Annotated in this window: 51 protein-coding genes, 1 pseudogene and 1 riboswitch (2 of these 53 only partly in view); of the genes and pseudogenes, 23 read left to right on the top strand and 29 right to left on the bottom strand. The window is 72.8% G+C overall.

Going from position 1 to position 55,399, the window contains the following annotated elements:
* From UIS43_RS14685 to thrC, 4 genes are all read right to left on the bottom strand, one after another.
* Nucleotides 1-302, bottom strand: the 5' portion of a protein-coding gene (locus UIS43_RS14685; protein WP_370010349.1) for a PadR family transcriptional regulator. It extends 292 nt beyond the left edge of the window; only the first 302 of its 594 coding nucleotides appear in the window; its start codon is at nt 300-302; its stop codon lies beyond the left edge, outside the window.
* Between the two features lie 96 nt (nt 303-398).
* Complete coding sequence (locus UIS43_RS14690; protein ID WP_013155202.1) at nt 399-881, bottom strand: GNAT family N-acetyltransferase; 483 nt, start codon at nt 879-881, stop codon at nt 399-401.
* 124 nt (nt 882-1,005) lie between these two features.
* The gene (locus tag UIS43_RS14695; RefSeq protein ID WP_370010351.1) at nt 1,006-1,284 is read right to left on the bottom strand and encodes a ubiquitin-like small modifier protein 1; all 279 of its coding nucleotides are present in this window, start codon (nt 1,282-1,284) and stop codon (nt 1,006-1,008) included.
* Nucleotides 1,285-1,506: 222 nt separating this feature from the next.
* A complete protein-coding gene (gene thrC, locus UIS43_RS14700) occupies nt 1,507-2,766 on the bottom strand; it encodes a threonine synthase (protein WP_013155204.1) in 1,260 nt (419 codons plus the stop codon).
* Between the two features lie 13 nt (nt 2,767-2,779).
* A riboswitch (SAM riboswitch) is annotated at nt 2,780-2,921 on the bottom strand.
* Nucleotides 2,922-3,204: 283 nt separating this feature from the next.
* On the opposite strand from thrC, the gene UIS43_RS14705 reads away from it, so the two are divergent.
* A complete protein-coding gene (locus tag UIS43_RS14705) occupies nt 3,205-4,641 on the top strand; it encodes a trehalose-6-phosphate synthase (protein ID WP_071622819.1) in 1,437 nt (478 codons plus the stop codon).
* A gap of 206 nt (nt 4,642-4,847) precedes the next feature.
* Here UIS43_RS14705 and UIS43_RS14710 read toward each other — a convergent pair whose 3' ends face one another.
* From UIS43_RS14710 to UIS43_RS14720, 3 genes are all read right to left on the bottom strand, one after another.
* Entirely contained in the window at nt 4,848-5,444 is a 597-nt protein-coding gene (locus tag UIS43_RS14710; RefSeq protein ID WP_013155206.1) for a GrpB family protein, read from the bottom strand.
* Between the two features lie 208 nt (nt 5,445-5,652).
* A complete protein-coding gene (locus UIS43_RS14715; protein WP_071622820.1) occupies nt 5,653-6,429 on the bottom strand; it encodes a class I SAM-dependent methyltransferase in 777 nt (258 codons plus the stop codon).
* Between the two features lie 343 nt (nt 6,430-6,772).
* Nucleotides 6,773-7,942 (bottom strand): S8 family serine peptidase, encoded by a 1,170-nt coding sequence (locus UIS43_RS14720; protein WP_013155208.1) that lies wholly within the window; start codon nt 7,940-7,942, stop codon nt 6,773-6,775.
* A gap of 230 nt (nt 7,943-8,172) precedes the next feature.
* Between UIS43_RS14720 and UIS43_RS14725 the strand changes: the two genes are divergently transcribed.
* Together UIS43_RS14725 and otsB are read left to right on the top strand one after the other, a co-directional pair.
* A complete protein-coding gene (locus UIS43_RS14725; protein ID WP_013155209.1) occupies nt 8,173-8,457 on the top strand; it encodes a DUF3263 domain-containing protein in 285 nt (94 codons plus the stop codon).
* Between the two features lie 273 nt (nt 8,458-8,730).
* Entirely contained in the window at nt 8,731-9,561 is an 831-nt protein-coding gene (otsB, locus tag UIS43_RS14730; protein WP_013155210.1) for a trehalose-phosphatase, read from the top strand.
* 183 nt (nt 9,562-9,744) lie between these two features.
* Here the strand turns inward: otsB and UIS43_RS14735 are convergent, their stop codons facing one another.
* The gene (locus tag UIS43_RS14735; protein WP_013155211.1) at nt 9,745-10,776 is read right to left on the bottom strand and encodes a serine hydrolase; all 1,032 of its coding nucleotides are present in this window, start codon (nt 10,774-10,776) and stop codon (nt 9,745-9,747) included.
* A 169-nt stretch (nt 10,777-10,945) separates the two neighbouring features.
* On the opposite strand from UIS43_RS14735, the gene argJ reads away from it, so the two are divergent.
* Nucleotides 10,946-12,106, top strand: coding sequence for a bifunctional glutamate N-acetyltransferase/amino-acid acetyltransferase ArgJ (gene argJ / locus UIS43_RS14740; protein WP_013155212.1), 1,161 nt, complete (start codon nt 10,946-10,948; stop codon nt 12,104-12,106).
* Nucleotides 12,107-12,257: 151 nt separating this feature from the next.
* Here the strand turns inward: argJ and UIS43_RS14745 are convergent, their stop codons facing one another.
* Complete coding sequence (locus tag UIS43_RS14745; RefSeq protein ID WP_370010357.1) at nt 12,258-13,046, bottom strand: SDR family NAD(P)-dependent oxidoreductase; 789 nt, start codon at nt 13,044-13,046, stop codon at nt 12,258-12,260.
* Nucleotides 13,047-13,411: 365 nt separating this feature from the next.
* Nucleotides 13,412-15,001, bottom strand: a complete 1,590-nt coding sequence (locus UIS43_RS14750; protein WP_013155214.1) for a DHA2 family efflux MFS transporter permease subunit — start codon at nt 14,999-15,001, stop codon at nt 13,412-13,414.
* Between the two features lie 170 nt (nt 15,002-15,171).
* Between UIS43_RS14750 and UIS43_RS14755 the strand changes: the two genes are divergently transcribed.
* From UIS43_RS14755 to UIS43_RS14770, 4 genes are all read left to right on the top strand, one after another.
* The gene (locus tag UIS43_RS14755; protein ID WP_013155215.1) at nt 15,172-15,819 is read left to right on the top strand and encodes a TetR/AcrR family transcriptional regulator; all 648 of its coding nucleotides are present in this window, start codon (nt 15,172-15,174) and stop codon (nt 15,817-15,819) included.
* A gap of 160 nt (nt 15,820-15,979) precedes the next feature.
* The gene (locus tag UIS43_RS14760) at nt 15,980-16,540 is read left to right on the top strand and encodes a GNAT family N-acetyltransferase (protein ID WP_013155216.1); all 561 of its coding nucleotides are present in this window, start codon (nt 15,980-15,982) and stop codon (nt 16,538-16,540) included.
* A 228-nt stretch (nt 16,541-16,768) separates the two neighbouring features.
* Nucleotides 16,769-17,008, top strand: coding sequence for an EF-hand domain-containing protein (locus UIS43_RS14765; RefSeq protein WP_013155217.1), 240 nt, complete (start codon nt 16,769-16,771; stop codon nt 17,006-17,008).
* Between the two features lie 256 nt (nt 17,009-17,264).
* Nucleotides 17,265-18,725: an alpha/beta fold hydrolase gene (locus UIS43_RS14770; protein WP_013155218.1), complete on the top strand. Its 1,461-nt coding sequence runs from the start codon at nt 17,265-17,267 to the stop codon at nt 18,723-18,725.
* Nucleotides 18,726-18,806: 81 nt separating this feature from the next.
* Here UIS43_RS14770 and ptsP read toward each other — a convergent pair whose 3' ends face one another.
* From ptsP to UIS43_RS14800, 6 genes are all read right to left on the bottom strand, one after another.
* Entirely contained in the window at nt 18,807-20,510 is a 1,704-nt protein-coding gene (gene ptsP / locus UIS43_RS14775; protein WP_013155219.1) for a phosphoenolpyruvate--protein phosphotransferase, read from the bottom strand.
* 235 nt (nt 20,511-20,745) lie between these two features.
* On the bottom strand, nt 20,746-21,786 hold the full coding sequence (locus UIS43_RS14780; RefSeq protein ID WP_013155220.1) for a zinc-dependent dehydrogenase: 1,041 nt from the start codon (nt 21,784-21,786) through the stop codon (nt 20,746-20,748).
* 65 nt (nt 21,787-21,851) lie between these two features.
* Nucleotides 21,852-22,295, bottom strand: a complete 444-nt coding sequence (locus tag UIS43_RS14785; RefSeq protein ID WP_013155221.1) for a PTS sugar transporter subunit IIA — start codon at nt 22,293-22,295, stop codon at nt 21,852-21,854.
* On the bottom strand, nt 22,285-22,593 hold the full coding sequence (locus tag UIS43_RS14790; RefSeq protein ID WP_013155222.1) for a PTS lactose transporter subunit IIB: 309 nt from the start codon (nt 22,591-22,593) through the stop codon (nt 22,285-22,287). Before UIS43_RS14790 ends, UIS43_RS14785 begins: the two co-directional genes overlap by 11 nt.
* On the bottom strand, nt 22,593-23,699 hold the full coding sequence (gene mtlA, locus UIS43_RS14795; protein WP_013155223.1) for a PTS mannitol transporter subunit IICB: 1,107 nt from the start codon (nt 23,697-23,699) through the stop codon (nt 22,593-22,595). The genes UIS43_RS14790 and mtlA overlap by 1 nt, the downstream gene beginning before the upstream one ends.
* 152 nt (nt 23,700-23,851) lie before the next feature.
* Entirely contained in the window at nt 23,852-24,613 is a 762-nt protein-coding gene (locus tag UIS43_RS14800) for a DeoR/GlpR family DNA-binding transcription regulator (protein WP_017563623.1), read from the bottom strand.
* Between the two features lie 331 nt (nt 24,614-24,944).
* On the opposite strand from UIS43_RS14800, the gene pfkB reads away from it, so the two are divergent.
* The 3 genes from pfkB to UIS43_RS14815 all read left to right on the top strand — a co-directional run bounded on the left by pfkB (nt 24,945) and on the right by UIS43_RS14815 (nt 26,508).
* Nucleotides 24,945-25,886 carry a 1-phosphofructokinase gene (gene pfkB / locus UIS43_RS14805; protein ID WP_013155225.1) on the top strand — a complete coding sequence of 314 codons (942 nt, stop codon included), beginning with the start codon at nt 24,945-24,947 and terminating at the stop codon, nt 25,884-25,886.
* 52 nt (nt 25,887-25,938) lie between these two features.
* The gene (locus UIS43_RS14810) at nt 25,939-26,208 is read left to right on the top strand and encodes an HPr family phosphocarrier protein (RefSeq protein WP_013155226.1); all 270 of its coding nucleotides are present in this window, start codon (nt 25,939-25,941) and stop codon (nt 26,206-26,208) included.
* Nucleotides 26,209-26,328: 120 nt separating this feature from the next.
* Nucleotides 26,329-26,508 (top strand): hypothetical protein, encoded by a 180-nt coding sequence (locus UIS43_RS14815; RefSeq protein ID WP_061080696.1) that lies wholly within the window; start codon nt 26,329-26,331, stop codon nt 26,506-26,508.
* Nucleotides 26,509-26,818: 310 nt separating this feature from the next.
* On the opposite strand, the gene UIS43_RS14820 is transcribed toward UIS43_RS14815, so the two are convergent.
* Nucleotides 26,819-27,583, bottom strand: coding sequence for an SDR family NAD(P)-dependent oxidoreductase (locus UIS43_RS14820; RefSeq protein WP_013155227.1), 765 nt, complete (start codon nt 27,581-27,583; stop codon nt 26,819-26,821).
* 332 nt (nt 27,584-27,915) lie between these two features.
* On the opposite strand from UIS43_RS14820, the gene UIS43_RS14825 reads away from it, so the two are divergent.
* Complete coding sequence (locus UIS43_RS14825; protein WP_126625007.1) at nt 27,916-28,803, top strand: LysR family transcriptional regulator; 888 nt, start codon at nt 27,916-27,918, stop codon at nt 28,801-28,803.
* A gap of 63 nt (nt 28,804-28,866) precedes the next feature.
* Here the strand turns inward: UIS43_RS14825 and UIS43_RS14830 are convergent, their stop codons facing one another.
* The 4 genes from UIS43_RS14830 to UIS43_RS14845 all read right to left on the bottom strand — a co-directional run bounded on the left by UIS43_RS14830 (nt 28,867) and on the right by UIS43_RS14845 (nt 31,663).
* Nucleotides 28,867-29,859 (bottom strand): YihY/virulence factor BrkB family protein, encoded by a 993-nt coding sequence (locus tag UIS43_RS14830; protein ID WP_013155229.1) that lies wholly within the window; start codon nt 29,857-29,859, stop codon nt 28,867-28,869.
* A 145-nt stretch (nt 29,860-30,004) separates the two neighbouring features.
* Nucleotides 30,005-30,577, bottom strand: coding sequence for a DUF3618 domain-containing protein (locus tag UIS43_RS14835; protein WP_013155230.1), 573 nt, complete (start codon nt 30,575-30,577; stop codon nt 30,005-30,007).
* Nucleotides 30,553-30,990: a phage holin family protein gene (locus UIS43_RS14840; protein ID WP_071622826.1), complete on the bottom strand. Its 438-nt coding sequence runs from the start codon at nt 30,988-30,990 to the stop codon at nt 30,553-30,555. Before UIS43_RS14840 ends, UIS43_RS14835 begins: the two co-directional genes overlap by 25 nt.
* A 10-nt stretch (nt 30,991-31,000) precedes the next feature.
* Nucleotides 31,001-31,663 (bottom strand): hypothetical protein, encoded by a 663-nt coding sequence (locus tag UIS43_RS14845; RefSeq protein ID WP_071622827.1) that lies wholly within the window; start codon nt 31,661-31,663, stop codon nt 31,001-31,003.
* A gap of 523 nt (nt 31,664-32,186) precedes the next feature.
* Here UIS43_RS14845 and UIS43_RS14850 point away from each other — a divergent pair.
* Both UIS43_RS14850 and UIS43_RS14855 read left to right on the top strand, forming a co-directional pair.
* Nucleotides 32,187-33,440 (top strand): MFS transporter, encoded by a 1,254-nt coding sequence (locus UIS43_RS14850; RefSeq protein ID WP_358170479.1) that lies wholly within the window; start codon nt 32,187-32,189, stop codon nt 33,438-33,440.
* Nucleotides 33,441-33,831: 391 nt separating this feature from the next.
* Complete coding sequence (locus tag UIS43_RS14855; RefSeq protein ID WP_358412544.1) at nt 33,832-34,866, top strand: nitronate monooxygenase; 1,035 nt, start codon at nt 33,832-33,834, stop codon at nt 34,864-34,866.
* 260 nt (nt 34,867-35,126) lie between these two features.
* On the opposite strand, the gene UIS43_RS14860 is transcribed toward UIS43_RS14855, so the two are convergent.
* From UIS43_RS14860 to UIS43_RS14870, 3 genes are all read right to left on the bottom strand, one after another.
* Complete coding sequence (locus tag UIS43_RS14860) at nt 35,127-35,405, bottom strand: DUF1540 domain-containing protein (RefSeq protein WP_232051593.1); 279 nt, start codon at nt 35,403-35,405, stop codon at nt 35,127-35,129.
* 416 nt (nt 35,406-35,821) lie between these two features.
* On the bottom strand, nt 35,822-37,159 hold the full coding sequence (fes, locus tag UIS43_RS14865) for an enterochelin esterase (protein WP_358453990.1): 1,338 nt from the start codon (nt 37,157-37,159) through the stop codon (nt 35,822-35,824).
* A 195-nt stretch (nt 37,160-37,354) separates the two neighbouring features.
* Nucleotides 37,355-37,750, bottom strand: a complete 396-nt coding sequence (locus tag UIS43_RS14870) for a MarR family winged helix-turn-helix transcriptional regulator (RefSeq protein WP_071622831.1) — start codon at nt 37,748-37,750, stop codon at nt 37,355-37,357.
* Nucleotides 37,751-37,884: 134 nt separating this feature from the next.
* Here UIS43_RS14870 and fepB point away from each other — a divergent pair, with 134 nt between their 5' ends.
* The 3 genes from fepB (at nt 37,885) to UIS43_RS14885 (ending at nt 40,460) form a co-directional block, all read left to right on the top strand.
* Nucleotides 37,885-38,880, top strand: coding sequence for a Fe2+-enterobactin ABC transporter substrate-binding protein (gene fepB / locus UIS43_RS14875; RefSeq protein WP_071622832.1), 996 nt, complete (start codon nt 37,885-37,887; stop codon nt 38,878-38,880).
* 152 nt (nt 38,881-39,032) lie between these two features.
* Nucleotides 39,033-40,028 (top strand): hypothetical protein, encoded by a 996-nt coding sequence (locus tag UIS43_RS14880; RefSeq protein WP_071623276.1) that lies wholly within the window; start codon nt 39,033-39,035, stop codon nt 40,026-40,028.
* Between the two features lie 114 nt (nt 40,029-40,142).
* Nucleotides 40,143-40,460, top strand: coding sequence for an Imm51 family immunity protein (locus UIS43_RS14885; protein ID WP_071622833.1), 318 nt, complete (start codon nt 40,143-40,145; stop codon nt 40,458-40,460).
* Between the two features lie 28 nt (nt 40,461-40,488).
* Here UIS43_RS14885 and UIS43_RS14890 read toward each other — a convergent pair.
* Nucleotides 40,489-40,644 (bottom strand): annotated as a pseudogene (locus UIS43_RS14890) (IS630 family transposase); the annotation flags it as partial.
* Nucleotides 40,645-40,864: 220 nt separating this feature from the next.
* On the opposite strand from UIS43_RS14890, the gene UIS43_RS14895 reads away from it, so the two are divergent.
* On the top strand, nt 40,865-43,429 hold the full coding sequence (locus UIS43_RS14895; RefSeq protein WP_370010374.1) for a penicillin acylase family protein: 2,565 nt from the start codon (nt 40,865-40,867) through the stop codon (nt 43,427-43,429).
* A gap of 382 nt (nt 43,430-43,811) precedes the next feature.
* Here UIS43_RS14895 and UIS43_RS14900 read toward each other — a convergent pair whose 3' ends face one another.
* Nucleotides 43,812-44,705, bottom strand: a complete 894-nt coding sequence (locus tag UIS43_RS14900; RefSeq protein ID WP_041552901.1) for an oxidoreductase — start codon at nt 44,703-44,705, stop codon at nt 43,812-43,814.
* 209 nt (nt 44,706-44,914) lie between these two features.
* On the opposite strand from UIS43_RS14900, the gene UIS43_RS14905 reads away from it, so the two are divergent.
* Both UIS43_RS14905 and UIS43_RS14910 read left to right on the top strand, forming a co-directional pair.
* Nucleotides 44,915-45,499, top strand: a complete 585-nt coding sequence (locus UIS43_RS14905; protein WP_013155246.1) for a TetR/AcrR family transcriptional regulator — start codon at nt 44,915-44,917, stop codon at nt 45,497-45,499.
* A gap of 92 nt (nt 45,500-45,591) precedes the next feature.
* Complete coding sequence (locus tag UIS43_RS14910) at nt 45,592-47,205, top strand: nucleotidyl transferase AbiEii/AbiGii toxin family protein (protein WP_370010377.1); 1,614 nt, start codon at nt 45,592-45,594, stop codon at nt 47,203-47,205.
* 306 nt (nt 47,206-47,511) lie between these two features.
* Here the strand turns inward: UIS43_RS14910 and UIS43_RS14915 are convergent, their stop codons facing one another.
* Nucleotides 47,512-48,768: a hypothetical protein gene (locus UIS43_RS14915; protein ID WP_370010379.1), complete on the bottom strand. Its 1,257-nt coding sequence runs from the start codon at nt 48,766-48,768 to the stop codon at nt 47,512-47,514.
* Nucleotides 48,769-48,919: 151 nt separating this feature from the next.
* Between UIS43_RS14915 and UIS43_RS14920 the strand changes: the two genes are divergently transcribed.
* From UIS43_RS14920 to UIS43_RS14930, 3 genes are all read left to right on the top strand, one after another.
* Complete coding sequence (locus tag UIS43_RS14920) at nt 48,920-50,662, top strand: sensor histidine kinase (RefSeq protein ID WP_370010381.1); 1,743 nt, start codon at nt 48,920-48,922, stop codon at nt 50,660-50,662.
* 65 nt (nt 50,663-50,727) lie between these two features.
* Nucleotides 50,728-51,381, top strand: coding sequence for a response regulator transcription factor (locus tag UIS43_RS14925; protein WP_019607841.1), 654 nt, complete (start codon nt 50,728-50,730; stop codon nt 51,379-51,381).
* A gap of 413 nt (nt 51,382-51,794) precedes the next feature.
* Complete coding sequence (locus UIS43_RS14930; protein WP_370010384.1) at nt 51,795-53,126, top strand: alpha/beta hydrolase family protein; 1,332 nt, start codon at nt 51,795-51,797, stop codon at nt 53,124-53,126.
* A 127-nt stretch (nt 53,127-53,253) separates the two neighbouring features.
* Here the strand turns inward: UIS43_RS14930 and UIS43_RS14935 are convergent, their stop codons facing one another.
* Complete coding sequence (locus UIS43_RS14935; protein ID WP_370010387.1) at nt 53,254-54,171, bottom strand: ABC transporter permease; 918 nt, start codon at nt 54,169-54,171, stop codon at nt 53,254-53,256.
* Nucleotides 54,172-54,245: 74 nt separating this feature from the next.
* Nucleotides 54,246-55,399, bottom strand: partial view of an ABC transporter ATP-binding protein gene (locus UIS43_RS14940; protein ID WP_370010388.1) — the 3' portion only. It continues 52 nt past the right edge of the window; 1,154 of the gene's 1,206 nt are visible here — the last part of the coding sequence; its start codon lies beyond the right edge, outside the window; the stop codon is at nt 54,246-54,248.

The raw sequence follows: 55,399 nt of genomic DNA on the forward strand, positions 1-55,399 counted from the left end.
GCGAAGAGCATCGCGGGGTCCTCCCTGCGCGTCAGCCCGCGGCGGACGAGGCGGTGCAGCTCGGCCTCGCCGTCCTCGGTGATCGCGTAGGAGACGCGGTCGACCACCTCGTCCCCCTCGGCCACGAACTCGCGCAGCCTGCCCTCCTGGGAGAGCTTGCGCAGGGCGTGGTAGATGGAGCCCCACTTGATGTTGGCCCAGTGCTCGGTGCCCCAGTCCAGGAGCTGACGGCCCACCCGGTACCCGTGGGCCTGCCCCTCCATGCGCACCACACCCAGGACCAACAGCCGTGTCGCCGACATCTCCACCCTCGTTCGACCGGAATCCCCTCCAGCCTACGAGCAGCGACGAGGCGGTTCGGCGAGCCAGGGCCGCGCCCCGGGCGGTCCCCCGCGCCGCTACAGCTTGCGGAAGTACCGCACGATCGGCAGCGCGGTGTAACCGGCGCGCTCGTAGGTGGCGCGGGCCGGGGCGTGACCGTCGTCGCCGCCCGTCTCGACCATGGCCACCGCCGCCCCCTGCTCCCGGATCCAGTCGGTGGCGGCCCCGGTCAGCGCCGTCCCCACGCCCCGCCCCTGGTGGTCGGGGTCGACGGCGAGCAGGTGGATCTCCCCCATGTCGTCGTCGGGGAGCATCCTGGCGGTGGCGAAGCCCGCGACCGCGCCGTCGGCCTCGGCGACCCACACGCGCTGGTCCCCGGCGTCGACGCTCCCGGCCACCTCGTCGTACTGGCTGCGCCGCCAGTCCGGGACCAGGACCGGGTAGACCTCCTCCCCCAGGACCCGGCGCAGCGACGCGTGCACCGGTTCCCACGCGCGCAGTGCCAGAGCGATGACCGCTTCCCTGTCGGACTCCCGGAACAGCCGGATCTCGATGCCCATGCGCCCAGGCTAGGGAGCGGCGGACCCGGGCGCACCGGGTTTCGCGGAGCGCGCGGGGCCCCGCGGACGGCGAAGGGGCGGCCCCGGCGCCCTGTCGCGCCGCGGCCGCCCCTCACGCCGGGGCTCAGCAGCCCCCGGCGACCGCCGGGATGATGGAGACCTGGGCGCCGTCGGCGACCTCGGTCTGCAGGCCCTTATCGAAGCGCACGTCCTCGTCGCCGATGTAGACGTTGACGAAGCGGCGCACCTTGCCGCTGTCGTCCAGGATGCGGGCGCGGATGCCGGGGTAGTTGGCCTCCAGGTCGTCGAGGACCTCGGCCAGGGTGGCGCCCTCGGCGGAGACCTCGGAGGCGTCGTTGGTGTAGGTGCGCAGGATGGTGGGCACGCGGACGCTGGCGCTCATGGCGGACTTCCTTACTCGTGGGAGATGACGGGTGGTCGGGGCGGCCTGAGCCTGCTCTTACGGGGCCTCAGCGCCGGAGGGGTCGCTCGGGCGCCCGAACAACGAAAGTGCCGGGCTTCGCGTCCGTGGGGGGCGGTAGCCCGCCTCGTCGCGTGGCGCCCCTGCGGGCGACGGCGGGCGACGGGCGGGCCGAAGCGAAGCGGAGGCCCCGGAGGACACTGTCTAGGCCAGACCGGCGTCGGTGAAGGCGCTCAGCGACGGCTTGATCGTGGCGCTCACCCCGGCGTCGACGGCGTTCAGGGTCTTGAGCCCGTCACCGGTGTTGAGCACGACCGTCTCGGCCTTCGGGTCGAGCCTGCCCTCGCGGACGAGCTTGCGCAGCACGCCGGTGGTGACGCCGCCCGCGGTCTCGGCGAAGATGCCCTCGGTGCGGGCGAGGAGCTTGATGGAGTCGACGATCTCGTCGTCGCCCACGTGCTCCACCGATCCGCCCGTGCGCTTGGCGATGTCCAGCACGTAGGGCCCGTCGGCCGGGTTGCCGATGGCCAGCGACTTGGCGATGGTGTCGGGCTTGACCGGCTGGATGACGTCGATGCCCTTGTCCCAGGCCTGCGCGACCGGGGAGCAGCCCGTGGCCTGGGCGCCGAAGATCCGGTACGGGCGGTCCTCGACCAGGCCGAGCTTGACCAGTTCCTGGAAGCCCTTGTCGATCTTGGTGAGCTGGGAGCCGGACGCGATCGGGACGACGATCTGCTCGGGCAGGCGCCAACCGAGCTGCTCGGCGATCTCGTAGGCCAGCGTCTTGGAGCCCTCGCCGTAGTAGGGGCGCAGGTTGACGTTGACGAAGCCCCAGCCCTCGCCCACCGGGTCGCCGATGAGCTCGGAGCAGAAGCGGTTGACGTCGTCGTAGTTGCCGTCGATGGCCACGACCTTGCCGCCGTAGACGGAGGCCATGACCACCTTGGCCTCCTCCAGCCCGGCGGGGATGAACACGCAGGACTCGAACCCGGCGCGCGCGGCGGCGGCGCCGACGGCTCCGGCCAGGTTGCCGGTGGAGGAGCAGGACAGGGTGGTGAACCCGAAGGTGCGGGCGGCCTCGACGGCGATGGCGACCACGCGGTCCTTGAAGGAGTGCGTGGGGTTGCCGGAGTCGTCCTTGACGTGGAGGGAGTCCAGGCCCAGTTCGGCCGCGAGGCGGTCGGCCCGCACCAGCGGGGTCAGGCCGGGGGCCATGTTGGGCAGCTCGGCGACGTTGGCCGGGACGGGCAGGAGGGAGCGGTAGCGCCAGATGCTCTTGGGGCCGCTCTCGATGTCGGCGCGGGTGACGGTCCCGAAGTCGTAGGCGACCTCAAGGGGGCCGAAGCAGAACTCGCAGGCGAACCGGGGGGTGAGTTCGTAGCGCTCGCCGCACTCGCGACAGGAGAGCGCGGTGCCGGGGCCGAAGGAGCGGGCGGCGGTGGGTTCGGTGGCGGCAATCGCCATGGCGAGGCGTCTCCCCTCATCTTTCCTGGCGGACACCTTGTCCCCAGGCCGGAGTTGGCACCTGTCCCAGCCGTCCCGCGGGTTCGCGGGTGTCACATGCTGGAATGGTTGCCGGGGCTTCGCAGGGCCGGTCCCTCCACCCCTCTGGATGAGCAATATGAAGTTTTGCGCTGGTCCTGTCGGATCCGCACCGCAACTGTAACGGAGGTGCCGGCCGGTTTTCCACGCCTGGTGACCCGGGTAACACGAAACGGCTCACATGGTGAGACGGCGCTGGTCCGGGCCGGGAGGGCGCACCCCCGGCGCGCTGGACGTGTGACGCGCACCCCCGCTGACCCGCGCGGGGTTTGGGGCGGCTGTCGACAGGCGAGACATAGGATGCGACCCCCTTTCACCACCGCCCCACCCCGATCGCTTTTTCTCCGAGAGGACGACCACGTGGACAAGGCACAGATCCTCATCGCCTCCAACAGAGGGCCCGTGTCCTTCTCGACCGCCGACGACGGCTCGCTGGAGCATCGGCGCGGCGGGGGCGGACTGGTGTCGGGGATGATCTCGGTCGCCACCGAGATCGACAGCATCTGGGTGTGCGCCGCCCTGTCCGACGCCGACCGGCGGGCCGCGGCGGAGGCGCCGCAGGCCCGGCTGGACCAGGCTTACGACCTGGACGGCATGCGGGTCCACATGCTGGACATCCCCCGGCAGACCTTCGACGGCGCCTACACCGGGGTGGCCAACTCGACCCTGTGGTTCGTGCAGCACATGCTGTACGACACCCCCAACAAGCCGTCCTTCGGTTCGCGCTTCCGGCGGACGTGGGAGGACTACACCGCCTACAACAACGCGTTCGCCGAGGCCCTGGTGGCCGGTGCCGCCGAGGGCGCCCGCGTCGCCGTGCAGGACTACCACCTGGCGCTGGTGCCGCGGATCCTGCGCGCGCGCCGCCCCGACCTGCGCATCGCGCACTTCTCACACACCCCGTGGGCTCCCCCGGAGTACTTCCGGATGCTGCCCGGTCAGGTCGCGCGCGAGCTGCTGGAGGGCATGCTGGGCGCGGACCGGCTGGGCTTCCTCAGCCCGCGCTGGGCGGACGCGTTCCTGCGCTGCTGCGAGGAGATCCTGCGCGCGAAGGTCGACTTCGAGCGGCGCACCGTGGAGCACGGCGGCCGGGTGGTCGGGGTGGGCGTGCACGCCCTGGGCGCGGACGGGGAGGGGCTGCGCCAGAGCGCCGCCGACCCGGCCGTGGCCTCGCGCCGGAGCACCCTGGAGGAGGCGGTCGGCGACACGAGGCTGATCGTGCGGGTGGACCGCACGGAGCTGTCCAAGAACATCGTGCGGGGCCTGGAGGCCTACCGCGAGCTGCTGACCGCCCGCCCCGAGTGGCGGGGTCGGGTGACCCACTTGGCGTTCGCCTACCCGAGCCGGGGCGACGTGCCGGAGTACCGCGAGTACACCGACGCGGTGCTGCGGACCGCCAAGGAGATCAACGAGGAGTTCGCGACCCCCGAGTGGACGCCCCTGATCCTGGAGGTCAACGACGACTACCCGCGTTCGCTGGCCTCGTTCCAGCTGGCCGACGTGCTGCTGGTCAACCCGATCCGGGACGGCATGAACCTGGTGGCCAAGGAGGGCCCGGTCCTGTCGGAGCGGGACTCGGTACTGGTGCTGTCGCACGAGGCGGGGGCGGCCGATGAGCTGGGCGGGCACGCGCTGCTGGTCAACCCCTACGACACCGTGGAGACGGCGGAGGCGCTGCACGAGGCGCTGTCGATGCCCGCTGAGGAGCGGCGCGGGCGCAGGGAGCGGCTGGCCGAGGCCGCGGTGGCGCTGCCGCCGCGCCGGTGGTTCCAGGACCAGCTGCGCTCGCTGGGCTGAGCCCGGAGGCGTCGGGGCGCGTCCGCGCGGTTTCCGCCCGCGGTCGCGCCCGCTGTTCCCGCCCGCCGGGGGCGCGTCCGCGCGGTCCCGGGGCCCGCGGGCGCGGATCGGCGGGTCCGGGGCCGCTGGGGCCCGGAGGCGGGGGCGCGTCCGCCGTCGGGAGACGGTACACGCCCCTGGCCGCGGCCCGGTCGGCCGGGAACCGGTCAGCCGGTGGCGCCCCTCCCGGCGTCCGCCTCGGCGAGGAGCCGGCGGATGATGTCGGTCTTGGCGTCGGCGTAGTCCTGGATGCGGTCCCAGGTCCGCCCGACCAGCTCGCGCTTGACCGCCGTGTAGCGTTCGCGCGCGTCGGCGTCGGCGATGAGGTGGTCGCGGAAGCGGCGCATGCGCTCGGCCTCCTCGCACCCCCGGCTGAACACGTGCAGGTTGAGGTTGACCTCGGAGCCCTTGAACACCCGGTGCTCGTACCAGTCGGGCTCCCTGATCACCAGGGGGTACCCGGCGGCTTCGAGGTCGGGCAGGTAGGCGGCCTCGTCCGAGGAGTCGGCGACGAGGAGCAGCAGGTCCACGCAGGGTTTGGCGGCGAGGCCGGGCACGGCGGTGGAGCCGACGTGCTCGAAGAGCAGCACGCGGTCGCCGAGGGCGGCGCGGACCCTCCCGTCCTCGCGCCGGAACAGGTAGGGCCACTTGGGGTCGTACTCGGAGAGGCGGACGCGCCCGTTGACGAGGTTGCGGAACTCGGGCGCGATCCCGGCCCGCGGCTCGCCCCGAGAGGGCAGAGGAGACGCTTCGAGGGGTGACATTCTCCAAAGCCTTGTCCCCTCGGGTGTCCGCGTCAAGCCCGTCCGGCGTTGCTTACATATGCACGCGCGGACGTGGCGTGACAGACCGTCGGGGGTCCGTGACGTGCGGCGACCACGCACCGTGTCCGGTGTCCGGTTCCGGCCGGGGAGGCGCACGGCGCGCCCGCCGGGCCCCGGTCGGCGGGCGGGGGCCGTACGGCCCCGGTTCCTAGTCGGGGACCGACACCACCAGCACCAGCGAACCCTCCAGCTCGGGCACTCCCCTCAGGTGTCCGAACCGGCGGTCCCAGGTCCCGTCGGCCAGGTCCCGGGACAGGTGGGCGGTGAACCGCTCGTGCACCGCCTCGTCCACGAAGCTCCACGACGAGCAGGACAGGCGCGCGCCCACCTCCAGCAGGCCCTCCGGCCGCCCGTAGTAGGCCTCGTTGAACCCGTCGGAGCAGTCCAGGGGCACGGGGACGGGCACGACGCTGGTGGCGCCGCCCAGCCCCGCGGCCAGGTCGGCGATCGCCGGGTAGCGGCGGGCCTCGGTGTCCAGGACCTCGGGCGCGTACTCGTGGAGCCAGAAGTCGCGCACCAGGTCCGGGTCGCAGGTGAGCACGGCCACGGGGCCCGCGGTGACCCGCCGGGCCTCGGCCAGCCCGGCCTCCAGGTCGCGCCACTGGTGGACACTGAACGTGGTCATGGCGGCGTCGAAGGCCCCGTCGGGGAAGGGGAGGCTCTCGGCGACCGCGTCGAGCGCCGCGGGCAGGGTGTCCGGGCGTTTGGCCCGCATGCTGGCGGAGGGTTCCACCGGGGTGACCTCGCGGTCGAGGGGCTCGTAGGAGCCCGCGCCCGCACCGATGTTGAGGACCGTGCGCGCGTCACCGAGCGCGCGGTGCACGGCGGCCGCGATCCGCGGGTCGGGGCGGCGGTGGTCGGTGTAGGTGCGGGCGATGACACCGTAGTCGGCGTCGCCAGCGCTGCCGTCGGCCATGCGCGTCATATGCTCTCCGCCCTGTCGTGGGCGCGCCCGGGGCGGGGCGCCCGGCGGTGAGGACGCTATCCGCCGGGCGGAGCCGGACGCCAGTGCTTAACGGCCCCGCCGTCCGCACAGGCGGTGTGAGCGGCACCACACCGGTGGTGCCGTGCACCCGCCGGTTACGGCGCGTCCGGAACCGGAACCGGGGGTGTGGCAGGGCGTCCGGAACCGGGGCGTCCCGCCGGGAGCGGGGAGCCGAGGCAGGTCACCGCGGCGGCGCGCGTGGGAGCCGAGGGCCCCGAACAGGAGCCGTCCGCGCCCTCCCCCGAGGGGCGGGCACGGACGGCTCCGGTCGCTCAGTCGCGGCTCAGTTACCGCGCGTCTTGCGGCGGCGTCCGCCCTTGCGGCGGCGGTTGGCGGGCGCGGCCTCGGCGGCGCGCTCGGCGGCGATCTCCTCGTCCTGCTCGCGGCGCTCGGCCTTCACGCCGTAGGGGTCGGCGGTGGAGCGGCGCACCCACACGACCAGGATGAGCACTCCCAGGACCACCACGGCGCCGACGGTGACGAACCACGCCCACGCGGGCACCAGCCCCGACTGGTCGTCCCGCCCGGCCAGGTCCTCGTCGATGAGCGGGATGTCCTGGGCGACGCCGGACGCCTGCTGCTCCGCGCTGGGCAGGTGCAGCGCGGGCAGGCCGTCGGGGCCGGGCTGGGAGCCGTCCACCAGGGCGTCGCGGATCTGGTCGGGCCGCAGCTGCGGGTGCTCCGCGCGCATCAGGGCGGCGGCCCCGGCGACCATCGCGGCGGCGTAGGGAGCCCCGGTCACCTCGGCCTGGCCCGGTTCCGGTCCCGCCGTGACCAGGTCGGCCCCGGGGGCGGTCAGCGCGATCATCCCGGCCCCGGGCGCGCCCTGGATGAGGGCTCCGTCCTGGTCGGTCCCCGCGACGGTGAGCACGTTGGGGTCCTCGTCCTCCCCCGCCGGGCCGACGACCAGCGCGCCGTTGGAGGAGGCCTCCTGGGTGGCCTCGGCGAGGCCGGGCCCGGCGGGCTCGGGCAGCAGGATGACCTGGGCGCCCTCCTGGGAGGCGAACCGCACGGCCTCGGCGAGCTGGTCCCCCGTGGGCAGCACGAGCACGGTGGCCTCGGGCGCCACGCCCAGGACGCCGCCGTCGGCGTCCCTGCCGTACCCGTGGGCCGCGACCAGTCCGGCCGCGGCGTTGCCCTGCTCGATGTCGCCGTCGTTCTCACCGAACCGCGTGTCCAGCTGGACGTTGTCGACCAGGTCCGGGTGCCCCTCGTCGACGGAGACGCCCGGAAGCGCGACCGTGGCGCCCTGACCCTGGTTCTCCTCCCACAGCTGCGGCGCCCCCACGGCCTGGAGTCCCCACTGCTCGGGCCGGTAGTCGGGGATCAGGTCCGCCGCGGCCGGGGCCGAGGTCAGACCGAGGACGGCGGCGGTGGCGGCCGCGAAGACCGCGCTGGCCCCGCCACGGGCGCGGCGTGTGTGTATCCTGTTGCGGCTGTTGCCCCCGAGCACGTCAGGCTCCCTCGAACGATGCGGTCGACGTTCCACGCGGCCCTGGCCGGACCCCGGCAATTCTGTCACGTGCACAGGATTCAGGCGTGTACAAGTGGCCTGAGGGGTAGAGAACGTAACTGTATCCCTGGTGCCAGTCCTGCGGTTTCGGCTCCTCATCCGGCATGTCGAGTCGCTAGCATGAGTCGGGCCGATCCGGACAAACCAATTTCCCGTCCAGGGGGTGTCCCATGCCGAATATCGGTCCGACCGAAGACGGTCAGTCGGCCCTCGCCGAGCGCGAGCAGCGCATCCTCGCCTTCGAACGCCAGTGGTGGAAGTTCGAGGGCTCCAAGGAACAGGCGATCCGCGACGAGTTCGGGTTCTCCGCGACCCGCTACTACCAGCTGCTGAACGGGCTGGTGGAACGGCCGGAGGCCCTCGCCTTCGACCCGATGACCGTCAAGCGGCTGCGTCGGCTGCGCGCCGACCGCCGCCGTCAACGCAACGCACGCCAGCTGGGCATCCAGCTCTGACGTTTCCCGCTATCCCTCTTCTTTGGGTCGTTCCTACCCACCCCGCGCCCCGGTGACGACACCCGCGGTCCCGTCGGCGCCCTCCGCCCGGGCCACCCCCACGGCGGAGAGCGGCAGCGCCGTCCCACGAGGCCGACCGCGCGCCCGACACAGCACGGACATCCGCTGAAACAACCGTCACACACGCGGTGGAGTCACGTCGGCGCGGGGACGCGTCGGTAGTCTGGCGGTCCCGCCCGGCCCGCATCAGCGGCCCCACCGGAAAGGCCCTCCATGTCCCTGCCCCAACCCAGCACGGACGCCGGACGCACCGCGCTCGACGCCTTCCTCGCCGCACCCGAGCGGGCGCTGGCCGCCTTCGACTTCGACGGCACGCTCGCGCCCATCGTCGCCGACCCGCGTACGTCCGCCCCCTACCCGGGGATCGTGGACGTGCTCGCCGACCTGGCCGGGCTCCTGGGCTCGGTCGCCGTGGTCACCGGCCGCCCCGCCGAGACGGCGGTGCGGCTGGGCGGCCTGGACCGGGTGCCCGGCATCACCGTGCTGGGCCACTACGGCGCCGAACGCTGGGAGGACGGGCGTGTGGCCGCGGCGCCCGCACCGCCCGGCGTGGCGGTGGTGCGCGAGGAGCTGCCCGGCCTGCTCGACGACCTGGGCGCCCCGGAGGGCACCTGGATCGAGGACAAGGGGCGCTCGCTGGCGGTGCACACCCGGCGCACCGCCGACCCGGACGGCGCGCTCGCCCTGCTCACGCCCCCCTTGAGCGAACTGGCGCGGCGGTCGGACCTCCAGGTGGAACCGGGCCGGATGGTGGTCGAGCTCCGTCCACAGGGTGTGGACAAGGGCGCGGCGCTCACCGCGCTCGTCGCCGAGACGGGCCCGCGCGCGGTGCTCTACGCCGGTGACGACCTCGGCGACCTGCCCGCGTTCGACGCCGTGGTGGGCCTGCGGTCCCAGGGCGTCCAGGGCCTGAACGTGTGCTCGTCCTCGGACGAGGTCACCGCCGTGGCCGAGGCCGCCGACCTGGTCGTCCCGGGCCCCGCGGGGCTGGCCGACCTCCTGGGCTCGCTCGCCGGGGCGATCCGCGACGCCTCGGGGGCGTGACGTCCCCGGGACGTGACGCCTTCGGGCAGGACCCCGCCGGGACGTGACGCGCGCACGCGTTGACCGAAAACGTGGGCGGTGCGGCGTGTGGGGTCTCCCTGCCGACGCAGCCGCCCCCTGCCCCGGCCCCGGTCCGCCGCGTGGGTGCGCTCCCAGCGCCCGCGTGCGCCGTCGCCGCCCGTCTCAGGACGAGGACTCGTGCGCCTGCGGCGTGAGCGCCGACCGCGCGGCCGACCGCAGGTCCACCAGCCCGGTCCGGTCGCGCCCGTAGTGCACGGCGTTGGTGAGCACGCCCACGTACCGGCCGCTCTGCGGGTGCATGAACAGGCTCGTCCCGGTGAAACCGTTGTGGTAGACCACCCCCTCCGGGGTGACCAGCCAGCCCAGGCCGCGCCACAGCCTCGCCCCCGCGTCCACGTGCGGCTGCCAGCTCGCGCGCACGTAGGAGGACGGCACCGGTCCCTGACCCCCGTCGTGCATCCGCAGGATCTCCCGGGTGAACGCGCCGAGGTCGATGGCGGTGCTGAACACCCCGGCGTGCCCCGCCACGCCGCCCATCAGCGCGGCCGCCTCGTCGTGCACCACCCCCCAGGTGGGAGCGGCTCCGGGGATGCGGCGCTCGGTGGGCGCAACACCGGGCGAACGCGGCAGGGGTCCGAATGCGGTGGAGCGCATGCCCATCCGCTCCCACAGATCGCGGGACAGCCGGTCCAGGCCCGTGCCGTAGAGGCGTTCCAGGAGCATGCCGAGCAGGATGAACCCGCGGTCGACGTAGGCGTAACCGGGCTCCTCCAACGGGTCGGCGAGGATGGCCTCCGCGAGGTCCTGGTCGGTGCCCACGTATCTCTCCAGCCAGGTCACCGGGTTGAGGCGGCCGGTGTGGGTGAGGATCTGCCGTGTGGTGACCTCCGCACCGGGCAGGTGGTCCACGTCCAGGTACTCCGACATCGGGGCGTCCAGGTCCATGATCCCCTCGGCGACCGCCTGGCCGACCAGCGGCCAGGTCGCCATGACCTTCGTCAGGCTAGCGACGTCGTAGGCCACGTCCGGGGCGGTGTCGTGCTCGCCGTCGATGCGGCCGACGGCGACGAACTCCCACATGCCGCCGGTGCCGATCACGGCGGCCCCGCCGGGCAGCCACCCGGCGTCCACCATCACCTTCAGAACGCCCCGAATCCGCGCCCCTGTCTCCGTGAGCCAGTCACCATCACGCACAACACGCCTCCCCCCGGGTGGTCTCGTCTTCCGGCGATACCCCGTTATCAGGTTGTTGTCACACGGGTCCCGGAGGTGCACAGGACGAAACCCCCGCAGGTCGCAGCCGTAATGAGGGTCGCGGCGCACGGCGGAGTAGTCTGGCGCCGGAGAAGCCCCGAGGAGGACGATGAGCAGCCAGACCCCCGTGCCCGCAGGTTTCCGCGGCGTGGCCGGAAACATCGGGATCAAGGACCCCAACGACGACTTCTTCGCGGTGGTGTCGGAGGTCCCCGCCCGCGTGTCCGCCGTGTTCACCCGGTCGCGGTTCGCCGGACCCAGCGTGCTGCTCAGCCGCCGTTCGGCGGCCGACGGCAGCGCGCGGGGGGTCGCGGTGATCGCCCGCAACGCCAACGTGGCCACGGGCAGGGTCGGCGACAGCCACGCCCACGAACTCCAGGAGCGCGTGGCGCGGGCCGCGGGGGTGCCGCCCGAGGAGGTGCTGGTCGCCTCCACCGGCGTGATCGGCCGCCCGTACCCGATCGAGAAGGTGCGCGCCTACCTGGACGCGCTGCCCGAGGAGTTCCCCCCGGCGGACCTGGACCGCTCGGCCGCGGCGATGATGACCACCGACACCCGGCCCAAGACCGCCTCGGCGACGGTGGGCGGGGCGACGCTGACGGGCATCGCCAAGGGAGTCGGCATGATCGAGCCGAACATGGCGACCATGCTGGCCTGGTTCTTCACCGACGCCGAGCTGGAGCAGCCGGTGCTGGACGAGGTGTTCCGTCGGGTGGTGGACCGCACGTTCAACGCGCTGAGCATCGACACCGACACCTCCACCAGCGACTCGGCGGCGGTGTTCGCCAACGGGCTGGCCGGGCCGGTGGACGTGGCGGAGTTCGAGGCGGCGCTGCATGAGGTGGCCCTGAAGCTGGTGCGGATGATCGCCTCCGACGGCGAGGGCGCCAGCAAGCTGATCGAGGTGCGCGTGACCGGCGCGCGCGACGACGCCCAGGCCAAGCGGGTGGCCAAGGCCGTGGTGAACTCCCCGCTGGTGAAGACCGCCGTGCACGGCGCGGACCCCAACTGGGGCCGGGTGACGATGGCGGTCGGCAAGTGCGAGGAGGAGACCGACATCCTCCCCGACAACGTGCGGATCTCCTTCGGTGACGTGGAGACCTACCCGGCGGAGGCCACGGACGAGGTGCTGGAGCGCGCCGCCCAGCACATGAAGGGCGACGAGGTGGTGATCGGCGTCGGCCTGGGCATCGCCGACGGCGCCTTCACGGTCTACGGGTGCGACCTGACCGAGGGGTACATCCGGATCAACGCCGACTACACGACCTGAGCCACCGGTCCGGGCCCGGAGGGGTTTCGGACAGTCAGGTCGGTCGGTCGCGGTCGGCGTCGCCGTGCACAGCGGAGGCGGCCCCGCCCTTGTCCCCAGGGGTGGGGCCGCCTCTTCCTCGGCGGGTTCCCGGATACTCCCGCGCCACGGGTCAGTGCACGCTGAGCCCGCCGTCGGCGGCCAGCGTCTGCCCGGTGACGAAGGCGGAGGCGTCCGAGGCGAGGAAGACCGCCAGACCGGCGAAGTCGCGGGGGAGGCCGTTGCGGCCGACCATGGTGCGGGCCGCGAGTTCCTCCTCGCGGCCGGGCACCGCGACCGTGTGCATCGTCATCGGCGTGACCACGAAACCGGGAATGATGGTGTTGGCGGTGACGCCGTGGGGCGACCACGCCTCGGCCTGGGAGCGTGAGAGCCCGCCGACGGCGGCCTTGCTGACGCCGTACACCCCCGAGTTGCCGAACGCGCTCCACGTCTGCTGGGAGCCGATGTTGAGGATCCGGCCCCAGCCCCGCTCGGCCATCCGCGGCCCGCACGCCTGGCCCAGCAGGTACGGCGCGGTGAGGTTGACCGCCAGCGTCTCCTCCCAGACCTCCTCCGACGTCTCCCCCAGCGGGGGCCGGTGGTTGACCGCGGCCGAGGTCACCAGGATGTCCGCCCCCGTCACCGGTTCACTCGCGCAGAGCTCCCCGAGCGCGTCGCGGTCGGCCAGGTCGACCGGGGTGGTGCCGACCTCGATGCCCTGGACGGCGAACTCCTCCGCCGTCTGGGCCAGGCGTCCGGCGTCGCGGGCCACCAGGTGCACGCTCGCCCCGGCGCGTCCGAGGGCCTCGGCGACGCCGCGGCCGATGCCCGAGTTCCCTCCCGTCACGAGGGCACGGCGGCCGGTGAGTCCGAACAGTTCGTCCAGATAGGCCCGGTGCTGGCCGGTGCGCTCGCTCAAGAGAAGCCCCCTGTCGGGTCGTACGAATGGCAGGGCGGCGCAGACCGCCGCTCCGCGAAGTCTGCCGCCCGGGAACGCGCACGTCGGAGGCGGCCCCACCCTTGTCCACAGGGGGTGGTGCCGCCTCGTCTTCCGCGGTTTCCTGGTTACAGGGGGCCGCGGCCTCCAGCGGCACGGGCGTGCCCGGAGCCCACAGAGCCGCCGGCGTGCCCGCGAACCCGTGCGGCATCGACGCGCCCGGGGCCCGAGGAGGCGCCCCGGCGGGCCCAGGACCGGGTTCGGCGTCTGCGCGGACCCGATCCAGGGTCTGCGCAGGTCCGGCCCGGTAAGGGGCTTCCGCGCGCAGGACCGGACCCCGCTCCCGGCTAGATGTGGACGGCCGGGCCGTCGGTCATCCTGCCCGAGCGCATGAACAGCGACAGCACCGCGGCGACCAGCATCACCGCCGCCGCGATGGTGAAGGCGAGTTGCAGCCCTTCCATGAACGCCAGGTTGCTGGCCCCGGTCACGGCCGCCACGACCTCCGGGGTCGCGCCCTCGGGCAGCACCGCGCCGCCCTGGGCCACGGCGCTCTGCATGTCCGCCAACTCCTCGGCGGCGGGTTCGGCCAGCCCCGCGGCGGCGAAGTGGCCGGGCAGGGTGGCGACGATGGTCGCGGACATGACCGCGCCCAGGACCGCCGTGCCGAGCGAGCCGCCCAGCTGCATGGCGGCCTGCTGCACCGCCGAGGCCACACCGGCGTAGCGCACGGGCGCGTTGCCGATGATGGCCGCCGTGGCACCGGTCATGATCAGGCTCAGGCCCATGCCGAGCAGGACGAACGCGGCCGAGATGTAGAGCACTCCCGTGTCGGTCCGCAGCAGCGACAGCATGAACATGCCCGCCGACGCCAGCAGCAGGCCCACCGTCGTGGGCGGCCGGGCGCCGACCCGGTCCAGGACCCGGCCCGCGATCGGCGAGGTGACCGCCATCAGCGCGGTCATGGAGATGAGCTGGAGTCCGGTCTGGGCGGGGCTCATGCCCCGCACGCCCTGGAGGTAGAAGGTGATGAAGAACAGCGACCCCATCAGGCTCAGCGCCATCGCGACCGTCAGGACAGCGCCGATGGAGACCGAGGGGTTGGCGAACAGGGCGAGCGGGAGCAGGGGCTGTTCCGGGCGCCGCTCCCACACCAGGAAGGCCACGGCGAAGACCGCCGTGACGGCGAGCGAGCCCAGTGTGACGGGGTGGCCCCAGCCCACGCTGGGCGCCTCCACCAGGGCCCACACCAGGGCGAAGATGGCGATGCTCAGCAGCACGATGCCGGGCACGTCCATCCGGCTTCCGGCGTCGGTCGGCTTGTTGGCGGCCAGCAGCCACAGACCGAGTCCGAGGGCGACCGCGCCCACCGGGACGTTGATGTAGAAGACGGACTCCCAGCCGAAGGAGCCGACCAGTACGCCGCCCAGGATGGGGCCGCCCGCCGTGGCGGCGCCGATGAGGCTGCCGAAGACGCCGAAGGCCCGGCCGAGCTTGCTGGGCGGGAAGCTGGCGCGCAGCAGACCCATCGCCGAGGGCAGGAGCAGCGCGCCGAAAACCCCTTGCAGCACCCGGAAGGCGACGAGCATGATGACACCGGCCGACAGCGCGATCGCCACCGAGCTGAGTACGAAGCCGACCGCGCCCACGAGGTAGGTGTTGCGGTAGCCGAAGCGGTCGCCGATCTTGCCCGCCGTGATCAGGAAGACCGCCAGGCCGAGCAGGTAGCCGTGGGTCACCCACTGGAGTTCGGCCAGCGAGGCGCCCAGGCTCGTGCCGATCGCGGGGTTGGCGACGGCCACGATGGTGCCGTCCAGCGCCACCATCATCACGCCGAAGGCGATGGCGACCAGGGTCGCCCAGGGGCTCTCCGTCCAGCGCTGCTTCCGCTCCGTCTCCGTCTCCGGAGCAGCCTTCGGGACGGTCTGTGCGGTCATGGTTCCCCCTGCGTGCCGGTACCGATGTCGTCGTCCGCATGATTATGTCTGCCACTGACTCTTTGCAGCAAGTGCGTTTTGTCAGCCGCTGACGTAATCTGTTTCACACGGTATCCTCGGTCGACAGGGCCGGAATCAGCGGGCAGAGCCAACACGCGGGAGGCACGTCCATGAGCACGACGAGCGCCGAACCGGAGGAGCAGCTCGGGCTGCGCGAGCGCAAGAAGGCCCGGATGCGCGAGTCCCTCATGGAGTCGGCGCTGCGCCTGTTCCACGAGAACGGTTACCAGCGGACGACGACAGAGGAGATCGCCTCCTGCGTCGGGGTCTCCCAGCGCACGTTCTTCCGCTACTTCGGCTCCAAGGAGGACGTGGTCCTGGAGGCGGTCGAGGACCTCGACGAGCAGCTGTTCGCGGCCCTGCTGGCCCGCCCCGCCGAGGAGCCGCCGTTCACCGCGCTGCGCAACGCGATGCTCGACCACTGGGCCTACCTCGAACGCGAGATGCTCCACCTCCGGGGCAGCGCCATGGGACTGGTGTCCGAGAGCCCCGAGCTGATCGAGGTCAACATGCGCTACTGCCACCGCAGGCAGGAGCGGCTGGCCCGGGCGCTGGGCGAGCGCACCGGCGCGGACCCGGTCACCGACCCCCGCCCGGGGGTCCTGGCCTCGGTGTTCCTGTCCGTGCTCAACAGCGGCCACCAGGCGTGGTGCGCGTCCGGCTCCAGCGACGTGGAGAAGCTGGTCCAGGCGTTCCTCGACCGGTTCGACCTGGTGCCCGAGGTGGTCGGCGGCCGTTGGGAGGGCCCGCGCGGCTGAGCGGCTGCCCGACCTCGCGGGACCTCCCTTGGTTCGCACGGGGAGCTCCAGACGTACAGGACGCACCGGGTCGCCGACCGCGACCCGAGGCGGAGTTCGACGACACCGCCATGGGATGATCCCGTCCACCATGTGTACTGATCGGTTATGGAGGTCGGCGATGTTCGCGTTGCCCCTGGATGTGGACGGCGCTGAACTGCGCCCGCTCGAACCCCGGCACGCCGAGGAGTTCCTGGCCAACATCGACCGGGGGCGCGAGTTCATCGGACGCTACATCGCGCTCCCGGACGTCATCGTGGACCTGGAGTCGAGCCGGTCCTACCTGCGCTCGTACGCGGAGAAGGCCGCCACCGACACCGGAGGGATCTACGGAATCTGGTCGGGCGACAAGCTGCTCGGCGGCGTCCTCTTCCGCACGATGGACCTCAAGCACGGCACCGCCGAGGCGGGCTGCTGGCTGGAACCGTCAGCCGTGGGGCGAGGGCTGGTGACCAGGGCCGCGCGGCGGATCATCGACTGGGCCGTCGAGGAGCGGGGCGTCCACCGGGTGGAATGGCACGCCTCGTCAGCGAACGAGGCCAGCACCGCCGTGGCCCGGCGGCTCGGGATGACGCGGGACGGCGTGCTGCGGGAGAGCTACGTCTACCGGGGCGAGCGCCACGACATGGAGGTCTGGTCGGTGCTCGCTCCGGAGTGGCGCGCGCAGCGCCAGTCCTCCTGACGCCCGCGCCCGAGGCGGCTCGGAGGCAGTCGGCTTCCTCATCCGCCGGGGCGCGGACCAGCCAGGCGCGGGCGGCCCGGCGGCCGGAAGAACCAGGTGCGCGCCACCGCGGAGACGGCATCCGGGAACTCCGGCGGCGGAGCGGCCCCTTCCGGTGGGACGATGGGCACACGTACCGCAGACGGCCACACCCCGGCCGATCCCACGAACGAAGAAGAGCACACCACCATGCCCGAGAAGTTTCTGCCCAGCACCACGACCGAGCAGGAAGCACGCGACCTGTTCACCCGGCTCGACACGGACCAGGACGGCTCCATCAACATCCACGAGTGGCTGGTGTACGCCGAGCGGGACCTGGGACTCGACCGCATGAGCGCGCTGCACGCCTTCGCCCTCGACGTCGACACCGACCACGACCTGCTCATCAGCCAGGACGAGTTCGTCCGGATCGGCACACAGGGGGCCTGAGGGCCCCGACGCCCCGTGCCGCCCCTGCGTACCGGACACACGCCGACCTCGGACCGGGTGACCCCCTGACGAAAGCCGGTGCGGGGGGATCGGCCAAAGCCCGTCGGGCCCGGTCCGTCCCCACCATGGGAGGTCCTGCGAATCCTCCGTTCGGGGGAGGCGCGCGCGGAGCGGTCGCCGGTAGCGTGCGGAGGGCTCCCACCGTCCGACCACGGACGGTGGACCCCGTACAGAGCCTTGTGAATGGAGAACACCCGTGCTCCTCGCCCGAAGCGCCGCGCTGGCCGCGGCCTCCGGACTGTTGCTCACCGGCGTTGCCGCCCCCGCCTCGGCAACCCCGGGCCCGGAACCGGAGTGGCGGCTGTGCTCCGACGTCGCCCGGGGGTGGGACGGGAACGACGACCGCACCCTGTGCGCCACCGTCCCGGTGCCCTTGGACCACGAGGACCCCGACGGGCGCACGATCGGCATAGCGGTGACCCGTGTGCCCGCCACCGGGGAGAACACCTATCCCATCCTGTTTAACCCCGGCGGCCCGGGGCATCCGGGCGTGACCATGCCCGGGCGCATCCTCGACAGCGAGGCCGCGGACCTGGCGCTGGACCACGACCTCGTGGGCTTCGATCCGCGCGGCGTGGGTTACAGCGACGCCGTGGAGTGCGGTCTGGAGGGGACCGCCCCCGACCCCGGCCTGAGCGACGAGGAGAGCGCACGGCACGTCGCCGAGGAGCAGAGCCGGATCAATCGCGAATGCCACGCCCGGGATCCCGAGTTCGTGGACTCGCTGACCGCGGAGAACGTGGCCCGGGACATGGATCTGATCCGCGAGGCGCTGGGAGCGGAGACGATCGGTTTCTACGGAGTGTCCTGGGGAACCCTGCTCGGCGCCGCCTACAGGTCGATGCACGACGACCGGGTCGAGGCCATGCTCCTGGACTCGGTGATGTCGCCCGAGGCCAGTGTCACCATGTTGGACGAGGGGCAGGCCATGGCCGCCCAGGCCGCGTTCCACCGCTTCACCGACTGGCTGGCCGAGCACGACGACCACTACGGGCTCGGCACGGAGTCCGACCGCATCCGGGACGAGGTCTACGGGCTGCGGGAGGAACTGGCCGATGAGCCCCGCACCGGCCCCGACGGGACGGTCGTCGACGGCGGCGCCGTGACCGCGCTGCTGGCCACCCCCGAACGCGAATGGCCCGCCAACGCCCGCTCCCTCGTCACGCTCCTCGACGGAGGCGTGCCCGGGACAGGGGTCGCCCGCGGACCGGTCTCCGGCGCCGGTTGGGACTCCGAACCCGTCTTCGACGCCTTCGCGCAGGTGTCACTGCTCTGCAACGACTCCGACAGCCCGCGCGACTTCGACCAGGTGTGGCAGCACCGGTTGGAGCGGGCCGAACGGTACCCCGTCATGGGCACCCTGGGCTTCTACGAGCACTCCTGTGTCGGCTGGCCCGAGGAGGGCGCGGCTCCCGACCTGACCCACGGGGACAGCCCTCTGCAACTGGTGGGCCACGTCAACGAGATGGTCACCCCGCACGACTGGGCGCTGGACATGAGGCGGGTCGTCGGCGGAGAGGTCATGAGTGTGGAGGACGACGGGCACGGGACCCTGTCGGGCCTGGACTGCGCCGCGGCGGCCGTGGACTTCTTCAACACCGGGCGGACCACCACGCGAACGTGCCCGGGACCGCCCGCGCCGACTCCCGAGGGCTGAGGACCGGTTCGCCCACGGCCGTGCGCCCTCCCCTGTCCCGGATGCGGGGAGGAGAGGGCGCACGGCGTGCCCGGGTGGGCGTCAGCGGTCGACCGCCTCCGGGTGGGCGGCGGCCCTGACCGCCTCGCGCGCCTGTTCGGCGCTGGAGGCCGCGACCGCCAGGTCGGCCAGTCTGCGGCAGTCACTGTGGGTGTGCAGGGCCAGCGCGTGGCGCACGGCGGGCAGCGCGGGCGCGGACATCGACAGGCTGGTCGCGCCCAGTCCCACCAGCACCAGGGCCAGCAGCGGGTCGGCGGCGGCCTCGCCGCACACGCCCACCGGGCGTCCCGAGCGCTCCCCCGCGCCGCCCACGGTGCCCACCAGCTGGAGCAGCGCGGGCTGCCAGGGGTCGAGCAGGTCGGGCAGCGCACCGAGGGTCCGGTCGGTGGCCATGGTGTACTGCGCCAGGTCGTTGGTGCCGATCGACACGAAGTCCACCCGGGACAGCAGCCGGTCGGCGAGCAGCGCCGCGCCGGGCACCTCGATCATCACGCCGACCTGGTCGATCCCGGCCTCGCGGGCGAGGGAGACGAACTCCTCCGCCTCGTCGGGCGTGGACACCATCGGCGCCATGACCCGGACCTTGGCGGAGGTCTCCCGGGTGGCGGCGGCGATGGCCTGGAGCTGGTCGGTGATCAGGTGGGGGTGCACCCGCGAGGTGCGGAAACCCCGTACGCCGAGCGCGGGGTTGTCCTCGTGGCCGGTGGACGCGAAGGCCAGGGGCTTGTCCGACCCGGCGTCCAGGGTCCGCACCGTGACCGTGCGCCCGGCGAACGCCTCGAACAGGGCCGTGTAGGAGGCGGTCTGCTCCTCGACGGTGGGCGGGTCCGAGCGCTCCAGGAAGAGGAACTCGGTGCGCAGCAGCCCCACGCCCTCGCTGTCGTGGGCACCGGCCTTCTGCGGGTCGCCCTCACCGACGTTGAGCAGCAGCGAGACCGGAACGTCGTCGGCGGTCCGGCCCGGACCGGTGGCCTCGGCCAGCAGGGCGCGCCGCCGCTCGGTGCGCTCGCGCATCCGCTCGGCGAGCTCCTCGTCGGGCTCGACCTCGACCGTTCCGGCGTCGCCGTCCACCGCCACCGGCGTCGCGTCGAGCAGTTCGGCGGCCCCCGCGCAGCCGACCACGGCCGGGATGCCGAGCGACCGGGCCAGGATGACCGTGTGGCTGGTGGGTCCGCCGTAACGCGTGACGATGGCGAGCACGCGCTCGACGTCGAGCTGCACGGTGTCGGCGGGCGCGAGGTCGTCGGCGACCAGCACGTGCGGGACGCCGGGGTCGGGCAGCCCGGGCATCGGCAGCTCCAGGAGCACGGCGGTCGCCCGGTCCCGGATGTCGGCGAGGTCGGCGGCGCGTTCGGCGAGGTAGCCGCCCGCCGCCTGGAGCAGCTCCTGGTAGGCGCCGCAGGCCGCGTGGACGGCCCAGGCCGCGGGGTCCCCGGCATCGGTGCGCTCCGCGGCGCGGCGCGCGAGTTCGGGGTCGCGGGCCATGAGCGCCTGGGCGCTCAGCACGGCCGCCGCGTCGCCCTGGAGGTCGGCGGCCTGGCTTTCGAGCAGCTCGGCCACCTGTTCCAGGGCCTGCCGTGCCCGGGCGGCCTCCTCTCCCGGGTCCACGACGGTGGGCCGCTGGTCGGGCAGGGACGGCGGCGGGGCCATCCGCGCCACCGGGCCGACTGCGGCTCCCGGGCTGGCGGGGATACCCGTCAGCCGGGTGTCACCGGTTGCGGCGGGGAGGGGTTCGGTCTTCGCCATGGTCGCTCCGTACGTCGGAAAGGGCCAGAGGGAGGGGCCACGGCCGGCGAACGGCCGTGGGAGGACTCCCGTATCCAGGAAACCCCGGGCGGGCGGGCGGCGGTAGCCCCTGTGGACAACCCGGGAGGACGGGGGCGCGACCGCGCCCGCACGTCGTGGGAACGCCGCCGCCCCCGGGCGGGCGGGTACCGCCGCCGCACCGGGGCGGCGACGGTACCGCCTTCGCGCACGCGCGCTACGGCTGGATGGTCACCTTGATCGCGGTGCCCGAGGCCACCGTCTCGATGGCCTTGTGCACGTCGGACAGGGACATCCGCTCGGTGATCAGGTCCGCCACCGGCACGGCGCCGGAGGAGATCAGCTCCAGGGCGCGGCGGTTGTGCTCGGGGCTGGAGCCGTTGGCGCCGAAGATCGAGATCTCCCGGTAGTGCACGGCGTTGGAGTCCAGCTGGATGATCGGCGCGTCCTTGGGCAGGCCGCCGAAGAAGCTGATCCGGCCGCTGCGCGAGACCATGCGCAGCGCGTCCTCCTGGGCGCGCCCGGAGGCGGCGGCGGTGATGACGACGTCGGCGCCCCGGCCGTCGGTCAGGCGGAGCACCTCCTCCACGGCGTCGGTCTCGGCGCCGCAGATCGACGCGTCGGGCTGGACGATGTCGGCGGACATGTCCAGGCGGCCCCGGTTGAGGTCCACCAGGTAGACCTTCGCGGCGCCGCGCGCACGGGCCAGCCGGACGTGCAGGCAGCCGATCGGCCCGGCGCCCATGACCACGACCGTGTCGCCCTCGCCGACTCCGGCGATCTCCTGGCCGTTGAGCACGCACGCCAGCGGCTCGGCGACGGAGGCCTCGGCCAGGTCGATGTTGTCGGGGACGCGGTTGACCCCGTCCACGGCCAGGACCGACTCGGGGATGATCATGTACTCGGCGAAGCCGCCGTCGTAGTGGTAACCCATGGACTCCTGGCGCGAGCACACGGTGAACCGGCCGTCGGAGCACTCCACGCAGGTGCCGCAGGGGATGGCGGCGATGACCTGGACGCGGTCGCCCTCGGCCCAGCCGGTGACGCCCTCGCCCACCTCGACGATCCGCCCGGCGATCTCGTGGCCGATCACGCGGGGCGGACGGATGTGGTGGTGTCCGTGCCGGGAGATCTTCACGTCGGTGCCGCACGTGGAGCAGTTGACGACGGCGATCTTGAGCTGTCCGGGTCCGGCGGTCGGCTCGGGGGCCTGCTCCAGTCGGATGTCACCGGGGGCGTAGAAGCGGGCGACGAGCATGTTCGGGCCTTTCTGCTGGGCCCGCCGGCCCTGGGTCAGGGGACCGGCGGGTGGTTCGGTTGGGCTCAGCCGTCCTGTAGGGGGCCGAGCAGTTCGAGGACGTCGGACGTGGTACTGGCGGAGCGCAGGCGCGCCGCCTTCTCCGGGTCGGTGAGGATCCCCGCCAGCGAGGACAGCACACCCAGGTGCTCGTCCCCGGAGGCGGCGATGCCGATGGCCACGTGGACGGTGGGACCGCCCCAGTCGACCCCGCCGGGGAACTGGACCACGGCCAGCGCGGTGCGCTTGACCAGGGCCCGCGAGGCGTCCGTGCCGTGCGGGATGGCCACGCCCTCGCCGACGAAGGTGGGGATGGAGGCCTCCCGCTCGTGCATGGCGGGCACGTAGCCGGGTTCGACGGCGCCCAGTTCGACGAGCAGGGCACCGCACTGGTCGATGGCGTCGGCCCGGTCGGCGGCCTCGCGGCCCAGCCGGACGGCGTCCTCGGTCAGCGCCAGATCATTCGGCAAGGGTGCTCCCGTTCTTCACAGCCTGCTCCAGGCGGGTGAACGCCGGGTCTCCCAGGAACATCTGGAAGCTGATGACGACGGTGCCGGGCACCCGGGTCCGGGCCCGGTCGACGAGCCCGGTGTGGCACAGGACCACGTCGGCGCCCTCGGGGATCCGGTCGACCGGGGAGTGCTCGACGGACACGCCGTACGGGGACAGGGTCTTGCTCAGCTGCGAGGTGAGCAGGACGCTGCTGCCCATGCCCGCGTCGCAGGCGACGACGACCTTCTTGATGTCGGAGCCCTCGATAGTGCTCATCAGCTGTTCTCCTGGTTCTGAGCGGCTTCCTGCTTGGCCTTCTCCTCGCGCTCGGCCTTGCGCTCGGACCGGCCGAAGCCGAGCAGGAGCGAGGCGATGACGAAGGAGACGATGGTGGCGGCGACGACCCCGGCCAGGACCGACAGGTGGCCTCCCTGCGGGGTGACCGCCATGATCGCGATGATGCTGCCGGGGGAGGCGGCGGAGACGAGCCCGGCGTCCATGATCATGAAGGTCGCGACGCCGGACATACCGCCGCCGATCGCGGCGAGGATCAGCTTCGGCTGGGCGAGGATGTACGGGAAGTAGATCTCGTGGATCCCGCCGAAGAAGTGGATGACGGCCGCGCCGGGCGCGGTGGCGCGGCTGACCTTGGAGCCGAAGAACATCAGGGCCAGCAGGATGCCCAGGCCCGGTCCGGGGTTCGACTCGATGAGGAACTCGATGGCCCTGCCGTCGGCGACCGCGCGGGCCGTGCCCAGCGGGGTGAAGACGCCGTGGTTGATGGCGTTGTTGAGGAACAGCACCTTGGCGGGCTCGACGATGACCGAGACCAGCGGCAGCAGGCTCAGGTCGATGAGGAACTGCACGCCCTTGCCCAGGCCGGTGGCGATGCCCTCCACGACCGGTCCGACCGCGTAGACGCCCAGGGCGGCCAGGATCGCGGCGAGGATGCCGGCGCTGAAGTTGTTGACCAGCATCTCGAAGCCGGCCTTGATGCGCGGCTGGACGACCCGGTCGAAGTGCTTCATGAGGTAGGCCGCGAACGGACCCATGAACATCGCGCCCAGGAACATGGGGATGTCCGCGGAGACGATCACGCCCATGGTCGCGGCCGCGCCGACCACGCCGCCGCGCCTGTCGTGCACCAGCGCGCCGCCGGTGTAGGCGATCAGCAGCGGCAGCAGGTACTTGATCATCGGGTCGACGAGCCCGGCCATCTGCTCGTTGGGCCACCACCCGTCGGGGATGAACAGGGCGGTGATCAGGCCCCAGGCGATGAACGCGCCGATGTTGGGCATCACCATGCTCGACAGGAACCCTCCGAAGCGCTGTACTCCGGAGCGCACCGAGGCGAGTCTGTCCGTGCTCTGCTGTGTGGTCATGGGGGACCTCCTGGGAGGTGCGGCGGGCGGATCGCCCGCCGGTGAGGTGGGGAGGGGCAGTGGGTGTCGGTGTTGGTGTGGGTGGGCGCGGGGTGTTCCGGGGCGGGGCGGTCCCGGACGGTGGAACCGCCCCGCTCGGTGTCCCGCCCTGGTCAGACCACCTGGACTCGGGGTCCGGCGGCCTCCAGTTCGTCGGCGAGACCGCTGGCGAGACCGGTGTCGGTGATGACCAGATCGAGGTCCTCGACCGCCGCGAAACGGGCGAAGTGGTCGTTGCCGACCTTGGTGTGGTCGGCGAGCAGGACGCAGCGGCGGGCCGAGGCGATCATGGTCCGCTTGACCTCCGCCTCCGCGGGATCGGGTGTGGTGAGCCCGCGTTCGGTGGAGATCCCGTTCGCCGCCATGAAGGCGACGTCGACGTAGGACTCGGCGAGGGAGCGCAGCGCCCAGGCGTCGACGGTGGCCTGGGTGCGGGTGCGCAGGCGCCCGCCGAGCAGCATGAGGTTGATGTGGGTACGCGGGGCGAGCGTGAGGGCGATGGACAGGGAGTTGGTGACGACGGTGAGTTCGCGGTCGGCGGGCAACTGCTCGGCGAGGCGTCCGGTGGTGGACCCGGCGTCGAGCAGGATGGCGCCCTCCTCCGGGAGTTCGGCGAGAGCCGCCTTGGCGATGCGCTCCTTCTCCTGCGTCATGACGGAGTCGCGCACATTGAGGGCGGGCTCGAAGCCCAGCCGCTCGACGGGGATCGCGCCACCGTGGACCCTGCGCAGGACCCCGTGGCGTTCGAGTGCCGTGAGGTCGCGCCTGATGGTCTCGTACGTGACGTCGAACTCCGCGGCGAGTCCCGTCACGTCGACCCGGCCGTCCCGCCGGGCGCGTTCGAGGATCGCCTTCTGGCGCTCTTCCGCGTACATGTTGGATCACCTGTGTTTCGGTGTGGTTTTCTGTGAGTTTAATGGTGTTGCCTGGGACACACAAGAGGTACCTTGAACCAATATCCCAGCAACACTGCTCGTCGCGAAGCCCCTACGGTCCGCCCGAACCCACCAGGAGTGTTTCCCCTCGCTCCGACTGCGCCCGCGCACCGGGACACCGGTGACACGAGCTCCACCCGCCCGTGACCGACAGTGGCCAAAACCGGAAACCAGGGCACAACAGCATTGACACACGCAGGCAAACACACATAATCAAAGGTAGTCCCACATCCGGACCGGGCCGGGCGCAGCCACCTCGAAAAGAGCACCCATGATCCTGACCCTCACCCCCAACCCGAGCGTGGACCACACCCTGGAGGTCAGTCACCTGACCCGCGGTGAGGTCCTGCGCGTGGGCTCCACCCGCGCGCAGGCGGGCGGCAAGGGCGTCAACGTCTCCCGCGCGCTGCGCCGCGCCGGCGTGCCCACACGGGCGGTACTGCCCGTGGGCGGCGGCGGAGGCGCCGAGCTGACCACCCTGCTCGGGGACCTGCCCTGCGTCGCCGTCCCCATCGAGGGCGAGACCAGGGGCAACATCGCCGTCACCGAGGACGACGGCACCACCACCAAGCTCAACGCACCCGGTCCCGTGCTCTCCCCCGAGGAGACCGACGCCCTGCTCTCCGCCCTGGAGAGCGAGCTGGACCGGGGGCCGGCGTGGGTGGTGGCCAGCGGCAGCCTCCCCTCCGGCACCCCCGACGACCTGTACGTGCGCGTCGCCGAACTGGCCGCCTCCTACGGGGTCCCGCTGGCCCTGGACACCTCCGGCAAACCCCTGGAGGCCGCGGCCCGCGCGGGGTCGGTGGCCCTGCTCAAGCCCAACCAGGAGGAGCTGGCCGAGCTGATCGGCCGGGAACTGACCACCGTGGGCGCGGTCACCGAGGCCGCCCGCGAGGTCCTGGGGTGGGGCAACGGCTCCGCCCTGGTGACACTGGGGGGCCACGGTGCGATACTCGTGGACCCCGAGCACACCTGGTGGGCGCGCGGGCCCCGGGTCCGCACGCGCAGCACGGTGGGCGCGGGCGACTGCGCCCTGGCCGGGTTCCTGGGCGCGGAAGGCTCCCCCGAGGACCGGCTGCGGCACGCCGTGGCGTGGGGGACCGCCGCGGTCTCCCTGCCCGGAACCACCGTCCCCTCCCCCGACGACGTGGCCGCCGACGCGATCACCGCGGTGGCCGACCCCGACCCGCAGTGGCCGGTCGACACGCTCTGACCCGGGCCCCCGCCCAACCGACGATCTCCCGACGACTTCTCCTAGGACTGACATGCCCCAGCGCACCGTGGCCATCGCCTCCCAGCTCGGCCTGCACGCCCGCCCCGCCAGCCTGTTCGTCCAGGCCGTCAACGGCACCGGCCTGCCCGTCAAGATCGCCCGCGAGGGCCAGGACCCCGTGGACGCCCGCAGCGTGCTCGCCGTGATGGCGCTGGGCGTCAAGCACGGCGAGACGGTCACCCTGTCCTGCGAGGAGCAGGAGAACGCGGACAAGGTCCTGGACGAGCTCGTGGAGATGCTGTCCCGGGAACTGGACGCCTGATCCACGGGCTCCGCGCGACCCCCGCCCGGACACGGGCCGCCCCCGCGCGGGGGCGGCCCCTCCGGGGCGCGGTCCCGCCCGGCCCTGGTCTTCGGGGTCGGCCGGGGCTACCTTGCTGCCATGGACACCTCACGTGACGACACCGTCATCGGCCCCTCGGGGATCTGCAGGCGGGGGCAGCACGACTGGAAGCACGATCCCCCCGGAGCGAAGCGGCAGATCTGCACCCGTTGCCGGTCCATGTCCACGACGAACTACTGCGACTGCGCCGAGTGCGCGTCCGGCGGCGCGCAGGCCTGAGCCCCGCCGGGTCCGACGGCGACCGCGGCCCGCACCCGCCTCCCGGGCCGGTGCCGTGACCACGGGGAGGGTTCGCCGGGCCCCTCCCCCGGGACGCCCCTCGTACCCGTGGCGCGTCTGGGCCGCGTGGAACCGGGCGGTCGCCGCGACACGGAGCCTGCCGGGGCCTCGGCCGTGGCGGCCCGGCCGGGGACTGACGGAGCGGCCGTCGAACTCGGCGGCCACCCCGCCCGCCCCCGCTGGGATTCGGGTCGGAAAACCCCCGTGCCACACCGGTGACGGTTCCGGCCGGCCCGCTGGGCAGTGTTCCTTAGGACTCCCCCCGCCGCACGCGGTGGACCTTGTGCTGGGCGGCCTGCGCGCGCGGTCGCACCACGAGCAGGTCGATGTTCACGTGCGGGGGCCGCGTGACCGCCCACACGATGGTGTCGGCGACGTCCTCGGCGCTCAGCGGGTCGGGCACACCGGCGTAGACGGCGTCGGCGGCCCCGGAGTCACCGCGCATCCGGTTGAGGGCGAACTCCTCGGTCCTGACCATGCCCGGCGCGATCTCCAGCACGCGCACCGGTTCGCCGCACAGCTCCAGTCGCAGCGTGGCGGCGAGGCTGTGCGCGCCGTGCTTGGCGGCCACGTACCCGCCGCCGCCCTCGTAGGCCACGTGCCCCGCCGTGGAGGAGACGACCAGCACGGTGCCGTCCCCGCTGGCGATCAGCTTGGGCAGCAGGGCCTGGGTCATGTTGAGCACACCGATGACGTTGACCTCGTACATGGCGCGCCAGTCGGCGGGGTCGCCCTCGGCGACGGTCTCGGTTCCGATCGCGCCGCCCGCGTTGTTGACCAGGACCTCGCACGAGGCCAGGGAGTCGGCGAAGGCTTCGACGGCGGCCCTGTCGGTGACGTCGAGGGCGTGGGCGCGGGCGCTGCGGCCCTCCTCGGCCAGTTCCTTCGCCAGCGCCTCGACCCGGTCGGCGCGGCGGGCGACCAGGACCACGTCGTAGCCCTCCTCGGCCAGGCCGCGCGCGGTGGCGGCCCCGATCCCGCTGCTGGCTCCGGTGACGACGGCGGTCGCTGACATGGTGGTTCCTCCCGGAAGTCGCTGTCGCGCCGAGCGTATCCGGTGACCGTGCCCGGCCCGCCCGGAGGAGGGACCCGTCCGGTCTCCCGGGTCCCGGCGGCGGTCGCGGCGCCCCGGGCCGAGGGGGCGCCGTCGTCCACGCGCGGACCTGGGGGCGCCGCCCGCGAGCGGACCGGACCCGGCGGGGCCCGCTGTCCGCCGCGCCTTCCGCCATACGAGAGCCGGTCAACCGGGCGGTACGCGTCCCGTGCTTCCATGAGGGGTGCTCGCCGACCCGACGCGTGTCGGGGGCGGCACGGGCCATGTCGGCGAAGGCGAGGGGGACCGTCCAGTTGCGGGGTATCGAGATCCGGGAGCTGGAGTGCTTCCTCGTCCTGGCCGAGGAACCGCACCCCGGACACGCCGCGGTGCGGTTGGGCGTACCCGCGGAGACCGTGGACCTGCTGCTGCGCGCCCTGGAGGACCGGATCGGCGCCCCTCTCCTGGACCGCACGGGCCCGCGCCCGTGCCTCACCCCGTTCGGCGAGGAGTTCCTCGACGCCCTGCGGCCCGCCTACCAGAACCTGGCCGCGGTGGTGGACGGCGCGCGCGACCGCGCCCACGGCGGGCCGTCCACGGTCCGCCTCGGGTTCCGGGGGAAGGTGCACGGCCCGGTGGCCGAGGCGGTGCGCGCCTTCGAGGAGCGCGAGCCCGGCACGCGGGTGCGGATCGTGGAGACGGCGCACTCGGACCCGTTCGGTCCGCTGCGCGAGGGCGAGGTCGACGCCGCCGTCGTCCTGCTGCCGGTGCGCGAACTCGACCTGGTCGTGGGCGCGGTCTTCTCCCGGCAGCCGCAGCGGCTCGCGCTGCCCGCCGACCACCCCCTCGCCGCGCGGACGGGCGTCGGGATCGAGGACATGGCCCGGGTCTCGCTCATCCCGGTCCGGCGGACCCCCGACCACTGGCTGCGGGTCCACGCCCCCACCGTCACCCCCCTGGGCAGGACCATCCGCCACGAGACCGGTGTGGACACCCTGCGGGAGGGGTTCTCCCAGATCGCGGCCGGGAGGGGGGCCATGCTGCTGAGCGGGGACGTCGCGGACCACGCCGACCGGGACGGACTCGTCCTCGTCCCGGTCAACGGCCTGCCGGAGTCGTCCCTCGGCCTGGTGTGGCCGCGCGGGGACCGGCACCCGAGCGTGCCGGTCCTGGCCGCCGCCCTCGCCGACGCCCTGGGCTGAGGAGCGGGCCGGACCCGTTGCGGGTGCGACGCACGGGACGCCCGTGGTCCGCGGCCCTGCCCCTCACTCCTGCTGGCGGTGGGCCCGGTGCTTCTTCTTGGGCACGTCGCGCATGTCCACGTAGGGCTCCTCGTCCACCGGCCGGCCGCCGGAGATGGCGCGTCCGCGTTCGATCTCGGCGTTGAACTCCTCGCCGAGCAGGATCGCGATGTTGGTGATCCACAACCACACCAGGAAGACGACCACCGTCGCCATGGTCCCGTAGGTCCTGCCGTAGGACGCGAAGTTGGCCACGTAGAAGGCGAAGGCGGCCGAGGCGAGCAGCCAGAGCACGACCGCCAGCACGCTCCCCGGACTGACCCAGCGGAACCCGCGTCTGGCGTTGGGCGAGGCCCAGTACAGGAGCGCGATCATGAACACCACGATGAGCAGCAGCACCGGCCACTTCGCGATGTTCCACACCGTCACCACGGTCGAGCCCAGGCCCAGCAGCTGCCCGACCCAGGCCGCGGCGCTGCCGGTGAGGGCGACGCCGACCACCGTCAGGGACAGCAGGACGACCATCAGCAGGGTGACGCCGACGCGGATCGGCAGCGTCTTCCAGATGGGGCGTCCCTCGGGCACGTCGTAGACGACGTTGGAGGCGCGCATGAAGGCCGCGATGTAGCCGGAGGCCGACCACAGGGCGATCGCCAGGCTGACCAGGCCGAACACGCCCGCGGCCGTCTGGTTGCCCTGGAGGTTCTCGATGGCCGTCGTCACCAGCCGCGCGGCGTCGGCGGGCATGGTGGCGGAGATGTTGTCGGTCAGGGTCTGTGTCGCGGAGGGCCCGGCGAGGCCGAGCAGTGACACCAGCACGAGCAGCGCCGGGAAGAGCGACAGGATCGCGTAGTAGGTGAGCCCGGCGGCGAGGTCGGCCAGCGCGTCCTCCTTGAACTCGCCGACGGTCCGGCGCAGCGACGCCCACCACGACGACGCCGACATGTCGGTCGGTTTCTCGGCCTCCTCCGGGGAGGAACGGCCGTCGTAGGCGTCCGAGGAGTCGCCTCCCACCATCTTCCCGCTCCTTCCCTCGCCGGTCCCGGGGGCCGGGCCCCGGAGGATGCGGGGCGAGGGGCCTCCCGGCCCCTCGCCCGCGCCGTTGCGGACACCCGTCCACGGGCGCCCGGCCCGGAGGCGTTCCCCCGGGCCGGGGTGGGACTCAGGAACCGCGCATCTCGTCCTTGGCGGTCTTCGCCTCGTGACGGGCCTGCTCGCCCGTGGCCTGCGCGGCCTCCGAGGCGCTGCCCTTGAGGTGCTCCCCGGCGGTCCGCGCGGACTCCACCGCCTGCTCCTTCACGTGGGCGGCCGACTCCGCGACCGCCTGGCGTGCCGGCTCGATCGCGTCGGCGTGCTCACCCACCCGCCGGGCCGCGCGCTGTTCCGCACGGCTCTCGGAGAGGACGGAGGCGGCCAGGAGACCGGCCCCGAAGGCGATCAGCCCCGCGGCGATGGGGTTGCCCTGGGTCTGGTGCACGGCCCGCTCCGGCAGCGACCTCGCCATGCCGACCGCCTGGCCGGTGGTGTGCCGGATCCCCTCGGCCGCCTCACCGGTCGAGGGGGCGGAACCCATGATCCGGTCCTTCAGGTCCCGTGTCCCGTGCCGGACCCTGCGGGTACGCCGGTGCACGACGTTGCGCGGGTTGGCGTGGTCCACCAGACGGTCGGTGTCGTGGGTCAGCTCCGAGCGGGTCCGCTCGATGTCCTGTCTTATCTGGTCGGGTGTTTCGCCCATTGCGCGTCCTCCTTGAGGGTCTCGATGGTGCGTTCCGGTTTCGGAGAGACCTCGCGCATGCGGTTGCGGCCCATGACGGCCAGGACCGCGCCGACGATCGCCCACACCACCGCGACGACCAGCGCGGCCCAGCCCAGGCCGATCAGTTCCGCCAGTCCGAACATGGCCGCGAGGCTGAGCAGCAGCAGGGCCAGGTACCCGGCCACCGCGGCTCCGCTCAGCAGGCCGGCGGCCTTGCCGGTCTTGACCGCCTCCTCGCGCATCTCGGCCTTGGCCAGCGCGAGTTCCTGACGGAACAGCTTCTGCAGGTCTCCGGTCACCGCGCCGAGGAGTTCGGAGAAGGACTGCTCCTCCTCGCCCGGCTCCCGCCGTTCCCCGCCGGTCTCCCGCCGTGCTCCGGGAATGGTCGCCATGTCAGCCCCCTCAGAACGTGCGTCCACGCGGCCCCGGATCGGGCGGTGGCGGACCGATGTCCTCCGGCCGGGGCGTGACGGGCGGACGGGAGGACGCGACCCCCTCGTCCTGGTCGCTCTCGCTCAGACGCGGTGCGGGCGGACGGACCCGCTCACCGGCGGGGAGCGCCTCGGGGCGGCTGTCGCCGGCCCCTTCCCGGCCCGCGGAGATGTCGGACGAGGCCTTGAGGACGCGTCCGAGCGCGAATCCGGCGATGGCCGCACCGGCCAGGAAGGCGACGGGCCTGCGTCGCGCGAAGCTCCTGGCCTCCTCCACCAGGCCCTCCATGCCGCGTTCGTCCAGGAAGTCGGCGGCTCCGCGGCCGCTGTGGGCGATCTGGCGCACGGCACCGCTCACCGGGGAGCCCTGCTCCCCGCTGTCCGCCATGGACGACAGCTCCTCGGACCACTGGCGCAGGTTCTGCGACGTGCGCCGGGTCTGTTCGTGGACTTCCTCGCGCAGACGGGTCTGGACGTCGTCGGCGACGTGCCGGGCCTCGGTCCGGGCCTCGTCGGCCAGGGAGCGCACCTGGTCCCCCGCGGTGGAGGCGACCTCGCCCGCCGCCCCGCGGGCGGTGTCGGTCAGGCGGCCGCCCGTGCCCCCGGGCCCGTCTCTTCCCTCGTGTGAGTGCATCGCCAAGCCTCCTTGGAGTCGGCCTGTTGCTCGGTTGGCACCGCGACTACCCCGGCTCCACCCGGTCATGCACACCGGAACGCCGCACTTCACACGGGTCGTCGCACCCGGGCCCGGGTGCGCGGAGGGCACCCGGACGACCGTGTCGTCGTCCTCCGGTCACCGCCCCCGGTGGCGGGGGCGCGGACCGGCCCTCGCGGAACACCTCGCGCGGAGACCGGTCGCCGTGTCCCCGGGGGCCGTGGGAGAACCGGGTGATCGCCGTGTCCTCGCGGGGCCCGGAAGAACCGGTGGGGTGCGGCGTCGCGCGCCGTCGCCGGGCTCGGGCAAGCCGGTCGGCCGCGGCGCTGTCGCGGGGTGGGGGTGAACCGGTCGGCCACCGCGTCGCGCGGGGTCCGGGAAAAGCCGTGGCCGCACCGGAACCCGCGTGCTAGCTTGGGCGGAATTTCCCTCCGGAACCGCTAATGCCACCGCCATCAGGGGCTGGTCGGAGCCGCGACGTCCCTCGACCAGGAAAACAACCATGCCCGTGGAGAGAACCGCCGAATCGTCATTGTTCCTGCGCTACACCTCGTTCGCCCTTCTCGGCGCTTCGGCCGATTTCCTTTTCGGCGCGGTTTTCGTCACCATCCTCCTGGAACGCGGGGCGGACCCGTGGCTGCTGGGACTGATGCTCGGTTCCACGAACCTGGTGGCCCTGTTGGTGGAGGCGCCCAGCGGTGCGCTCGGCGACCGCTACGGCCACCGCAGGCTGCTGACGGTGGGGTTCGCCGTGTGGGGCACGGGCTTCGTGCTGACGGGGTACGCGGACGGGCTCGCGCTGACGCTCGCGTCCATGTACCTGTGGGCGGTCGGCTTCCACCTCCAGTCCGGGACTCTGGTCGCGCTCGTGGTCAACCGGATCGGCGACCGCGACCGCCCCGCGCGGATCGCGCGGACGGTGCGGTTCGTCCAAGTGGCGGGCAACAGCGGTGCGGTGCTGGGGGCCGCCTCGGTGATGGTGGCGGGCACCTGGCTGTCCGCGGACGCCCTGGTGCTGGTGAGCGGTGTGGTGCTGGTGGCACTGGCGGCGCTGGCTCCGGTGTGCTTCCCCCACTCCCCCGGCCAGCCGGGGCGCCCGCTCACCGCGATCGTCCGGGAGTCGGCCGTACTGGTGGCGAGCAGGCGTTTCGCGCCGCTGGTGGCCCTGTCGGCGGCGTCGGTGTCGGGGCTGACCGCCCTCGTGCTCTCCTGGCAGCCGTTGCTCGCGGCCGAGCACGGCGCGGACGTGCGGCTCAACGGCCTGGTACTGCTGCTGATGATGGCGGCCATGGCGGCGGGTTCGGCGTGCTCGCGGTTCGTGGGGCGCGGTCGGCCGCACGTGTGGGGGCCCGTCTTCGCGGCCGCCTCGGGCCTGCCCCTGGGGCTGGCGGCGCACGGGGCAGTGCCGCTGGTGGCGGGGCTGGTGGCGGCGGAGTTCCTGCTGGGGCTGGCCGTGGTGCTGTCGCACGTGTGGCAGCAGACGATGTTCTCCGACGCCAACCGCAACACCATGTCCGCGATGCTGGGGATGGTGGGCAACGCGGCGAGGATGCTGACCGTGCTGGCGTTCGGGTGGTTGTGGGAGTTGTTCGGGCTGGCCTGGACGGTGACGGCGGTGGTCGGGTTCGGGGTGGCCGCGGCGCTGGCGACCGTTCTGCTGTCCCGGCGGTTCCCGGAGTCGACGCGGTTGGTCGAGGGCTCGGACGAGAGCGAGGGGTCCCCGGACGAACCGGAACTGGACGGGACGGGCGGATAACGGTCGGGAAAGGCGGCCGGTGGACGGGAGGGGCGGACAGCGGACGGAAAGGGCAGGCGGCGGACGCGCTGTCCGGGTGGCGGAGGCGCCGTTCTCCCACCTTTCCCAGTGGAGGGGAACCGGGAAAGTCCCTCTTCCTTTGGCGCACCCCAGGGAATTCTCGTGTCCCATGTCACAGAAAGAGTCGACTGAACCGCGATATCGCATTTCGGGGCGGGTGCGGTCGAACCCCGGAAAACGTGCGTCGGTAGCATTCCCTGGACATGGGAGGCGTGGTCCGCGCAGCACTCCGCTCGCGGGTTCCACGGGGGAGCCGGACCCCGCACGGAGCCGTCGGGGCGGGGACGCCGCCGCGCCTTCGCCGTACCGGCCGAGGACGAGGAGAGGGAGCATGAGCCTGGCGGAGCTGCTGCGGGAACGCCCGATCGTACAGGCGCCCATGGCGGGCGGGGCCGCCACGCCCGCGCTGGTGGCGGCCGTGGCGGGAGCGGGCGGAACGGGTTTCCTCGCCGCCGGGTACCTGGCCCCCGAGGTCCTCGCCGACCAGCTCGGGGCGGTGCGCGACGCCGGGGTCGGTGCGTTCGGGGTGAACGTGTTCGTGCCGGGCCCGCCCTCCGACCCCGACGTGGCGGCGTCCTACCGTTCCGACCTGGAGTCCGAGGCCGAGCGGTACGGGACGCCGGTCGGCGCCCCGGTGCACGACGACGACGCGTGGGCGGCCAAGATCGACCTGCTCGCGGAGGCGTCCGTGCCGGTGGTGAGCTTCACCTTCGGTTGCCCGGAGGCCGCCGTGTTGGAGCGGCTGCGCGCGGCGGGCAGTGCCACGGTGGTCACCGTGACCACGGTCGGGGAGGCGCGCGAGGCCGTGGCCCGCGGAGCCGACGGGGTGTGCGCGCAGGGTACGGAGGCCGGGGGCCACCGCGGCGCGTTCGACCCGGTCGGGAACGGAGGTCTGCCGCTGCGGGAGCTGCTGGCGGACGTGGTCGGCGCGGTGGAGGTACCGGTGATCGCCGCCGGGGGGATCATGACCGGGGCCGACGTGGCCGGGGCCCTGGACGCGGGTGCCGCCGCTGTGCAGCTGGGCACGGCGTTCCTGCGCTGTCCCGAGAGCGGCGCCAACCCGGTCCACAAGGCCGCGCTGGCCGATCCCGCGTACACCGGGACGGCCGTGACGTGGGCTTTCACCGGCCGTCCGGCGCGGGGCCTGGCCAACAGGTTCATCGCCGAGCACCCGCGGAGGCCCTTCGCCTACCCCGAGATCCACCACATGACGAAGCCGCTGCGCGCGGCCGCCGCCCGGGCCGGAGACCCCGGCGGCATGGCGCTGTGGGCGGGAGAGGGGTTCCGGGCGGCCAGCGACGATCCCGCGGCGCTGGTCGTGGAGCGGTTGCGCCGCGAGGCCGCGGAGGCGGGCCGGAAGGTCTGAGGGACGAGGGGTTCGAGGGGCGCGGGGGCTGGCCGGAAGGCCCGGGGATCGCGGGGCTTCGAGGGTTGCGGAGGCTGGCCGGAGGGTCTGAGGTTCGCAACGACGGCCCGAACGGTGGACCCGAACACGGAACCGGCCCCGGGCGTGGCGCCCGGGGCCGCGGAGTGAGCCGGTGCGCGGCGCCGTTCAGGCGGGCGCGCGACCTCCCTCGCACGGACCTCCGCCCGCGCGGGGCTTTCGCCCGCGTCGCCCGACCCTCGTCAGGCGGGCGCGTAGGTGAGGCAGTCGGCCTGCTGGTGCACGTACCCGACGGAGATGGCCGGGGCCTGGCACTCCAACTGGACGTTGTGCGCGCAGTTCGACATCTTGCAGGCGCCGACCTGGCCCGTGGCGACGGGGTCGCCACCCCGGTCATCGGCACCGAAGAAGGTGTCGCACTGGGCGTGGGAGGAGTTCCCCACGGTGATGGCCAGTGCGTGGCAGGAGTGGTCGGTGTTGTAGGCGCAGGCGTCCACCTGGCACGAATTCACCACGGGCATGTCCATCGCGTTTCCCCCAGAGCATCGACGGCGCGTTCGAGGCTGCCAGACGGGACGTCCGGCTTCCAGGACACCGCCTCGTGTCACCGCGAGCAGGACGGAGTGTTGACGAAGGCTTGGCGCGGAAGCGACCCGAAGCGCGGCGCGGAAGCGACCCGGAGCACGGTCCGGCCAGGCTGGAGCGGGGTTGTCCACAGGCGGCAGGAGGGGGCGGCGGCGCCGACCGTCCGCGTCCTAATCTGGAAACAGGGGGGTCCCCGGGCCCGTCCGTCTCGTGCTGCCCGCGCCGCGCTCCGTCAGCGCCCCCCACCCCCTTCCCGCCGAGCCCCTCCCCGACTGCGCCCCTGGTCCGTGCCCCAGCCCTGGCCAGCCGTTCTCACCCGACTCCGCCGGATCCCTCCGCAGACCCTCCCCCGTCAGCGCTCCCAGTCGGCGGTCGCGAACGCCAGCCCGTCCGGCAGCCCGGCCCGCCAGCAGGCCCGGTCGTGGCCGCCGTTGTACTCCTCGAACACCGCGAACCCGGGATCGCTGCCGAGCGCCGCGCCGCGTTCAATCAGGGCCGCGTGCAGACGGCGGTTGGCGTCCAGCAGCGACCACTCGTTGGTCCCCGCCGTGAGGTGCACCCGTCCCGGGACCTCGTCCGCTGCGGCCACCAGCTTCGTCATCCGCTCGCTCTCCCCGCCGGTCACCGCGACGTTGGGCCACCAGAACGACCCCGACTGCGACACCGCCCGCCCGAACCGCTCCGGCGCCCGGTGGGCCGCGTACACGGCGGTGAGCCCGCCCAGGCTCTGCCCGGCCACCGCCGTGCGCCCGGGGTCGTCGCTCACCCAGTGGTCGCGGCCGAGCCAGGGCAGCAGTTCCCCGCCCAGGAAGGCGACGAAGTCGTCCGAGCACGCCAGCTCCGCGACACGGGTGGGCATGTCGAGGGAGTCGACCATGACGGTCAGCGCCGGGGGCAGCGTTCCGTCGGCGACGAGGCCGTCCAGCAGCGGCGCCAGGGGCAGGCCGTGCCAGTCGCGGCCGTCCAGCAGGACGACGACCGGCCAGGGCAGCCCGTTCGGCGGGCGCCGGGCGGGCTCGTGGACCCACACGGTGCGGGTGTTGCCCAGCAGGTCGCTGGTGATCTCGGCCGCGGTGACCCGCCCGGCCGGGGTCGTCGGGTCGGGCGTGCGCCACAGCTCGGGCGGTGCCCCGGGCAGGGAGACCACGGACAGGGAGTCGTCCAGCCGCTCGCGGGCGAGCGGATCGGGAACCGCCCGGGACAGGGCGTCGAACCAGCGGGCGACGGCGGGCCGTTCCTCCGGCTCGGAGACGGCGAGGGCGCGCTCGCGGCGGACGCGCACCGGCTCCGGCCACGCCTCGGGCGGCAGGGGCTCGCCGTGCGCGGGGACCGGGGCGACGGAGTAGGAGGCCCGCCAGTCCCCGCGCATCCGGTAGGTCAGGTGCCACACGTCCGTGCCGGGGATCCGCTCCATGCGGTTGGCGTCGTAGGAGGAGGCGTCGGCGACCTTGTTGGCCACGAGCAGGACGTCCGCGAACTCGTCGCCGCCGCGCCACAGGAAGGTGACCGCGCGGTGCCCGTCCGCGTCGGGCTCCCCGACCAGGGGCGTTCCCTCCCCGGCGACGCGGCGCCAGAACCCCTCCGGGTCGCGGGCCGCCTCGGCTGCGCACGGAGTGGCGACGCGTTCGGGGCGCACGTTCGGCTTGAGGCGCGGGGGGACGGTGTGGAAAGCGGGTGTCGGTACGGACACGGGGCGGCCTTTCTGCGCGGTCGGATGTGGGGCCTCGCCGCTCGCGGGAACGGGCACCCCGCCCGGACCGGCGGCGCGGCGCGCGTCGGCGAGGCCCCGCACGCGGGACCTACCGGTAGGTCCCGCCAGCGGGTCCCGTCGATGGGGTCTCCCACCGGTGGACCCCACCAGCGGGTCCCGCCCGTCGGCGAGGTCTCAGCGGTCGGGAACGGCCTCCACCGCGCGGAGGAGGCGGAACAGGTCCTCGACCTGCCGGTCGTCGAGGGCGTGTTCCAGCGGCGACCGGAACGTGAGCCCCGCGCCGATCGCCTCGACGGCCCGGCCGCCCTCCTCGGTGAGCCGCGTCACGCGCATGCGCCGGTCGCTCCTGGAGGGGACCCTGCGGACGAGCCCCCGTTCCTCCAGTTCGCCCGTGACGATCGACACGCGGGAGGCCGTGCAGCCGAGCTGGCGCGCCAGCGCCGCCTGGGAGGGGTCGTCGCGCAGCGCGCGCAGGGTCCGGGCCTGGAAGGCGGAGAGCCCGTGCTCGGCGGCCAGTTCGGTGAGGAGTCCGTCCAGGCGCTGGGCCACGCGCAGGAGGGCCTCGCCCACGTCACGGAGCGTGGGAGGGACTTCCCGCTCCGGTGCGGCGGACACTCCGGCGCGGTCGGACGGGGGCTGAGCGGCCACGCTTCGCTCCACTCCACGAGTTGACATGAGGGTAGGCATACCTAACTATACTTTTCATGAAGCAAGCAAATTCCTTCCACAGCCTAGCGACCTGCGGTGTCGTCGCCGCCCTCGTGTCCCCCCTCGCCGCGTGCGGCGCCCCGAGTGCTGAGGAGGAGGCCCCGGCGGAGGCCGGGGAGACCCGGACGGTCACCCACATGTACGGCGAGACCGAGATCCCCGCCGACCCCCGGAACGTGGTCTCGGTGAGCGTCACCGCCACCTCGGCCCTGCTGAGCCTGGACGTCCCGGTCACCGCCTCCGCCACCACCGCCCCGAGCGCGCTGACCGACGACAACGGCTTCTTCGCCCAGTGGGCCGACGTCGCCGACGAGCGCGGCGTGCAGCCGCTGGCCGGTCCGGAGGTGGACATCGAGGAGGTCGCCTCCGCCCGGCCCGACCTCATCGTGGGCAACGGGTTCGGGGCCGACGCCGTGGACGAGGCCGTCTACGAGCAGCTGTCCCAGGTCGCGCCGACCGTCGTCCACGGCGAGTCCGACATGGCGTGGCTGGACGTCACCGAGCAGTACGCCGAGGCGTTCGGCCGCCAGGACCGGGCCGCGGAGATCGCGGAGGAGTACGAGCGGTTGGTCGCGGACACCTCCGGGCGGCTGTCGGCCGAGCACGACGTGGTGATCCTGACCGGGACGCCCAGCGGGTTCAACGTGTTCACCGAGGAGTCCGCCCAGGGAAGGCTGGCCACCGACCTGGGCCTGACCCTGCACGGGCTTCCCGACGACCTGGCCGCCCCCTCGGCCCAGGGCGGCAGCGGGCGCGGGGACATCGTGCAGGTGGCCACCGAGCGGGCCTCGGACTTCGGCGACAGCACGCTGCTGTTCGTCAACACCCAGGGCCAGGAGCCCGAGGACTACCTGGAGACGGCCCCGGTCCTGGAGAACCTGTCGGCGTGGGAGGACGGCCGCGTACTCACGCTGGGCGCGACCTCGTTCCGGATGGACTACTACAGCGTGCCGCTCGCGGCCGAGCGCCTGGCCGAGGTCCTGGGTTCCTGAACGCGCGGGGGCGGGCGGCGCTGCCCTCCCCCACGCGCCCGCTGAACTGCAACGATGCCTTCTTCAACCCGCTTCTTGCAGGTCAGGCGAGGCAGACGCCAACCTCTTGCATGGCTCAGCTCTCGCGCACGCCAAAGCTGTACATTAACCTCATGGCTGGCAAAGGGATCAAACCTGGCGAACTGACCACTCGGGCGGAAATGAAGGCGGCCTTTGGAGGTGGGCAGGGACAGGGGATCCATCCTTGCGCTACCTCTCCCAACGTGTTGCTCTATACCGACCCTGCATCAGGCGAGCAGTTCGGATACTACGACGGCTGGGTCCCTGACGCAGAAAACTCCGAGCCTCTTTTCGAGTACACCGGAGACGGAGAAGAAGACCAGGTCTTCTACGGTCGCAACGGCCAGAGAAACCGCGCCATTTTGCTCCATGTAGACGATGGGCGAGCGCTACGCGTCTTCAAAGCCGTGGGCACTGTCCCAGGAAAGAAGACGAGAGTTCAGCGTTATATTGGAAAGTTTGAACTGGACAAGGAACTTCCCTACGTCTTTCGCGAAGCGCCCAACAGACAAGGTATATTCAGACGAGTCATCGTCTTCCGTTTACGTCCAGTTGAGGAACTAGTACCACACTCGGAAGACATCATTAAACCTCTACCAAGCACCGAGGTTCGGCAAGTATCTGCCGACGTCTCCACCGTTACGACGAGCATCATGGTGGAGCCGGAGGCACATAATGGCAATCCCATCTCCAGGTCAGCCATCCCGAAGACAAAAATCGGCCGCAAAGAGGCCGAACTATGCGAAGCCTTCAAGACCATGCTCGAACAGCATGAGCATGAGGTCAAAAGATACCAAATTAGAGTCGCAGGGCTCTCGTCCAGCCTTCTCACTGATCTCTATGACAACAATTCCCATGTCCTCTATGAGGCCAAAGGAACCAGCTCGCGCGAAGCCGTGCGCATGGCCATCGGCCAGCTCATGGACTACCGGAGACATATCACGCCGCCCCCCACGCTTGCCATCCTGCTACCCGAGAAACCCCACTCGGACCTGCAAAAACTTCTTTCCTCAGTGAATATCCACCTTGTCTACTGGGACAAGAATGCCTTTGTCGGCTGGCCAGTCGGATCTGTTTCTTCAACATGACCCCGCCCTAGTGCTGCAACCGAGAAGGTTCACCGGGGTTGGGGGCGGCGAAAGACCGGATGAGCGGTTCGAGGGATCGGGCAGCCCATGCACTGGGCGTGAGAGGATCTCGCCGTGACCATCAATCTGCATGACTTTGACGGAAAGCACTCGCTGACGTTGGGCACTGGTGGCCTGGCTGCCGATGCCGCAGTAGCTGCCGCCGGGCACGAGCCGAACGGGCCCTTCTGGGAAGGTCTCGTGCGGTTCGCCTGGCCGGATATTGCCGAGCGCCTCGATTTCGATAGCGAGGCTGGCATGTTCTGCGCAGTCGGGAGTTCGAGCGACCTCGCGCTACTCAAGGCGGCTGTTGAATCTGTCATCACGAGCCCAGAGGCAGTCAGCGACATCATTGCCCGTGCGGAGGCTTCGGGCTTCGAGTTCGACGACTGATGCTGTGAGTTCGCCGGGTTGGGTGGGATCAGGCTGCGGCCAGCAGTGGCCTGCCGAGCCAGCGGAGACCTCGTTCGCTGCGGATGCGTGCGCGCTCGGGTCGTTGGGCGGCCAGGATGTCGGGATGGCGGGCGTTCCGGTTGCACCAGCGCAGGTAGGCGTGCAGAACCCGGGGCTGGACGCTGAGACGGTCAGCTCACTTGGTGGTGGCGCAGGCAAGGCGGACGCGACCGGTTGCGGACAGCACGGATCCCACCGGGCGGCTGTCCGCTTCTGACCAGGTGGTTCGCGTCAGCCGACGTTCGGCTCCCCGTCACCTACCAGTTGGTAACAATTGGGTCCGTGCGGCACTCCGGCCCTGGAGACTGTGACCGCGGACACCCTAGGGTTCCGCTATGGGTGTAATGCGTAAGCGTGTCCTTGTTCGCGTACTTCTGGGCTTCCTCGCCGCGGTCGTGGTGCTGGCCCTGGTCGGCGCGCTCCTGGGGATATGGACCGTCCGGAGGTCGTTCCCGGAGACATCGGGAGAACTCCCGCTCCCGGGGCTGGAGTCCTCCGTCACCGTGCTGCGCGACGAGCACGGCGTCCCCCACGTCTACGCGGACAACACCCACGACCTGTTCATGGCGCAGGGCTTCACGCACGCCCAGGACCGCTTCTGGGAGATGGACTTCCGCCGCCACGTCACGGCCGGGCGCACCGCCGAACTGTTCGGCCCCGACCAGGTGGACACCGACGTCTACCTGCGCACCATGGGCTGGCGGCACGTGGCCGAGCAGGAGTACGAGCTGCTCGCCCCGGAGACGCAGGCCCACCTCGACTCCTACGCGGCCGGGGTCAACGCCTGGCTGGCCGAGAACGACGGCACCAAGGCCAGCCTGGAGTACGGGCTGCTCTCCGTGCTCAACGGCGGCCACGAGATCGAGGAGTGGACGCCGGTCGACAGCCTCGCCTGGCTCAAGGCCATGGCCTGGGACCTGGGCGGCAACATGACGGAGGAGACCGAGCGCGCCCAGCTGCTCGACGCCGGGATGACCCGCGAGCAGATCGAGGAGCTGTACCCGGCCTACCCCCACGAGGAGCACCTGCCCATCACCGACACCGACGAGCACGGTCAGGCCGGGGCCGACGGGGAGTCCGGGGGTTCCGAGGGCTCCGACGAGGCTGACCTGCGGGAGGCCGACGAACGGCGCACCCCCGAGCTGCCGGAGGAGGCCGTCACCGCGCTGACCGGGGTGGCCGCCACCGCGGCGTCACTGCCCTCGATGCTCGGTCCCAGCACCAGCCCCGACCTGGGGTCCAACTCGTGGGTGGTCGGAGGCGAGCACACCGAGAGCGGGCTGCCCCTCCTCGCCAACGACCCCCACCTGGGCGCGTCGATGCCCTCCACCTGGTACCAGATCGGCCTGCACTGCACCGAGCTCACCGAGGCGTGCCCCTACGATGTCAGCGGCTTCAGCTTCTCCGGCCTGCCCGGTGTGATCATCGGGCAGAACGAGTCGATCGCGTGGGGGTTCACCAACCTCAACCCCGACGTCATGGACCTGTACGTGGAACGGATCGAAGGCGACGGCTACGTGGTCGACGGCCGGACCAGGCCGCTGGAGACCCGTGAGGAGACCGTCCGGGTCGCGGGCGGCGAGGACGTCGACATCGTCGTGCGCTCCACCCACCACGGGCCGCTGCTGTCCGACACCGCCGCGGGCGCGAACCTGGAGGCGCTGGCGGAGGAACCGGAGCTGGAGGGCGCGGAGGAGGGCGAGTACGCCGTCGCCCTGCGGTGGACCGCGCTCCAGCCGGGCAGGACCGCGGACTCGATCTTCGCGCTGAACCGGGCCCGGGACTGGGGCGACTTCCGTGAGGCGGCCAGCCGGTTCGAGGCCCCCGCGCAGAACCTCGTCTACGCGGACGAGGAGGGGAACATCGGCTACCAGGCCCCCGGCCTGGTGCCGGTGCGCGGCGAGGGCGACGGCCGCTACCCGGCGCCCGGCTGGGACTCCGCCTACGACTGGGAGGAGTACCTCCCCTTCGAGGAGCTGCCGAGCGTGTACAACCCCGAGTCGGGCGTCATCGTCACCGCCAACCAGTCGGTCGTGGACGCCGACTACGAGCACATGCTCACCGGTGACTGGGACTACGGGTACCGGTCCCAGCGGATCAACGACCTGCTCACCGAGGCGATCGGCGAGGGGCCGGTGACCGGTGAGGACATGTCGCGCATCCACATGGACTCCTTCCACGGCGGCGCGGTCGAGGTCGTGCCGCACCTGTTGGAGGCGGACGTCGACGGGGTCACGGCCCAGGCCCAGGAACAGCTGCGGGAGTGGGACCTGTTCACCGGGACCGACTCCGCCGGGGCCGCGTTCTACCAGGCCACCTGGCGCCACCTGCTGCCGCTGCTGTTCGACGAACTGGAGCCGCTGACCATGAGCGGCAGCTCGCGCGGGATGTACGTGGTGGGCCAGCTGCTGGAGGACCCCGATTCGGACTGGTGGCGGGGCACCGAGGCCAGCGGGCGCGAGGAGGTGCTGGCCGCGGCGATGGACGCCGCCGCCCAGGAGCTGACCGAGCTGCTGGGAGGGGACCCCGCCGACTGGCGCTGGGGGGACCTGCACACCCTGACCGCGACCCACGAGTCGTTCGGAACGTCGGGCATCGGTCCGGTCGAGTGGCTGTTCAACCGGGGCCCGGTGGAGAGCTCGGGCGGGGCCAGCATCGTCAACGCCACGGGCTGGGACCCGACCGCGGGGTACGCGATCACGGCGGTGCCGTCGATGCGGATGGTGGTGGACCTGGCCGACCGCGACGCGTCGACCTGGGTCCACCTGACCGGCAACTCCGGACACGCCTTCCACCCCAACTACGACGACCAGCTGGAGCCGTGGAGCCGGGGTGAGACCCTGCCGTTCGCGGTCACCGAGGAGGCCGTGCGCGCGGCCGCCACGGACGAACTGGTCCTCAACCCGTAGAGGAAGTCGTCCGGAACCGGCGCGGGTGGGAACCACGGGGTTCCACCCGCGCCGGTCTCGTGCTCACGGTGCTCGTCGGCGGGTACCGGGTCCGGGCTGAACGCACGCCCTGCCGGTGTGACGCGGGTGGGCGGGGCGGACGGGGACGGCGGTACCGGCGCGCACCCCGGGACGGGTGTGCCCTTCCGGTCGAAAGCCGAGCGGTACGGGCGCGCGTCCCGAGGCAGGCGTGCCGTTCCAGACCGAAGCCGAGCGGTACCGTCGCACGCCCCGGGGCAGACGTGCCGCTCCAGATCGAGGCCGAGTGGCACGGGCGCACATCCTGGGACAGGCATGCCGTTCAGATCCGAAGCCGAGCAGGACCGGCGTGCACCACCGCCGGTCAGACCGGGTCGGACGACCGCAGCGGGAAGCTCACCCCGGTCATCTCCTCCGACAGCGTCCACAGGCGCTTGGCGGCGCGACCGTCCCAGGCGGCCTCGCTCCGGCTGGACAGGGCGGGGGCGCCGCGCGTGCCGCCCATGGCCTTGGGTCCGGCGAAGGCCGCGCCGGGCACGTCCTGGGTGGCGGCGTAGATCGTGGGGAGGGCGCCGTTGGCGGCGCTCTGGGCGAAGACCCTGTTGCCGAGCATGAGGGCCGCCCTGGAGATCGGGTTGGCCCCGTGGCTCTGGAGGTTGGTGGCCGCGTAGCCGGGGTGGGCGGCGGTGGAGAGCACGGGGGAGCCCACCGCGTCCAGGCGGCGCTGGAGCTCCAGTGTGAACAGCAGGTTGGCGAGCTTGGACTGGTTGTAGGCCCGGTAGGGCGTGTAGCCGCGGTCCAGGTTGACGTCGTCGAAGTCGATGCCCCGGGCCATGCGGTGCATTCCGGAGGAGAGGGTGACCACCCGTCCGGTGACGTGTTCCAGGAGCAGGTTGGTCAGGGCGAAGTGGCCGAGGTGGTTGACGCCGAACTGCGTCTCGAACCCGTCCTTGGTCACGCCCTTGGCGACCGCCATGACACCCGCGTTGTTGATGAGCAGGTGGAGGTCGCCGTTCCAGGCCTCGGCGAAGGCGCGCACGGACGCCAGGTCCGCCAGGTCCAGGTGGCGCACCTCGGTGTCGCCCCGCACTCCTGCGGCCTCGGCGCGCCCCTTGGCCACGTCGCGCACGGCCATCACGACGCGCGCGCCCGCACGGGCCAGGACGCGTGTGGTCTCGATGCCCAGGCCGCTGTTGGCTCCGGTGACGACCGCCGTACGGCCGCTCAGGTCGGGGATGCTGACCGCTGTGGTGTCCATTGCGCCACGGTAGGCGAGCGCACCCGGGCTGTCCACGGCGGCCACGGAGAGCGTGACACCCCGGGCTGTCCGCAGTACTCACAGCAGTCACAGACACCACGTCGGCCACAACACCCCGGGCTGTCCCTGGCGCCCCGGCTCCCCCGGGCTGTCCCTGGTGGCCACGGCGACCACGAGGACCGCGGGGGCGTCGGTCTATCCTGGTTCCCATGGCCGACCGCCCCTACCACCACGGAGACCTGCGCGCCGTCCTGCTCGCCAACGCCGAACGCGCCCTGGCCGAACGGGGGCAGGCCGCGCTGTCCCTGCGCGAGATCGCCCGCGAGGCGGGGGTCAGCCACGCCGCGCCGGGCCGCCACTTCCGGGACAAGCAGGCGCTGCTGGACGCGCTCGCGCTCAGCGGTTTCGAGCGCCTGACCGAGCGGTTGGAGGCGGCGGAACCCGAGGCGGGCGACGCGCGGACCCGTGTTCTCGCCCTGGCCAGGGCCTACGTGGGGTTCGCGGGGGAGCACGCCGCGCTGCTCGACCTCATGTACGCGCGCAAGCACGACCCCGACGTCTCCGAGCAGCTGTACGCCGCCGTGGGGCGGCTGCTCGAACGGGTGATGCGCCCCATCCTCGACGCCCAGGCCGCAGGGGAGATCGCGGGCGGCACCCCGGAGGCCGTCACGATGACCGTGTCCGCCGCGATGCACGGCCTGGTCGCGCTCACGGCCACGTCCTCCCCCGAGGAGATCGACGCCAAGCTCGCGGACATGGTCGGGGTGCTCTTCGAGGGCCTCGGGCCGCGCTGACGCCCGGGTCCCGAACCGAACGGCCGCCCCATACGTCCCACGGGCGAGGTACCCCCGGGGCGTAAGGCCCCCGAGACAGAAGAAGGCCCCCGATGGAGTTCTCCGGTGACTTCGAGACCCACCTGACCCTGGACGCGACCGCCCCCGGGCGCGTCGCGGAGGCGTCGGAGTGGGCGCGCGAGCACGGGCTCAAGTTCACCCACATCGAGCTGGACCGGGGCGAGTCCCCGTCACAGCCGATGGTCACCTACCACTCCGACGGGAGCACCCTGGCGCGGGAGCTGGCCGTGGCGGAGCGCTGGGCGGCCCTGCTGGCAGGGGCCGGGTTCGCGGTCACCCGCACCAAGCTGGAGGTGTCCCGCCGGGCCGCCGGGGTGCCCTGGGACCGGGAGGAGGCCGAGCTGTTGCCGGAGTCGTGCTACTTCGAGACGCACGTCAAACTCCTGCTCCCCGCGTCGGCCGACCTGGCGGCGCTGTCCGCGATCGTGGAACCCCACCGCGCCCGGCTGTCGCGCAACGCGCGCAGGGTCCGCGACGACGGCTTCCAGGAGCGGTTCATCACCCAGCGGTGCTCACGTGTGGGCCACAGGGAGGCCGCCCGGTTCGAACACGCGCTGTTGAAGACCCTGGAGAGGGCCGGGGTGACCTTCGAGGACAAGGAGGGGTGGCAGCCCAGGGTCCTGTCCGTCGAGCGGGAGTTCGTCGTCCACGACACCGCCCTGTCCGTGGACGCGGGATGGATGGACGCCGCCCCGGTCCGCGACGCCGACGAGGTGCCGCCGAGCGTGTACGCGCCGGACGGCTACCGGCAGCGCCCGCCCGGCACCTACGTGCCCAACACCGACGGCCCCGAGGCGAGTCAGGGCAAGGTGTTCGACCCCGCGCTCAAGCACCTGGACGACGCCTACCGGGCGGGTGAGCCGGTGTTCACCGACCCCGGCCTGGGCTCCCGCTGGTGGGAGGCCAACCGGCGGGCGATGGAGCTGGCCCTGCGCGCGATCTCGAGTACACCGTGGCGGGACAGCCTCATGCTGCGCGGCAGCATGCTCATGCCGGTGTGGGTGGGTGACGCCGCCCGGCGCCCCCGGGACCTGGACTTCGTGGTGGTCCCGGCCGAGACCGCCCCGTTCGGGGACCCGGCCGACCGCATGTTCGCGGACGTGGTCGGGGCCGTCACGGACGCTTCCGCGCAGGGGATCTCCTTCGACGCCGAGGGCGTGCGGCTGGAGAGCATCTGGACCTACGAGCGGGCGCCGGGCCGCCGAGTGGTCGTCCCCTGGCGGGCCGGGGGCCTGCCCCCGGGCACCGTGCAGATCGACGTGGTGTTCAACGAGTCGCTGCCCGAGCCGCCGGTGGCGGTGTCGGTGGCGGGGTCGGACGTGCTGGCGGCCGGGGCGGAGCTGTCCCTGGCCTGGAAGGTGCTGTGGCTGTACACGGACACCTACCCGCAGGGCAAGGACCTCTACGACGCGGTCCTGCTGGCCGAGAGCGCGCGGCCCTCGCGTGAGCTGCTGGTCGGTGTGCTGCGCCCCGAACTGGGCGACCGGGCCGAGACCGTGGACGAGCGCTTCCTGCGGGAGGAGGGCAGCCTCGACTCCGACGAGTGGGACGACTTCGTCAGCGACTGCCCGTGGGTGGAGGGCGACGCCGGGGAGTGGGTGGACCGCTTCGAGGCGGCGATGGCCCCCGTGTTCCGGGGGGAGTGAGCGGGCTCCGGAAGAAGCTAGCGGGCCCCGGAAGGAGTACGGGGACCGCCCCCCTTTTTTTGCGGGGGGCGGTCCGTGTGTCCGCGGGCAGGGCGCGGGGTGAGACGGTGTGCGGGCACGTCGAGATGGGCGGGCCCGGGGGACCCCCCGCTTTCCAGCAAACCGCGATCGGCCCTCACTCCGCCAGCCCTGTTCCGTGCCTGTGCACAACCTCCGGCCGGGGTGGAACGCGTGCCGTGCCCGGGGGCGCGGACCGACCAGGCACGGGCCGGTCAGGCACGGACCAACCGGTCAGGCACGGACCGGTCAGGCCGGACGGACGAACGGGTCGGCGGGCGGGTCGTAGGCGGTCTCCTCGTCCAGCAGCCACACCCACTCCGGGCGCCACTCGGGGGTACGGCCGGCCATCTCCGCGGCGACGTCCCCGACCCACACACCGACGCCGAGGGCGGACTCCGTCGACCACTCCGGCCGGTGGTCGTAGGCCCGGTCGACCTCCACCGCGTCGGGAGTCGCCCGGGCGCGCAGGAAGAACCACGTGCCGTGCTCGGGGTGGCCTTCGACCCAGCGCAGTTCGTAGTCGTGGTGGCCGCGCGGTTCCTGCTGGATCCGGTTGCCCCCGGCGTCCACCAGCGTGGACTGGCTCTGGCTGTTCCCGCCGGTGATCGTGTAGGTCACTTCGCCTCCGTGCTCGGCGGCCAGACCGCGCAGGAGGTCGCCCAGCTCGCGCAGTGGTCCGGTTTCCCGGGGCGCGGGTCGCGGCCTCTCCGCGGCCGTCCGCATCACGGACTCCACCAGGACCGACCACTCCTGGTCGCTGAGTACGCGGGTCCGGCCGCGTTCGGCCGGTTTCTCCCTCCCGGCGGGAAGCGGGGCGGCGGGGCGGCCGTCCCCGGAGACCCCGGCGGCGCGGAGGACGCTGGTGGCCGCGGCGGTGTCGAAGGGCATCGGGTCCAGGAAGCCGAAGTCGACCGCTCCTCCCTCGACGGTGTGCTTCACCCGGGTGTAGAGCCGCTCCCCCAGGTCGTCGAAGGGGTCGTCACCCTCGTCGGGACGCGGGCCCCCGGTCACCGACACCACCTCGTTGACGAGGGCCAGGAGGTGGTGGGTGGCCTCCTCCGGTCCGACGAAGGCGGACAGGCGCATTCCCACACCGTCCTCGTCCACCTGGTCGTGGTAGGTCGAGCGCGCCCACGTCCCGTCCTCCCACCAGTACACGAAGCCGACGGGGACGCCGCCCTCCAGCCGGGAGATCCACTCCCAGGGGAGCCACTCCGGGGCGTCCGCGTACGGATTGACCGGGGGTCGGAAGGCACTGTCGGTCCTCCCCGCCCGGTCCCAGCCGATGATCAGGTACCGACCGCCCTCGACACGGGCCATCCGCCACCAGTTGCCGCCGCCGTCCTGGAGGAGCAGGACACCGTCGTCCTCGACCCGGTGCCCCTCCGACCAGACGGGGCCGAAGCCGGCGGACAGCGCGATCCTCAGCGTGCCGAGCGTCCAGAGCACCTCGGGGCGCGGCAGGTCCTCGGGGTGTCCGGGGCTGTGGAATCCGGATGGCACGGGCTCTCTCCTGGTGTCGGGGGTGATCAGGACTTTGTCGCATGTACCTCCGACACTCCGCGCGGCGGGAAGGTTCGGCGCGGCTCCGGAGACACCGCCCGACGGGAGTGCTGGCAGGGGTACTGACGGCAGGGCTGACTAGCCTGGGGCCATGCGGGAGATCCGGAGAGAACCGCGCGGGTGGGCCCGTCCGGCCTTCGAGGCCGTGCTGTGGGCCCTTCTGGGCGCGCTGATCGTGATCGAGCTCTCCGGGGTCCGCGACCGGCCGCCGGTCCTCGAAACGTGCCTCCTGCTGGCCGCCCTGACCGTCGCGGCGGCCCTGTCCCGTCCCCTGCCGTTCGTCTCCCTGGGCGTCATGCTCAGCGGGGCGGTCCTGCAGACGTCCGCCTCGGGGTTCCTGGTGGTGGAGACCACCGTGATCGCGCCCTGGCTGGCCGTGGCTGTGCTGGCGCTGCTCACCGGCCTGCGCTCGGAACGGGTGCGCCCGGTGGTGACGATGGTGGTCGTGGCGTGCTCGTTCACCCTCGTCCTGCACCTGTCGGCGGGGCTCGTGTTCGGTGCGGGCGTCCGCGCGTTCCTGTCCGACTCCGTGGACTGGCTGGGCGTCGTCCTCGTCATCGCGCTGAGCACACTCGCCCCCTGGCTGTTCGGCCGCTACCAGCGCCTGCGCCGCCGGGTGTGGCGGGGCGGCTGGGAGATCGCCGAGCGCATGGAGCGGACCCGCGCGGCCGAGGCCGACCGCGCCCGCCTGCGGGAGCGCGCCCGGATCGCGACCCGGATGCACGACTCCCTCGGCCACGACCTCGCGCTGATCGCGGTGCGCGCGGCGGCCCTGGAGATGACCGCTCTTGAGGACTCCGAGCAGGGCCGGGCAGCCGGTGAGCTGCGCACGGCGGCGCACGAGGCCAACCTGCGGCTGCGGGAGATCATCGGGGTGCTGCGCGAGGACGACGACGGTGGCGACGGCCACGGTGAAGCCGCTTCCGGACCGGGCGCGGGCGGTCCGAAGGCAGGCACGCCGAACACGGGCGCACCGAACGCGGGCGGTCCGAAGGCAGGCACGCTGAACACGGACGAGCCGGGCACGGGCGAGTCGGTGGCGGACCTGGTGCAGCGCGCCTCGGACGCCGGTATGCGGGTCCGGCTGCTGCGGGAGGGCCCCGATCCGGACCCGTCCGCACCGGGTGGCGGCGCCGTGCACCGGATGGTCCAGGAGGCGCTGACCAACGCGGCCAAGTACGCGCCGGAGGCGGAGGTGACCGTGCGGGTGGTCCGCGAGTCCGACCGGACCCGGGTGTCGGTCAGCGACACCGGACCGCCCGGGGCCGTGCGGACGGTCCTGCCCGCGCGGAGCGGGGGCGGGTCCGGCCTGGCCGGGCTGCGCTCCCTGGTGGAAGGGCTCGGCGGGAGCTTCGCCGCGGGCCGGGAGGAGGGCGCGGGGTTCACCGTCCGGGCGACCGTGCCCGACCCCGGCGCCGAGGGCGGGGCGGAGGAGCTCGGGGAGTCGGAGACGCGTCGCGCTCACAGCGAGGCCCGCGCCCGCGCGCGGCGCCGACTGGTGACCGCGGTCGCCGTTCCGGCCGCGCTGGGCCTGGGGCTGGCGGCGGTCGGCCTGGGCCTGCTGTCCTGGGTGGGCGTCAACACCGTCCTGCCCGCGGAGCGGTACGAGCGGTTGACCGTGGGGGACGACCGGGAGCGGGTGGAGGAGGTGCTCCCCCGGTTCTCCTATCCCGAGGGTTCGGTGTCGGCCCGGGCCTCCGAGCCGTCCGCGCCGCCCCGTGCCCGGTGCCTCTTCTACCTGTCCCGGTACGAGAACGGGCTGCCGCCGGTGTACCGACTGTGCTTCGAGGACGGTGTCCTGGTCGCCAAGGACGAGCTCCAGCGGACCGACTGACCGGGCGGCGCACTGACCGGGCGCCCCAGTAGGGTGTCGGCGTGAACGCGACAGACGGTGCCGGGGTGCTTCGCCTCGTTCTCGCCGACGACGAGGCCATGATGCGCGCCGGGCTGCGCGCGATCCTGTCGGCGGCGCCGGGGATCGAGGTGGTGGGCGAGGCCGGGGACGGTGCCGCCGCCGTGGCCCTGGTCGCCGAGCACCGTCCCGACATCGCGCTGCTGGACGTGCAGATGCCCGGCACGGACGGCCTGGCCGCGACGGAGGTCATCGCCCGGGAGCACCCGGGGACGGCGGTGGTCATCCTCACCACGTTCTCCGAGGACGCCTACATCGCGCGGGCCTTGTCCGGGGGCGCCAGCGGGTTCGTGCTCAAGAGCGGGGACCCCCGGCAGCTGGTGGAGGGGCTGCGCGCGGTCTCGGAGGGCGGGGCGTACCTGTCGCCGGAGGTGGCGCGCCGGGTGATCGACGAGCTGGACGCCTCCGGAGGGCGGCTGTCCCGCGCGTCGGCGGCGCGCGAACGCGTCGGGCGGCTCACCGAACGCGAACGCGGGGTGCTGGCACTGGTCGGCCAGGGGTGCTCCAACGACGAGATCGCCCGCCGCCTGTCCATCGCCCCGGGCACGGTCAAGGTGCACGTGGGGTCGATCCTCACCCGGCTCGACGTGCGCAACCGGGTGCAGGCCGCCGTCGTGGCCTACGAGGCCGGACTGGTCTGAGCCGGACCGGCCTGAGGCCGCAGTCCGGTCCGCTCCCGGACCCAGCCCGCTCCTGATCCGGCCCGGCCCGGCCCAGTCCGCTCCCGCTCCAGTCCCGGTCCGGTCCCGGCGCGCTGGACGAGGGGCCCGCCGGTGGAAGCCGTCCGCGGGCGCCGGCCGGCCCGGAGGGTGCGGGTCCATGGACACGGGTCCACAGGTTGTCCACAGGCGGGGATCGGGGCTGGCGGCGGGGGTCTTCGCTGCGGTTCGATGGAATCAGGGGGTCCCCAGGGCTCTCTCCGTCGGCATGCCCTCACCCCGTTCCCCACGCCCCCACGCCCCGCTCCCACCGCCCGCCCTACCCCTTTGTGCCTACCCGGCCGCTGCCGTCCAGGCGATGTGCGCCGGACGCCCCGGCCCCGAGCATGGTCGGCATGAACACCACCAACTCCGTCCGCGCCAGGCGCGCGACCGCCTACGGATCGGCCGCCCTCGTCCTCGCCGCGGCGTTCTCGATCCCCACCGCCCTCAACGCGGCCACCGACTCCGGGAGCGTGGTCCTCACCCCGCCCGAACCCACAGGTCCGCACGCCGTCGGCCGGACCGAGCTGCACCTGGTCGACCCCGACCGCGGCCACCCCTGGGTGGAGGAGGCCACCGAACGGGACGTCATGGTCAGCGTCTGGTACCCGGCCGGAGAAGGCACCGGCGCAGGCGGGGAGGGCGGCACCTCCGCCGGGGACGGCACGGGCACCGGCGAACCCGCGCCCTACGTCACGCCCTCCGTCTCCGGGGTGCTCAAGAGCGAACTGGAGCAGGGAGGACTCCACCGCGACAGCGTCGACTTCGACGCCTTCCGGGTCAACGCCCTCCAGGACGTCCCGGCCGCAGACACCGGCCCGTTCCCCGTGGTCCTCTACTCCCCGGGGATGGAGCAGTCCCGGTTCCTCAACGCCCTGCACCTGGAGGAACTCGCCTCCCACGGGTACGTGGTGGCCGCCATGGACCACCCCTACGAGACCCTCGCCGTGGACATGCCCGACGGCCGGGTACTGCGCACGAGCGCCCCCTCCTTCAGCACCGAGGCCCTCAAGGAGGCCGTCGCGGTCCGGCGCGCGGACACCCGCCTGGTCCTGGACGGGCTGACCGCGCTCGCGGAGGGCGGCAGCCCCGACGCGGGCGGCCAGGAGCCCCCCGAGGGCCTGGGCGGGGCGCTGGACCTGGAGGCGGTGGGCATGTTCGGCCACTCCGCCGGAGGGCTCACCGCCGCCGAGGTGATGCTGGAGGACGACCGCGTCGACGCGGGGCTGGACCTGGACGGCACCATCGGCTACCACGTCGGCGACGAGGTGTGGTCGGAGGCCAACCTGCGGGGCGCCGACCGCCCCTTCGCGCTCCTGACGGCGGGAAGGGCCGGGGTCGAACTCGAACCGCACCACAGCGGGTACAGCGCCGGGTTCCGGACCTTCGTGGACGCCTCCTCGGTCGACGTCCTGGAGCTGTACATGGCCGATGGCGAGCACTTCAGCTACACCGACCACCAGTGGGTCCTGCCCGGCGTCGACGAGGCCCTCCAGCCGGGCAACCGCGCCTGGCCCGACCTGGTGGAGGGGGCGATCGGCACCGTCGACCCCGAGGAGTCCGTCCGGGCGCAGCGCGCCTACGTCACGGCCTTCTTCGACGCCCACCTGCGCGGTGAGCGGGACCCGATCCTGGACGGCCCCTCGCCGGACCTGCCCGCGATGGAGTTCGTCGGCGGGGACTAGTCCCCGGGCGGGCGCCGGGAGGGCTCGGGCTAGGTACCCGCACCCGGCACCGCGGAGGCCCGGGACGCGCAAGGCGCGTCCCGGGCCTCCGGCCACCGGTAGGGCCCCGTCAGGCTCCTCCGGTCCCTTACACGTCGCGCACGCGCAGTTCGGTGTGGGCCACGATCTGCGCGGCCAGGGCCCAGCCCACGACCGCGGCGATGTTCACCGGCCCGTCGTGCGGAGCCGTGTAGAAGCCCACGTCACCGCCCGCGTAGAACTCGATTCCGGCCGTTCCCGGCATCAGCGCCGCGAAGTCGCTGATCATCTGCACCTGGGAGAGCTGCATGACCATCGGCAGCCCCATGAGCAATAGGAACCCCACGATGAACGTGCCCGGCATGCTCCGCGTCGCCGTGCCGATCCCGACGAACAGCACCGCGAACAGCGCCATGCACACGCCCGCGTTCAGCGACGTCGCCAGGGTCTCGGCGACGTCGGCGGAGGCGTACCGGCCGACGAACACGCTCAGCACCGCGACCGCCGTCACCGTGGCGAGCACGCCCGCCGCGAAGGCCAGTCCGGCGGACACCAGCGTGCGCGCGACCAGCACGGTCCCCCGTGCGGGCCGCCACAGCAGCGTGCTGGTGACGCTGCGGTTGCCGAACTCCCCGGTCGCGGTCAGCGCGGCCATCACCAGCACGGCGATCTGCACCAGGTAGAAGTGCCCCTGCGAGGTGAGCCGCATGAACGCGGCGCCGTCCGCCTCGTCCGGGTTCTCCATGATCCGGGTCCACTCGGTGTAGCCCATGAGCGCGGCGAACACGGCCATGCCCGCCAGCGCGGCGCCGAACGCCCACCACGTGGACCGCAGGGACGACTGCCGGATCCACTCGGCGGCGACCTCCCGGAACAGGTCCGTCCGGGGGCGGCCCCCGGAGCGGTCGGTCCCCGCCCCGGCCGCCTTCGCCGTCCCCGCGGCCCCCCGCGTTCCCTCGGCGCTTGCGGAGGTTTCGGAACCCTCCTTCACACCCGTGGCATCGGACACCCTCGACACACCCGTCATGCTCTCCTCACCCCTGTCGTCCCGCCCGCTTCGGCTCCCGCCACGGGCTCGCGCCCCTTCCTCCCGCCACCGGTTCACCGGGACCTCCTGAGTCCCACGCGGCGCAGTAGCCCGGCCGGTCCCACGGTGCTCCCGGAAGACGCCGAGTTCCCGGCGGCGGGTCCCGTGTCCCCCGGCGCGTTCCCGAACGCGGGCGCCGCGTTCCCCGAAGCGTCCCGGCCGGAGGCGGCGGGTCCGGAACGGGCGCCGTACTCGACGGAATCCCCGGTCAGTTCCAGGTAGGCCTCCTCCAGCGAGGCCTCCTCCAGTCGGAGCCCGTGGATCCGCGCTCCCACGGCGTGCGCGTGGTCGCCGACCTCCGCCACGCCCAGCCCGAACACCCTCAGGCCGGTGCCCCGGTCGTCACCCCGGTTCCAGCTGTCACCCCGGCCCCGGCTGCCGTCTCGGTCCCGTCCGCCACCGGCACCCCGTGCTGATCGTTCGGCACCGGCCTCCTCAACACCCCGAACACCCCTGTCGTCCCAGGTGTCCTCCTCGGCCTCGACCCGCACCGACGGCCCCAGCCGCTCCAAACCCTCCCGCAGCCTCGCGGCGTCCGGGCTGCGCACCAGCACGTGCGTGCGCGACCAGGCCGCGATCACGTCGGAGATCGGCGCGTCCGCGATCAGCCGCCCTCGCCCCACCACGACCAGGTGGTCGGCCACCATCTCCATCTCGCTCATCAGGTGGCTGGAGACGAACACGGTGCGCCCCTCGTCGGCGAGCCGCCGCGTCAGGTCGCGCATCCACCGCACGCCGTCCAGGTCGAGCCCGTTCACCGGCTCGTCGAACAGCAGCACCCCCGGATCCCCCAGCAGCGCGTCCGCGACGCCCAACCTCTGGCGCATGCCCAGGGAGTACCCATGGACCCGCTGGCGGGCGACGCCGGTCAGACCGACCTCCTCCAGCACCTCGTCCACCCGGCTCCTCGGGATACCGCCGCCCGCGGCCTTCGCGGTCAGGTGGGCGCGGGCGCTGCGCCCGGGATGGGCGGCGTCCGGAGACAGCAGGGCGCCGACCCGCCGCGTCGGCCGGTCCAGCCGCCCGTACTCCCGGCCGTTGACCAGCGCCTCTCCCGACGTGGGCCGGGCCAGGCCCAGCATCATCCGCATGGTCGTGGACTTCCCCGCGCCGTTGGGCCCCAGGAAGCCCGTCACCCGCCCGGGTTCGACGGTGAAGGTGAGTCCGT

Source organism: Nocardiopsis sp. LDBS0036 (assembly GCF_041228755.1).
In the GTDB taxonomy this organism is placed as follows: Bacteria; Actinomycetota; Actinomycetes; order Streptosporangiales; family Streptosporangiaceae; genus Nocardiopsis; species Nocardiopsis dassonvillei.

Excerpts from the sequence above, each read along its gene's own strand:
- UIS43_RS14690 (WP_013155202.1), bottom strand. The coding sequence starts at position 881 with ATGGGCATCGAGATCCGGCTGTTCCGGGAGTCCGACAGGGAAGCGGTC.
- UIS43_RS14695 (WP_370010351.1), bottom strand. The coding sequence starts at position 1,284 with ATGAGCGCCAGCGTCCGCGTGCCCACCATCCTGCGCACCTACACCAAC.
- thrC (WP_013155204.1), bottom strand. The coding sequence starts at position 2,766 with ATGGCGATTGCCGCCACCGAACCCACCGCCGCCCGCTCCTTCGGCCCC.
- UIS43_RS14710 (WP_013155206.1), bottom strand. The coding sequence starts at position 5,444 with ATGTCACCCCTCGAAGCGTCTCCTCTGCCCTCTCGGGGCGAGCCGCGG.
- UIS43_RS14715 (WP_071622820.1), bottom strand. The coding sequence starts at position 6,429 with ATGACGCGCATGGCCGACGGCAGCGCTGGCGACGCCGACTACGGTGTC.
- UIS43_RS14725 (WP_013155209.1), top strand. The coding sequence starts at position 8,173 with ATGCCGAATATCGGTCCGACCGAAGACGGTCAGTCGGCCCTCGCCGAG.
- otsB (WP_013155210.1), top strand. The coding sequence starts at position 8,731 with ATGTCCCTGCCCCAACCCAGCACGGACGCCGGACGCACCGCGCTCGAC.
- argJ (WP_013155212.1), top strand. The coding sequence starts at position 10,946 with ATGAGCAGCCAGACCCCCGTGCCCGCAGGTTTCCGCGGCGTGGCCGGA.
- UIS43_RS14750 (WP_013155214.1), bottom strand. The coding sequence starts at position 15,001 with ATGACCGCACAGACCGTCCCGAAGGCTGCTCCGGAGACGGAGACGGAG.
- UIS43_RS14755 (WP_013155215.1), top strand. The coding sequence starts at position 15,172 with ATGAGCACGACGAGCGCCGAACCGGAGGAGCAGCTCGGGCTGCGCGAG.
- UIS43_RS14760 (WP_013155216.1), top strand. The coding sequence starts at position 15,980 with ATGTTCGCGTTGCCCCTGGATGTGGACGGCGCTGAACTGCGCCCGCTC.
- UIS43_RS14765 (WP_013155217.1), top strand. The coding sequence starts at position 16,769 with ATGCCCGAGAAGTTTCTGCCCAGCACCACGACCGAGCAGGAAGCACGC.
- ptsP (WP_013155219.1), bottom strand. The coding sequence starts at position 20,510 with ATGGCGAAGACCGAACCCCTCCCCGCCGCAACCGGTGACACCCGGCTG.
- UIS43_RS14780 (WP_013155220.1), bottom strand. The coding sequence starts at position 21,786 with ATGCTCGTCGCCCGCTTCTACGCCCCCGGTGACATCCGACTGGAGCAG.
- UIS43_RS14790 (WP_013155222.1), bottom strand. The coding sequence starts at position 22,593 with ATGAGCACTATCGAGGGCTCCGACATCAAGAAGGTCGTCGTCGCCTGC.
- mtlA (WP_013155223.1), bottom strand. The coding sequence starts at position 23,699 with ATGACCACACAGCAGAGCACGGACAGACTCGCCTCGGTGCGCTCCGGA.
- UIS43_RS14800 (WP_017563623.1), bottom strand. The coding sequence starts at position 24,613 with ATGTACGCGGAAGAGCGCCAGAAGGCGATCCTCGAACGCGCCCGGCGG.
- pfkB (WP_013155225.1), top strand. The coding sequence starts at position 24,945 with ATGATCCTGACCCTCACCCCCAACCCGAGCGTGGACCACACCCTGGAG.
- UIS43_RS14810 (WP_013155226.1), top strand. The coding sequence starts at position 25,939 with ATGCCCCAGCGCACCGTGGCCATCGCCTCCCAGCTCGGCCTGCACGCC.
- UIS43_RS14815 (WP_061080696.1), top strand. The coding sequence starts at position 26,329 with ATGGACACCTCACGTGACGACACCGTCATCGGCCCCTCGGGGATCTGC.
- UIS43_RS14820 (WP_013155227.1), bottom strand. The coding sequence starts at position 27,583 with ATGTCAGCGACCGCCGTCGTCACCGGAGCCAGCAGCGGGATCGGGGCC.
- UIS43_RS14830 (WP_013155229.1), bottom strand. The coding sequence starts at position 29,859 with ATGGTGGGAGGCGACTCCTCGGACGCCTACGACGGCCGTTCCTCCCCG.
- UIS43_RS14835 (WP_013155230.1), bottom strand. The coding sequence starts at position 30,577 with ATGGGCGAAACACCCGACCAGATAAGACAGGACATCGAGCGGACCCGC.
- UIS43_RS14840 (WP_071622826.1), bottom strand. The coding sequence starts at position 30,990 with ATGGCGACCATTCCCGGAGCACGGCGGGAGACCGGCGGGGAACGGCGG.
- UIS43_RS14845 (WP_071622827.1), bottom strand. The coding sequence starts at position 31,663 with ATGCACTCACACGAGGGAAGAGACGGGCCCGGGGGCACGGGCGGCCGC.
- UIS43_RS14850 (WP_358170479.1), top strand. The coding sequence starts at position 32,187 with ATGCCCGTGGAGAGAACCGCCGAATCGTCATTGTTCCTGCGCTACACC.
- UIS43_RS14855 (WP_358412544.1), top strand. The coding sequence starts at position 33,832 with ATGAGCCTGGCGGAGCTGCTGCGGGAACGCCCGATCGTACAGGCGCCC.
- UIS43_RS14860 (WP_232051593.1), bottom strand. The coding sequence starts at position 35,405 with ATGCCCGTGGTGAATTCGTGCCAGGTGGACGCCTGCGCCTACAACACC.
- fepB (WP_071622832.1), top strand. The coding sequence starts at position 37,885 with ATGAAGCAAGCAAATTCCTTCCACAGCCTAGCGACCTGCGGTGTCGTC.
- UIS43_RS14880 (WP_071623276.1), top strand. The coding sequence starts at position 39,033 with ATGGCTGGCAAAGGGATCAAACCTGGCGAACTGACCACTCGGGCGGAA.
- UIS43_RS14895 (WP_370010374.1), top strand. The coding sequence starts at position 40,865 with ATGCGTAAGCGTGTCCTTGTTCGCGTACTTCTGGGCTTCCTCGCCGCG.
- UIS43_RS14900 (WP_041552901.1), bottom strand. The coding sequence starts at position 44,705 with ATGGACACCACAGCGGTCAGCATCCCCGACCTGAGCGGCCGTACGGCG.
- UIS43_RS14905 (WP_013155246.1), top strand. The coding sequence starts at position 44,915 with ATGGCCGACCGCCCCTACCACCACGGAGACCTGCGCGCCGTCCTGCTC.
- UIS43_RS14910 (WP_370010377.1), top strand. The coding sequence starts at position 45,592 with ATGGAGTTCTCCGGTGACTTCGAGACCCACCTGACCCTGGACGCGACC.
- UIS43_RS14920 (WP_370010381.1), top strand. The coding sequence starts at position 48,920 with ATGCGGGAGATCCGGAGAGAACCGCGCGGGTGGGCCCGTCCGGCCTTC.
- UIS43_RS14930 (WP_370010384.1), top strand. The coding sequence starts at position 51,795 with ATGAACACCACCAACTCCGTCCGCGCCAGGCGCGCGACCGCCTACGGA.
- UIS43_RS14935 (WP_370010387.1), bottom strand. The coding sequence starts at position 54,171 with ATGACGGGTGTGTCGAGGGTGTCCGATGCCACGGGTGTGAAGGAGGGT.